We start from the raw sequence: 57671 nt of genomic DNA on the forward strand, positions 1-57671 counted from the left end.
CGCCTCGCTCCCCGCCGTCGACGGCAGCCCGGTGGTCCAGGCCATCACCGTCCAGTAGCCGCAGGAAGCGATCCGCACCGCATGGACCAGCGCACCGTCCTCCGTCTCGTCACCGAGGTCCCCGACCGCGACGGCTTCCCGCTCGTCGACGACCTGCACGCCCGGTTCGCCGCGCTCGCCGCGGCGCACCCGGGGCAGGTCACGGTCACCCGGATCGGCACCAGCCGTCTCGGGGAGCCGCTCCACAGCTACCGGATCGGATCCGGGTCGCACGCCGCCGTCGTCGTCGGCGGCGTGCACCCGAACGAGCCGATCGGGTCGTGGACGGCGCTCCACCTGGCGACCTGGCTGCTGGCGGGCGGGACGGAGGAGCTCGACGTCACGTGGCACGTCGTCCCCACGATCGACCCCGACGGCATGCGCCTGAACGAGGCGTGGTTCGACGACCCGTACGACCGGGTGCACTACGCGCGGCACTTCTACCGGCCGGCGCCGGACAGCCAGGTCGAGTGGACCTTCCCGAACAGCCACGGGTCGGTGTACTTCGACCAGGTGCTCCCGGAGACGCTCGCGTTCATGCGGCTCATCGACGACACCGAGCCCGACCTGCTCGTGTCGCTGCACAACGGCGAGATGGGCGGCGTCTACTACTACCTCTCCGAGGACCTGCCCGGCGTGGTCGACACCCTGCACGCCGTCCCGGCGGCACTCGGGCTGCCGCTCGACACCGGGGAGCCGGAGTCGCCGTTCCTGCGCGAGCTCGCCCCGGCGGTGTTCGCCATGGACGGCGTGGAGCGGGCGTACGACTACCTGGAGTCGCTCGGCGTCGACCCCGCGGAGCACATCCACGGGGCGTCCAGCGCCGCGTGGGCGATGCGGCACGGGGCGCTGTGCGTGGTCGCCGAGCTGCCGTACTGGAGCCACCCGGACGCCGACGACCAGACCCCGACGGCCGAGTCGTACGCGGACCTCCTCCGTCGGTGCGCGGACGACCTCGGCGCCGTGGGGGTCGTCCTGCAGGACGTGCTCGACGCCGCGACGCCCCTGCTCACGATCGAGACGCCCTTCCTCGAGGCCTCCCGTGCCTTCGTGCCGATGCTCGCAGGCATGGTCGAGACCGACCGGCTGCGGGCCGAACGGGAACCGGCCGCCCGGAGGGCCACCGTCGCCGAGCGCTTCGGCTGCGAGGACCTCGTCCGGTGCTTCGGGCTCCGCTACGGCGGCATGCTGCTCCGTGCGCTCGAGGCGGAGACGGGTGCCGGCACGGCACCCGCGCCGCTCCGGCGGCTGCGGGACCGGCTCGCGGCGCAGTACGCGCTCTGGCAGGCAGACGCCGGAACGGGGGCGGTGCCCATCCCGGTGGCGACGCTGGTGGGGGTGCAGTTCGGGGCGATCCTGGCCTGCGCAGCGCACGTCGTGGGCGATGGGACGGACGCACCACGCGCCTCCCGACCGTCCCTGGCGACGACGGGAGGCGCGTGATGCGTCCCACGCTCACGGTCGGCCGTCGGGTCGGCGGCCTGCTGGTCGTCTTCCTCGGCGTGACCTTCCTCATCTACGCGATGACGTTCGCGCTCCCCGGCGACCCGATCAAGGCGCTCGGTGGCGACCGGCCGCTCAGCGACTCCGTCGTGCGCGCCCTGCGGGCCGAGTACCACCTCGACCAGCCGCTGTGGCTGCAGTACCTGCAGTACCTCGGCGGCCTGTTCCGCGGGGACTTCGGCACGGACTTCAGCGGGCAGTCCGTCGGCGAGCAGATGGCGTCGCGCTGGCCGGTCACGGTCACGCTCGCGCTCACCGCGTGGGCGATCGAGATCGTGCTCGGCATCGGGCTCGGGGTGGTGTCGGCACTGCGCCGTGGCACCCTCCTCGACAAGAGCGTCCTGGTCGGCACGATCGTCGTCGGGGCCGTCCCGGTCTTCGTGCTCGGTGTCGCCCTGCAGCTGGTCTTCTCGGTGCGGCTGCACTGGTTCCCCGTCGCCGGGGCGACCGCGGGGTGGCCCACGGCGTACCTGCTGCCCGCGTTCGTCATCGCGCTCTTCGGCCTGGCGGCCGTGTCCCGGCTGACCCGGACGTCGATGATCGAGACGCTCGACGCCGACTTCGTCCGGACGGCGCGCGCGAAGGGGCTCACCCCCGGCCGCATCGTCGGCGTGCACGTCATGCGCAACTCGCTCATCCCCACGGCGACGTACCTCGCCACCGACCTCGGGTACCTCATGGGCGGGACGGTGATCGTCGAGGGCATCTTCAACCTGCCCGGCGTCGGGAACCTGCTGTTCCAGGGCATCCGGTCGCACGAGGGTGCCGTCGTCGTCGGCATCTCGACCGCGCTCATCCTGGTGTTCCTCGTCACGAGCGTGCTCGTCGACCTGCTGCACGCCGCCCTCGACCCCCGCGTCCGGACAGGAGCCTCCGCATGACCACCTCCGCCATCGGCGCCACCGTCCCGCAGGCCGTCGTCACCCGACGGCGACCACTGCGCTCCGCGGTCCGGCGCCCCGGGTTCTGGCTGCCGGCCGGTGTCCTGACCGTCGTCCTGCTCGTCGCGCTCTTCCCGGGCTTCTTCGCCGGCCTCTTCGGGCACGGCGACCCCCGCGTGTGCGACCTCGGGTAGAGCGGTGCGCCCGCCGCAGCCGGTCACCCCTTCGGCTTCGACCTGCAGGGGTGCGACGTCTACGCCAACGTCCTCTACGGAACCCGGTCGTCGATCGCCGTCGCCGTGCTCACCACGGTCCTCGCCGGTGCCGTCGCCGTGGTCGTCGGGACCGTCGCCGGCATGGTCGGCGGGTGGGTGGACGCCGTGCTCGCCCGGCTCACCGACGTGTTCCTCGGGTTCCCGTTCCTGCTCGGGGCGGTCGTCGTCCTGAACAGCGTGGGGGAGCGGTCGGTACTGACCGTCTCGCTCGTCCTCGCCCTGTTCGGCTGGCCGACCATGGCCCGGCTCGTCCGCTCGAGCGTGCGGAGCGTCCGGAACGCCGAGTTCGTCCTGGCCGCCCGCACGATGGGCCTCTCCACCTGGCGGATCACCACCCGGTACGTCCTGCCGGCGTCGATCTCGCCGCTGCTCGTCCTCGCGACGATCACGGTCGGTGGGGTCATCGTGTCCGAGTCGTCCCTCACCTACCTCGGCATCGGGCTCGAGAGCCCCGCCATCTCCTGGGGGCTGCAGCTGTCCGCGGCGACGAGCCAGTTCCTCCGGGCACCGCACATGCTCGTCGCGCCCGCGGTGTTCCTGGCGGTGACGGTGCTCTCCGTCATCGCGCTCGGGGACACCCTGCGCGCCGCGCTCGACCCCCGACGTCGCTGAGCGCGTCGCGGCACACGCCGCGGCGCACGACGCGACAGACTCGACCCACCGCTCCTCGAAAGGACCACCGTGACCGACACCCTCGACGCTTACCGGAAGACCCTCCCGTACATCCGGGAGTGGGTGTCGTACAAGGTGTGGCAACTGCGGGTCCCGGGCGTGCAGGTCGCGATCGGCCACGGGGGCGAGGTCCTGTTCGACGAGGCGTGGGGCCACGCCGACGTCGAGGCCGGACGGCGCCTCACCACGACCGACCTGTTCCGCATCGCGTCGCACTCGAAGACCTTCACCGCGACGGCACTCCTGCAGCTCGTCGAGCGCGGCGACCTCCGGCTCGACGACACCGTCGGCACCCACGTCCCGGCCCTCGTCGCGGGCGGGTCGCCGATCGCCGACGCGACGGTCCGCGAGCTCATGGAGATGGGCGCCGGCGTCATCCGGGACGGTCACGACGGGGACTACTGGTCCCTGCAGCGCCCCTTCCCGGACGAGGAGGAACTGCTCGCGCTCGTCCTCGACCGCGGACAGAAGGTCCCCACCGGATCGTCGTTCAACTACTCGAACCTCGGGTACTCCCTGCTCGGGCTCGTCATCGCCGCGGTCTCCGGGCAGTCGTACGACGACTTCGTCCGCGCGTCGATCACCGAGCCGCTCGGCCTGCGGAACACCGGCCCGGACTGGGACCCGGCCCGGGCCGACGACTTCGTGGTCGGGTACACGGGCTTCCACACCGCCCGGACCCGGAAGCGCATCGACCACGTCGACACCCGCGCGATGGCCGCCGCCACCGGGTTCCACGGCACCGCGTCCGACCTCGTCCGGTACTTCTCCCAGCACGTCATCGGGCAGGGCACCCTGCTCAGCGACCACTCGAAGCGCCTGGTCCAGCGGAAGGCGTGGAGCGCCACCGACGACGACGCCGAGCGCGGGTACGGTGCCGGGTTCGTCGTCGACCGGATCGGGGGCCGGGACATCCGCGGGCACTCCGGCGGCTTCCCCGGGCAGATCACGCAGTCGATGTTCGACCCGGCGTCCGGGCTCGTCGTCTCGGTGCTCACCAGCGCCGCGGCCGGGCCGGCGACGCTCATCGCGACCGCGATCATCACGCTCCTCGACGCGGCCGTCGGGGACGACGCCCCGAACGCGGTCGTCCCGGACGACGTCGACGCCGCGACCTTCACCGGGCGCTTCGCGAACCCGTGGGGCGTCACCGACGTCGCCCGCATCGGCGACCGGCTCGTCGAGATCGACCCGTCCGCACCGGCGCCGCTCGACGCGCCGACCCGACTCGAGGTCGTCGACGCCGACACCCTCCGGATGACCCACGGCAACCGGTTCGGGTCCGTGGACGAGGACGTCACGTACGACCGCGACGCCGACGGCGGTGTCCGTTCGATCCGTGCCGGTGGCGGGATGACCATGGAGCCGTGGACGATCCCGACCGAGTCGCCCGCGGTCGCCGCCGGCCTCGAGGCATGAGCGCCGGGGAGCGCCCGTCCGCGGGCACGGACGTGCAGGACGACGTCGTCCTCGAACCGGAGCGCCAGGCGTTCGTCGAGGAGTTCGCGCTCATGTTCAGCGAACTCGCCGGCACGCCGCTCACCGACGCGCGGGTCCTCGGCTACCTCATGATGACCCGGGCCCCGCACTCGTCGTCGTCCGACCTGCAGCTCGCGCTCGGCGCGAGCTCGGGTGCGATCTCGATGGCCACCCGGCGGCTCGCGGACAGCGGCTTCGTCAAGCGGCACACCGTCCCGGGCGAACGCAGCCACTACTTCCGCGCCGAGGCCGACGTCTGGGGGTCCTGGCTCGCCGGGGAGCGTCGGTACCTCGACCGGCAGCGCGACGTCATCGGCCGCGGGCTCGCGATCGTCGAGTCCGGCGGCCACACCGCGGACGGCGACGTGGACGCCGAGGTCCGTGAACGCCTCCGCAACGGCCGCGACTACATGCAGTGGCTGCGCGGGTACCACGTCAAGATGCTCGAGGAGTGGGAGGCCTTCAAGGCGGCCCGCGACGAGACCGACCGACCGGAGACCCCATGACCGACGTCCTCACCGTCGACCAGCTCACCGTCACGTTCGACGTGGACGGCGACGTCGTCCGCGCGGTCGACGGCGCCTCGTTCACGGTCGGCCGCGGCGAGGTCGTGGCCGTCGTCGGCGAGTCCGGGTCGGGCAAGAGCATGACCGCGATGACCGCGATGGGCATCGCGCCCGAGGGGGCCCGCGCCACCGGGAGCATCCGGATCGGGGACCTCGAGGTGCTCGGCGCCGACGAGCAGGTGCTCCGCGAGGTGCGCGGTCGCCGGGTGTCGATGATCTTCCAGGACCCGTCCGCCGCCCTGAACCCCGTCTTCACGGTCGGGTTCCAGCTCGCCGAGGCCGTCCGCCGCGCCGAGGGCGGCCTCGACCGCGCGGCCGTCCGTGCGCGCTCGCTCGAACTCCTCCGCGCCGTGGAGGTCCCGGAGCCGGAGCGTCGACTCGGGCAGTACCCGCACGAGCTCTCGGGCGGTCAGTGCCAGCGCGTCATGATCGCGATGGCGCTCGCCGCGGACCCGGACCTCCTCATCGCCGACGAGCCGACGACGGCGCTCGACGTCACCGTGCAGGCGGAGGTCCTCGACGTGCTCCGTGCGCTCCGCGACCGGACCGGCACCGCGATCCTCCTCATCACGCACGACATGGGCGTCGTCGCCGACATCGCCGACCGGGTGGTCGTGATGCGCCGGGGCGAGGTCGTCGAGCGCGGGACGGCCGTCGGCGTCTTCGCCGACCCGGCCGCCGAGTACACGCGGGAACTCCTCGCCGCCGTCCCGCGGATGGGCGCCACGAACCTGGAGGCGCGGCCCACCCCCGCCACCGACCCCGCTATGCCCGTCCTCGACGTCCGGCACCTCGTGGTCGAGTACGGCGGCGCCCTGCGCGGGCGCTTCCGCGCGGTCGACGACGTGACGTTCACCGTCGGTCGTGGTGAGATCCTCGGCCTGGTCGGCGAGTCCGGCAGCGGCAAGACCACGATCGGACGCGCCGCCGTCGGACTCGCGCCGATCACCGACGGGTCGGTCCTCGTGGAGGGGACCGACGTGGCGGGCGCGCGCCGCGCCTCCCGGAACACGATGCGTCGCCGGGTCGGTGTGGTCTTCCAGAACCCGCTGCGTTCCCTGAACCCGCGGTACACGGTCGGGCAGACGGTGGCCGAACCGCTCCGCCAGATCCTCCGGCTGCCGTCGGCCGAGGTGGGCCCGCGTGTCGAGCGACTGCTCGCGGACGTCGGGCTCGGCGGCGGCTTCCGCGAGCGGTACCCGCACGAACTCAGCGGCGGTCAGCGGCAGCGCGTGGCGATCGCCCGCGCCGTCGCGCTCGACCCCGCCCTGCTCATCGCAGACGAACCGACCAGCGCGCTCGACGTCTCCGTGCAGGCCCGGGTGCTCGACGTCTTCCGCGAGCTCCAGGAACGTCTCGGGTTCGCCTGCCTGTTCGTCACGCACGACCTGGCGGTGGTCGACACCCTGTGCGACCGCGTGGTGGTGCTCCATCGCGGACGGATCGCCGAGGAGGGACCGCGCGACGCGATCCTCCGGGCACCGCAGGACCCGTACACGAGGCGGCTCGTCCAGGCGGCGCCGGTGCCGGACCCCGTCGAGCAGGCGGCCCGGCGTTCGGCGCGGCTCGCGGCGCTGTCCGGCTGAGGCGGGGCTCGTGCCAGGCTGGTCGGCATGGAGAAGCGCGCCGCGTACGAGTCCGTCCTGCCCTACGTCCGTGAGTGGGTCGCCTACAAGGTGTGGCAGTTGCGCCTGCCCGGTGTGCAGGTCGCGATCGGCTTCGAGGGCCAGGAGCTGTTCTCCGAGGCGTGGGGGTACGCCGACGTGGAGGCCGGTCGCCGCCTGACCACGACCGACCTCTTCCGGATCGCGTCGCACTCGAAGACCTTCACCGCGACCGCCCTGCTGCAGCTCGCCGACGCCGGCGCCCTGCGGCTCGACGACACGGTCGGCTCGTTCGTGCCCGCCCTGGTCGAGGCCGGGTCGCCGATCGCGGACGCGACGGTCCGCGAGCTCATGGAGATGGGCGCCGGGGTGGTGCGCGACGGTGCCGACGGCGACCACTGGGCGCTCGACCACCCGTTCCCCGACGCCGACCAGCTCGTCGCGCTCGTCGTCGAGGGCGGCGCGAAGGTGCCCGTGGGCTCCGCGTTCAACTACTCGAACCTCGGGTACGGCCTGCTCGGGCTCGTGATCGAGGCCGTCACCGGGACGTCCTACGCCGAGCACGTCCGGACCGCGATCACCGAGCCGCTCGGCCTCGCCGGCACCGGCCCGGAGTTCGACCCGGCACGCGAGGACGAGTTCGTCGTCGGCTACACCAGCCTGCACGACGCCCGCACCCGTCAGCGTGTCCCGCACGTGACGACCGGGGCGCTCGCCGCCGCCACCGGCTTCCACGGCACCGCGTCCGACCTGGTCCGCTACTTCTCGGAGCACGTGCCCGGTCGCGGCTCGCTGCTGTCCGACCGCGCCAAGCGCCTGGCCCAGCGGAAGGCCTGGAGCGCCCTCGACGACGACCCGGCGGCGCGCGGCTACGGCGCGGGGTTCGTCGTCGACCGGATCAACGGGCGCGAGGTCCGCGGCCACTCCGGCGGGTTCCCCGGGCAGATCACCCAGTCGGTGTTCGACCCGGCCTCGTCGCTCGTCGTGTCCGTCCTGACGAGCAGTGCGACCGGCCCCGCGGGCATGATCGCCACCGGGATCGTCCACCTGCTCGACGCCGCCGCCGACGAGCACGCCCCGGGGCCGGTGCTCCCCGCCGACGTCGACACCGACCGCTACACCGGCCGGTTCACCACCTTCGAGGGGATCACGGACGTGGCACGCATCGGCGACCGGCTGCTCGCGATCGACCCGACGCAGCCCGTGCCGACCGAGTCACCGGTGCGGCTCGAGGTCGTCGACGAGGACACGCTCCGGATGGCATCGGGCAACCGCTTCGGCTCCGTCGACGAGCTGATCAGCTACGTGCGGGACGGATCGGGCACGGTCACCTCGTTCCGGGGCGACAGCGGGATGACCCACCGCCCGTGGTCGGTACCCGAGGAGTCCCCGGCGGTCGCCGCCGCCCTCGTCTGACGGCGCGACGGGCGCACGGGGTGGGGACAACCCCACCCCCGATCCGGGAGACGGCAGGATGGGACGCGGGGACGGGCTCCGTGAGGCTGGACCCATGACCGACACCGACCGCCTCGACCAGGCCGAGACCGTCCCGCTGGACCACTCCGCCGCCGACCGGGCACACACCGTCCCGCTGGACGACGCCGTGCCCCAGGGAGCCACGAAGCCCGTGCCCGAAGAGCCGCTGACACCGCCGACGACGACGACGCCGACGCCGCCGCCGCCGCCGCCGTCGTGGTCGTCGACGCCCGCCGTCGGTGCCGAGCCGACGCCCGTCGTGGGACCGGGCGGCGGAGCAGGGTCCGGTCGGCGGACGACCGCCGGTGGCTTCTACCGCGAGGCCTGGCGGCGCCTGCCGCGCGACTTCGGGTACATGGCGCTGACGGCCGTGCTGCTCTGCACGCTCTACGTGGCGTTCCCCGCGGCGCTGTTCGGGCGGGGCTTGCGCGACCTGTTCAACCCGTTCGTCCTGCTGATGTTCTTCATCGCGCTGTTCGTGGCGCGGTGGGTCGGGCAGTTCGAGAAGCTCCGCATCGGGTGGGCGGACCCCCGGCCGATCCGCCCGGTGGACTGGACCCCGCGGTGGCAGCAGAACTGGTGGACCCGGACCGGCTCGGCGGTCGCCAACCCGCACTACTGGCTGTACCTGCTGCACGCGGTCGTCGTGTACCCGCTCGCGGCGCTCGTCACCGTGGGTGTCGGCGCCGTCCTGGTCGCGGGTTCCCTGTGGCCCCTCCTGCTCGCCGGCGGCTTCGTCCTCGGCCGGACGATGAACGGTGCCCTGCCGTCGCTCGACTTCGTCGACAGCGGCGCGCTGGTGGGCATCGGCACCGCGGCCCTGCTCTCGATGGCGGCCTCGGTCGCGCTCTTCCCGCTCTGGGCGCGCGGCTCGGTCCTGGCCCACTACTGGATCGACGCCGGGCTGCTCGGCGGGTTCCGTGCCGAGCAGCTCGAGCAGCGCGTCGCCGGGCTCCAGGCCTCGCGTGCCGGGGCCGTCACGGCCGAGGGGCAGACGCTCCGGCAGATCGAGCGTGACCTGCACGACGGACCGCAGCAGCGACTCGTCCGGCTCCGCATGGACCTCGCCGCCGCCGAACGCGCCTTCGACCGGGACCCGGAGAAGGCGAAGCGGCTCATCGGCGAGGCGACCGAGCACGCGCAGGACGCCCTCGACGAGCTGCGCGCACTGTCGCGGGGCTTCGCACCGCCGATCCTGCTCGACCGCGGGCTCGTCGCGGCGCTCGAGGCCCTGGTCGCGCGGACGCCGATCCCCGTCGGACTCGACGTCCGGCTGCCCGAGGGGCTCGAGCTCGCGACCGAGGTCCAGCGCAACGTGTACTTCACCGTGAGCGAGCTGCTGACGAACACGACGAAGCACGCGGGCGCCTCGGCGGCGGGTGTCTACCTCGGCCTCATCGTGGACGCCTCCGGGCTCTGGTACCTCACCGTCAGCGTGACCGACGACGGGCGCGGCGGTGCCCGCACGCAGGCCGGCCACGGGATCGAGGGGCTGACCGGACGGATGCGGGCCCTCGACGGCGAACTCGTCGTGAACAGCCCCGAGGGCGGCCCCACCGAGGCCACGGCCCGGATCCCGCTCGGCGCCCTGCACGGGGTCCCGGTCACGAGGGCGTGAGGCCGGGGGAGCGACCGCTCCCACTAGGCTGGTCGGCATGAGCGACGGCCCGGGTGCAGCACGCATCCGGGCCGTCGTCGTCGACGACGCGGTGCTCCTGCGCGAGGGCCTCGCCCGCGTGCTCGACGAGGCGGGCATCGACGTCGTCGGCCAGTACGCCGACGCCGACGCCTTCCTCGCCACGCTGCCCGAGGCCGCTCCGGACGTCGTCGTGATGGACGTGCGGATGCTGCCGACCTTCAGCGACGAGGGCGTCCGTGCCGCCGTCGAGACCCGCCGGGTGGCCCCGCGGACCGGGGTCCTGCTGCTCTCGCAGTACGTCGAGGCCACCTACGCCGAGGACGTCCTCGCCGCCGGCGCGACCGGCATCGGGTACCTGCTCAAGGACCGCGTGACCCGGCTCGAGGAGATCGACGACGCCGTCCGGCGCATCGCCGCGGGCGGGACGGTGCTCGACCCCGAGGTCGTCACGCAGCTCATGGGCCGCCGCCGGGACCCGCTCGCCGCCCTGACACCGCGGGAGCGCGACGTGCTCGGGCTCATGGCCGAGGGCCGCACCAACGCCGCGATCGCCCGTGCCCTGGTGATCGGCACCGGCGCCGTCGAGAAGCACGTCACGAGCATCTTCGGCAAGCTCGCCCTCGAGGACACCGGCGAGGACCACCGCCGCGTCCTCGCCGTGCTCGCCTACCTCGGCTGAGCGGCGCCGTCCCGATGGCGACCGCGCCCCGTGTCCCCGCGCCGCTCCTCGCGCTCGCCGCCATGGTGTCCGTGCAGATCGGCGCGGCGGTCGCGAAGACCCGCTTCGACGAGGTCGAGCCGGTGGGCGCGGCGACGCTCCGGCTGGTCATCGGCGCCGTCGTGCTCCTGCTCGTGGTGCGTCCGCGCGTCCGGCACTGGACGCGTGCGCAGTGGACGGCCGCGGCGCTGCTCGGCCTGGCCCTCGGCGGCATGAACGTCCTCATCTACGTCGCCTTCGCGAGCATCCCGATCGGCGTTGCGGTGACGATCGAGTTCCTCGGTCCGCTCGTGCTCTCCCTCGTGCACACCCGGCGGTGGCGGGACGTCACGTGGGCGCTGCTCGCGCTCGCCGGCGTGGTGCTGCTCGGTGTCGGTCCGGCCGCCGTCACCGCGGTCGGGGGCGTGCTCGCCGCGGTGGCCGCCGCCGCGTGCTGGGCGGGCTACATCGTCATGAACCGTCGCGTCGGTGCCGCGATCCCCGGTGTCGACGGGCTCGCGGTGTCGATGGTCGTGGCGATGGTCGTCTCGCTGCCGACGGGCCTCGGTCCGGCCGTCGAGGGCGTCGCTGCGCACCCGACGCTGCTGCTCGTGTTCGGCGCGGTCGCGGTGCTGTCGAGCGTCCTGCCCTACGCGCTCGAGATGCTCGCGCTCCGGCGGATGCCGACGCGGGTGTTCGGGGTGCTGCAGAGCCTCGGCCCGGGGATCGCAGCGCTCGCCGGGCTCGTGGTCCTGCACGAGGCCCTCGCGACGCAGGAGGTCGTCGCGCTCGCGTGCGTGAGCGTCGCGAGCATCGGCGTCACGCTGTCCGCGCGACGCGGCCGGACCCGGCCGGACACGGGGCTGCCGCCGGACGCCGACCAGGTGCCCTGATCCCGGGGATGTCCGCCGTGCCTCCCGGACGACCGGCTACTCGACGCGGAGGAAGTCCGCGTAGGTGGGCTCCGCCTGCACGCCCGACAGCAGTGCCGGGTCGTTGATCCGCCGCTCGACGTAGGCCGCGATGACCTCGGGCGGGGTGAGCACGTGGGCGACCCAGGACGGCACCTCGCTCTTCTTCACGGTGCCTCCTCGATGGTCGTCCGGTCGAACTACTCGATCGGTGAGTAGTTCGACCGACCGCTGTTGACTGAACGATCCTCGTCGCGGCGACGGAAGTCAATGCCGTGCGTTCGCCGGATGCCGATCGGCGCGGTCGGCGCGGAGGGTGCGGTGCTTCACGGCGGACCGCCAGACCCACGCGTCGGCCTGCTGCCCGAACTGCGCCCACTCGACGAGCACGGCGTCGCGGGTCCAGCTCTTCGCGAACCCCTTCACGCGGATGTGGAACGTCGGGAACTGGACCCACGCCCAGACGGGGACGGGCGTGACGGCGTGGCAGACGTCCGGCCCGCGGGCGTCCTCGGACAGGGAGTAGGCGCGCGGGCGTTCGACCTCCGGGTGCTCCGGGGGCTGCCACCGGTTCTCGCGACGCCGTCCCACACCGGTATTCGAACGTGTGTTCGAACCGCCGTCAAGTCCGGCGCGCGGTCACCTCGCGGAGCGGTCGGTCGACGGGCGTGTCGGGGTGCGCCCGGTCGAGTCGCGGACGCTCAGGGTCAGCGGCGGCCCCGGACGCGACGGCAGGACCGTCCCGGTGTCGATCTGCTCCCGCAGGAGCACGGCGGCGCGCTGTCCGAGCTCGACGGTGTCGCGGGTCAGCGACGTGACGGCGGGCCGGACGAGCCGGACCATGGCGGAGTCGTCGAACGAGACGATGGACACGTCCGTGGGGACGGCGACGCCCATCTCGCTCGCGACGCCGAGGCCGGCGACCGCGAGGACGTCGTTGTCGTACACGATCGCGGTCGGACGGTCGGGGTGGGACAGGAGCGTCCGGGTCGCCCGAGCACCCTCGTCGGCGGAGTAGTCGGTCGGGACGGACACGGTCCGCTCGAGCCCGGCCGCGGCGGCGAAGGCCCGGAGGCGCTCCACGCGCATGGCGGTGTGCTCGAACTCCGGCCGGCCCGAGACGTGGGCGATGTGCCGGTGTCCGAGCGCGTGCAGGTACCGCAGGACGGTGTCGGTGGCGTCCGAGTCGTCGATCCACACGCTGGGTGCCGTGCCCTCCGGGGTCGGGTGGGACCCGACGACCACGGCGGGCATGCCGAGCTCCGCGAGCAGGGTGAGCCGCTCGTCCGTACGGCGTGGGTCGATCACGATGACACCGTCCACGCGGTGGCCCCGCCACCAGTCGCGGTAGGTCGCGAGCTCCTCGTCGGCATCGCGGGCGACGAGGAGTGTCATGCCGACGTGCGTGCCGGCGAGCCCGAGCTGGATCCCCGAGATGAGGTCGCCGAAGAACGACTCCGTGCCGAGCGTCCGTGCCGGCCGGTTCAGGACGAACCCGATCGACCCGGCCCGCGCGCCGCCGAGCGCGCGCGCCGCGGTGTGCGGCTGCCAGTCGAGTTCACGGGCGATCTCCTGCACGCGGCGACGGGTCTCGACGGACACCCCGGGCCGGTCGTTCAGCGCGAACGACACCGCGCTGATGGAGACGCCCGCGCGGGCGGCGATGTCGGCGATCGTCGTCCGACGCTTGGAAGCCACGGGTTGACTATAGCGTTTTAGTCGCGCACAGTGGCAAGCAGACACCGGTTCAGGAGATCAGCACTGAACCGCTTGAGCAGGATGACGAAGGAGTCACAACGCCATGAGGACCACATCGAGAGTGACGAGGGGCCGCGCGGCAGCGCTGCTCGCGACCGCAGCCGCCACCGCGCTCGTCCTGACCGGCTGCTCGAGCGGCAGCAGCGGCGCCAGCGGCGGGGGCAGCGGCAAGGTCGACGGCTCGATCACGCTGCAGACCTGGGCGCTCACGCCGACCTACACGGACTACCTGCAGGGCGTCATCGACGGCTTCGAGAAGGAACACCCGGGTGCGAAGGTCAAGCTGCAGGACCAGCCGGGCGACGGCTACGCCGACAAGGTGCTCAGCCAGGCCTCGTCGAACTCGCTGCCGGACGTCATCAACCTGCCCCCGGACATCGCGCTGCCGCTCGCGAAGCGCGGGTTCCTGCAGGACGTCTCGAAGGACGACAGCAAGCTGAGCAGCACGTACGTCGCCGGCGCGTTGGACTCGTACGAGTACAAGGGTCTGGACGGCACCTACGGCTACCCGTGGTACCTCAACACCGACGTCGACTACTGGAACTCGTCGATGTTCGCGAAGTGCGGGCTCGACGCGGACAACCCGCCGAAGACGACCGACGACCTGTTCACCCAGGCGAAGACGATGCACGAGCGGTGCCCGGACGACTACCTGATGAGCCGGAAGCCCGGCCTCGGCGACTTCACGCTCGCCGGCGTCAAGGTGGTCAACGGGGACGGCACGAAGTTCACGTTCGCCGACTCGTCGAAGGCCGCCGACCTGATCGACCGCTACAAGACGGCGTACCAGGACGGCTACATGCCGTCGAACGTCCTCAACAGCGACTACCTCGGCAACTCGACGCTCTTCACGCAGGGCAAGGTCGCGTGGACCACCGGTGGTGCGACCGCGCTGGCCGACATGGAGAAGAGCAACCCGTCGCTCAAGGGCAACGTCACCGTCAGCCCCGCGCTCGACACCCCGCCGCTCTACGTGCAGGGCCTGTCGGTGTCGTCGAAGTCGAAGCACCTCGCCACCGCCGAGGCGTTCGCGCAGTACATGACGAACGCGGAGAACCAGGAGGCGTTCGCCCACCAGGTGAACATCTTCCCGTCGACCACCTCGTCGCAGTCCGACCCGTACTTCTCGAAGGACGACGGCACCGTGAACGGCAAGGCCCGCGTGCTCGCGAACGAGGCGCTCAAGGAGGCGAAGGTCCTCAACCCGGTCGAGGCGAACTCCGCGATGACGGACTTCCTCGACCAGCAGATCGCCCTCGCCATGAAGGGTCAGGTCTCGCCGGAGAAGGCCCTGCAGACCGCGCAGGACAAGATGAACAGCCTGCTGGCCAACGGCTGATGCGCGCCAACCGCTGGTTCACGCCCTGGCTGCTCGTCCTGCCGGCACTCGTCTGGCTCCTCGCGTTCAGCCTCTGGCCGTCGATCAACACCGTCCGGTTGTCGTTCACGAACGCCAGCCCGCTCGGGGGCGTGAGCCAGTGGGTGGGCGTCCGCAACTTCCAGACCCTGCTCGCCGACCCGCAGGTGTGGGAGGCACTGCTCAACAGCGTCATCTACATGGCGATCTGCCTGCCGCTGCTCACCGTCCTGCCGCTGCTCATCGCGGTGCTCGTGCAGCAGAAGCTCCCCGGCATCGCGTTCTTCCGCACGGCGTACTACACGCCCGTGATCGCCTCGGCCGTCGTGGTCGGGCTCATCTGGACGTGGATCCTCGACGACCGCGGCGTGGTGAACGAGATCGTGAAGGCGCTCGGTGGCGCGGGCATCCCGTTCCTGACCGACCGGTGGCTGCTGCTCGTCAGCGCGATCAGCCTGACGGTCTGGAAGGGCCTCGGCTACTACATGATCATCTTCCTCGCGGCGCTCGGGAACGTCGGCAAGGACCTGCACGAGGCCGCCGCCCTCGACGGCGCCGGAGCGGTCCGCCGCTTCTGGTCCGTGACGATGCCCGGTGTCCGCGGCACCATGACGCTCGTCGGCATCCTGGTGTGCGTCAGCGCGCTCCGGGTGTTCAGCGAGCTCTACATCCTCACCAACGGCACCGGCGGACCCGGTGGGCAGGACAACTCGCTCGTCATGCTCATCCAGCAGTACGCCCGCGGCTTCACCGGCAACCTCGGCTACGCGTCCGCGCTCAGCCTGCTGCTCTTCGTGGTGACGCTCGTGCCGATGCTCGCCCTCGCGCGCATGAACAGCAAGGCGGACAAGTGACGAACACGACCAGCACCACGGAACCCGTGATCGGGGGCGCCGCCGGCGCCGCCGCACCCGCACCGGACGTGACCGGCGGGACGGACGGACGCCGCGCCTCCAGGCCGACACCACGGAAGCGCCGCCAGGTCTGGGGCGTCATGTCCACGCGCGAGAAGGTCGTCCGCTACGTCCTGCTGATCGTGGTCCTCTTCATCACGATCGGCCCGTTCCTCTGGCAGCTCTCCACCTCGCTCAAGGGCGCGGGCGAGGACATCTACACCGCGAACCCGTCCTTCATCCCGAGCGAGCCCACGTTCGACAACTACCTCAAGGTGGCGGCGGCGATCCCGGTCTTCCGGTACATCGGCAACTCGCTGCTCGTGGCGGCGATCGACGTGTTCGGCAACATCGTGTTCGCCACCCTCGCCGGGTTCGCCCTCGCACGCCTGCAGTGGCGCTTCCGCAAGCTCGTGCTCGGCCTGTTCCTGGCGACCCTGGTGCTGCCGGGCGAGGCGACGATCATCAGCCAGTTCGTCACCGTGAAGGACCTCGGTCTCGCCGACAACCTGGTCGGCGTCGCACTGCCCGGCATGATCGCCGCGCTGAACGTGCTGCTGATGTTCAACGCGTTCCGACAGATCCCCGAGGAGATCGACCAGGCGGCGGTGATGGACGGGGCGAACGCGATGCAGCGCCTCCGGTACATCTCGCTGCCCGCCGTGCAGGGGACCATCGCCGTGATCGCGATCTTCTCGTTCATCGGCGCGTGGGACGACTTCCTCTGGCCGCTCATCGTGCTGCAGTCGCCCGAGAACCTGACCCTCACCGTCGGGCTGCAGTACCTGCAGGGCACGTTCGCCACCGACCAGCGCATGATCGCGGCGGGCACCATGATCGCGTTCATCCCCATCGCCGTGATCTTCGCCGTCCTGCAGCGCTTCTTCTTCAAGGGCGTCGAAGAGGGCGGGGTGAAGGGCTGATGCGCTTCGGCGTCAACCACACCCCGTCGGTCGGCTGGTTCCACTCGTGGCTCGACTTCTCGGCGTCGGACACCGCGCGCGACATGGAGCAGATCGCCTCGCTCGGCGCCGACCACGTGCGCATCTTCCCGCTGTGGCCCGTCGTGCAGCCGAACCGGACGCTCATCCGGCAGCGGGCGCTGGCGGACGTCGCCACCGTCGTCGACATCGCCGGGTCCTTCGGGCTCGACGTGAACGTCGACGCGCTGCAGGGGCACCTGTCGAGCTTCGACTTCCTGCCGTCGTGGCTCGAGAGCTGGCACCGCCGGAACCTGTTCACCGACCCGGACGTGGTCGCGTCGACCGCGGCGTACGTCGAGGCGCTCGCCGCGGCGGTCGGCGACCGGCCCAACCTGCTCGGCGTCTCGATCGGCAACGAGGTCAACCAGTTCGCCCATGCCCCGCACCCCGCACCGCACGCCACCACGGCGGAGCAGGCGCACACGTGGGCGGCGGCGATGATCGCGGCAGCGCGACGCGGGCTGTCGACGGCCACGTCGGCCGGCCGGGAGGCCCGTGGCACGTCCGCCCCGACGGTCGCCACCGCCTCCGGGTCGCGTCCGACCCCGCTGGTCACCGTCGCCCAGTACGACGCGGCTTGGTACGACGACACGCAGCCCTTCGGCCCGGAGCACGCGGCGGACCACGGCGACGCGACGGTCACGCACTCGTGGGTGTTCAACGGCTCGGCGGCACTGCACGGCGCACTCGGTGCCGGGTCGGTGCGGCACGGCGAGTACCTCCTCCAGCTCGCGGCGGCCTGGAACCGCGAGCCCGGGCGGCCGAACTGGCTGCAGGAGGTCGGCGCCCCGACGAACGTCGTCGACCCCGGCGACGCCGCGGCCTTCACCGAGCGGACGATCCGGCACGTCCTCGGTGCGCAGGACGTGCTCGGTGTCACCTGGTGGTGCTCGCACGACGTCTCCCGGTCGCTCGCCGACTTCCCGGAGCTCGAGTACGACCTCGGCCTGTTCACCAACGACGGCCGGCTGAAGCCCGCGGGCGAGGCCTTCGCCGCGCTCGCCCGTTCCGGTGCGACGTCGACGGCGGTCCCGCCGTCGACCGCGATCGTCCTCGACGACGTCCGGCCCGACGGGTCACCCCGCTCCGACACCCGAGCGGACTGCGCCCCGGGCGGTCGGTTCGCCGCCGCGTGGCTGGACTGCGCCGAGTCCGCGCCGGACGGCCGTGGTCCGCAGGTGCTGCTCCGCTCCCGCCTCGGCGACACCGCCCTGACCGCGGCCCGGGGCATCACGAGCATCGTGGACGTGCCGGACGACACGACCGGCGCACCGCTCGTGGTCGCGCACCCCGCCGCCTTGCCCTGACGACCCGACGCCCTGACGCCCCGACGACCATCCGCTGCTCCCGTTCCTCCCTGGAAGGACCCCATGCACGACGACATCCCCCTGACCACCGGACGCGCCCGACGGGTCCTCGACGAGCGGATCCTGCCCGCGGTGCACGCCGTCTCGACCCCGCTCGACACCGCCTGGCACGAACTGCCCGGGGAGCCGATCGCCCCCGCCTCCGGTCTGGAGCTCGCCTTCGAGCCGTACGAGGTCGGGACGTCGTGGGGAGCGGCCTGGGGCACGACCTGGTTCCGGCTGACCGGCACCGTGCCCGCCGAGTACGCCGGACAGCGGGTGGAGGCGGTGATCGACCTCGGCTTCGACAAGAACATGCCCGGGTTCCAGTGCGAGGGGCTCGTGTACCGGGCCGACGGCACGCCCGTGAAGTCGATCAACCCGCGGAACCAGTGGGTGCTCGTCACCGAGCGCGCCGAGGGCGGCGAGTCCGTCGAGCTGCTCGTCGAGGCGGCGTCCAACCCCGTCCTGCTCGACTACCACCCCTTCCTGCCGACGCAGGAGGGCGACGTGCAGACGTCGTCGTCGAAGCGCCTGTACACGAGCCGCCGGATGGACCTCGCCGTGTTCGCGTCCGAGGTGCACGAGTTGTCCCTCGACCTCGAGGTGCTCCTCGAACTCCAGGCGCAGCTGCCCGACGGTCCGCGGCGGATGCGGATCCTGCAGGCGCTCGACGACGCCCTCGACCGTCTCGACCTGCAGCGCATCGCGGCGACCGCCCCGGACGCCCGGGCGGCACTCGTCGACGTGCTCGCCGCGCCCGCCGAGGCCTCGGCGCACACGATCTCGGCGATCGGGCACGCGCACATCGACTCCGCGTGGCTCTGGCCCGTCCGCGAGACGATCCGCAAGGTCGCCCGCACCACCTCGACGATGACCGAGCTGATCGACCAGACCGACGACTTCCTCTACGGCATGTCGAGCGCGCAGCAGTACGCCTGGATCAAGGAGCACCGCCCCGAGGTCTACGCGAAGGTGCAGGACGCCGTGGCCGCCGGCCGGTTCCTGCCCCTCGGCGGCATGTGGGTCGAGTCCGACACCGTGATGCCGACGGGTGAGAGCATCGTCCGGCAGTTCTCGCAGGGACAGCGGTTCTTCGAGCGGGAGTTCGGCATCCGACCGAAGGGCGTCTGGCTGCCGGACAGCTTCGGGTACTCGCCGGCCCTGCCGCAGCTCATGCGCCGCGCTGGCTTCGAGTGGTTCTTCACGCAGAAGATCTCGTGGAACCAGGTCAACAAGTTCCCGCACCACACGTTCCTGTGGGAGGGCATCGACGGGTCCCGCGTGTTCTCGCACTTCCCGTCGATGGACACCTACAACTCGCGGCTCAGCGGGGAGGAGGTGGCGAAGGCCTCGCGGCAGTTCCGTGAGAACCGGCTCGCCACCGGGTCGATCGCACCGGTCGGCTGGGGCGACGGCGGTGGTGGCACGACCCGCGAGATGACCGGCACCGCCGCGCGGCTGGCCGACCTCGAGGGGAGCGCGAAGGTCCGGTGGGAGCACCCCGACGCGTTCTTCGACCGGGCGCGGTCCGAGCTCGAGCACCCACCCGTGTGGGTCGGTGAGCTCTACCTCGAACTCCACCGCGCGACGCTGACGAGCCAGCACCAGACGAAGCAGGGCAACCGTCGGTGCGAGCAGCTGCTCATCGAGGCCGAGCTCTGGGCGACGACCGCCGCGGCCCGCACCGGGTTCGTGTACCCGTACGACGAGCTCGACGCGCTCTGGCAGCAGGTCCTCCTGCAGCAGTTCCACGACATCCTGCCCGGCACCTCGATCGCCTGGGTGCACCGCGAGGCGGTGGCGGAGTACGCCGAGACGGCCGCAGCGCTGACCGCGATCATCGAGGACGCGCTGTCGGCACTCGCCGGTCCCGGGACGGCGACCGTCGTCGTCAACCCGGCCCCGTTCCTCCAGGCCGGTGCTCCCGCGCAGGGTGCGGTCCCCGCGACCGACGTGCCGGAGGCGACCGCGGTGTCCCTGGAGGAGCAGGACGGCGGCTTCGTGCTCACCAACGACCTGGTCCGGGTCGTCGTCACCGCCGAGGGGCTCGTGACGAGCGCCGTCGACCTGACCACCGGGCGCGACGTGATCGCCCCCGGCCGGGCCGCGAACCTGCTGCAGCTGCACCAGGACTTCCCGAACATGTGGGACGCGTGGGACGTCGACCGGTACTACCGGAACCGCGTCGAGGACCTGGTCGCCGTCGACTCGCTGGAGGCGTCGGTGGACGACGCCGGGGCCGCACGCGTCGTCGTGTCGCGCTCGTTCGGGGACTCCACGGTCACGCAGGAGATCGTGCTCGCGCCCGACTCCCGCACGCTCGAGTTCGACCAGACCACCGACTGGCACGAGACCGAGAAGTTCCTCAAGGTGGCGTTCCCGCTCGACGTCCGCGCCGAGCACACCATCGCCGAGACGCAGTTCGGCGCGCAGAAGCGGGTGACGCACACGAACACCTCGTGGGAGGCCGCGAAGTTCGAGACCTCGATGCACCGCTACGTGCTCGTCGAGGAGCCCGGCTTCGGCGTCGCCCTCGTGAACTCCTCGATCCACGGGTTCGACACCACGCGGGACGCCGAGGACGGACACGTCACCACGACCGTGCGGCTGTCGCTGCTGCGGGCCCCGCGGTTCCCCGACCCGGAGACCGACCAGGGGCTGCAGACGCACCGGTACGGGGTCGTCGTCGGGACCGACCAGCTCGGCGCGACCGCTGCCGGCGTCGTGATGAACGCGAGCGCGCGGACGGTGACCGGCGCACACGGCTTCGACCCGCTCGTGCAGGTGTCCGGTGACGTCGTGCTGTCGAGCGTGAAGCTCGCCGACGACCGGTCGGGCGACCTGGTCGTCCGCGTGTACGAGCCGAGCGGCCGACGGGGGACCGGCGGGATCGCCGTGGCCGAGCCCGGCGTCTTCGGTGACCCGGTCGAGGTGACGCTGCTCGAGGAGGTCGACGACTCCCTTCCGGGCGTCGCCGCGGTCACCGACGGTGTCGCGGCCTTCCCGGTCGACGCGTACGAGGTGCGGACCTTCCGCTACCCGCGCGCCTGAGACCCCGCCGCCGGGGGTTCGGGTCCCCCGACGGCGGTCCCCGGTCGACACCGGTCGACCGGTCCATCGCTCGACGAGGAGTGACATGAAGCAGTCCGTGAAGATCGGCATCGTGGCGGCGCTCGCCGCGATGCTCGCAGCACCGATGGTGCCGGCCGCAGCGTCGGCGGCACCGTCCCCGACCGGCCTCTCCCACGGGGTCGGCGCGCACCACGGCGTCGGGCACGGCGTCGGCCACGGGCGGCAGCCGCACGCCGTCCCCACGAAGGACGGCCCGACGAGCATCGCGTACGTCGAGGTCAACAACGACCAGCTCGCGAACGTCGGCCGCTACCAGCTCGCGAACGGCGCGAACGCGTTCGACGTCGCGATCATCTTCGCGGCGAACATCAACCGCGACGCGGACGGCGACGCCGTGCTGTACGCCAACGAGAACGTGCAGCGCACCCTCGACGACGCCGCCACGCAGATCCGCCCGCTGCAGGCGAAGGGCATCAAGGTGTCGCTGTCGGTCCTCGGCAACCACCAGGGCACCGGCATCGCGAACTTCCCGACGCAGCAGGCGGCCGCGGACTTCGCCGCGCAGGTCTCCGCGACCGTCGCGAAGTACGGCCTCGACGGGGTCGACCTCGACGACGAGTACTCCGACTACGGCTCGAACGGCACCCCGCAGCCGAACCAGCAGTCGATCGGCTGGCTCGTCAGCGCCCTGCGCGCGGACATGCCCGGCAAGCTCATCTCGTTCTACGACATCGGCCCGGCGTCGGACGCCCTGTCGTCGTCGAGCAGCACGATCGGCTCGCAGCTCGACTACGCCTGGAACCCCTACTACGGCACGTACTCGGCGCCGTCGATCCCGGGGCTCGGCAAGGACCGGCTCTCCGCGGCGGCGGTCGACGTCCAGAACACCCCGGAGTCGACGGCGGTGTCGCTCGCGGAGCGGTCGCAGGCCGACGGGTACGGCGTCTTCATGACGTACAACCTGCCGGACGGGGACGTCTCGCCGTACGTGTCGTCGCTGACGCAGGTGCTCTACGGGCAGGCCGCGACGTACCACTGACGTCCGTTCCGTACGGCGGCTCGCGCCCCGTGGCTCCTGGTTCCGGCCGGGAGGCGCGGGGCGCGTCCGTCCCGCCGTGTCGGTCGCGCGGAGGACACGGGTGTACCCCGTACGTGGGCTGTCGTATCCCTGCAACGCGGCGTGGGATGGATGGTGCGGGACGCCTCTGTGTGCTCCGCCGGAAGGAGCGGCATGACCGTCACGCTCTCGTCGTCCCTCCCGGCCTCCGTCGAGGCCGCGCCCGCCGACTCGGTCCTGCGCCCGCTCCCGCCACGCGCGGTGCGGTGGCTGCTCCGCGCCGCGTTCGCCGTGCCGTACGTCGTCCTCGCACTGATCGCCGCGCAGACCACGCCGACGACGCTCCTCGGGCTGACCGGCAACCAGGCGACGCTCGACCGCGCGACGACCGCGCTCGACGGCGGCGTCGTCCAGGCCATCGGTCAGCTCTACCCGCTGTTGTCGGGGGTGCTGCTCCGGTTCATGCCCTTCGGCGCCCAGGGTGCCGCGGTGCTCGGCGGGGTCGTCGCCGGTGTCCTGCTCCAGCTCCTCGCGCAGGACATGCGCCGTCGAGGTCTGCGGATGCGGGAGGTCGTCGCCTTCACGATCGCCCTCGGCGCGAACCCGCTGTACGCGTTCGTCGCGTTGAACGACCTGCAGGCGTTCCTCGGGATCGCGCTCTTCGCGCTGGCGGTCGTCGACATGGTCCGCTTCTTCGCGTGGGGCGACACCCAGGCGGGCTTCCGCGCCGGCCTCGCACTGATGCTCTCCACGTTGGTCGACCCGATGGGGTTCGTCTACCTCGCCATCGCCGCGCTCGCCGCGCCGGTGCTCGACCTGGCACGCCACGAGCAGCGCGGGATCCGACGCGCGAACGTCCTGGTCCTCGTGTTCCCCAGCGTCGCGGTGGCGCTCTCCACCGCGGTGCTCGACACCATGGTGCTCCACGACCCGTTCGCGGCGCTCCGCGGGACGATCGACGTGTCCGGGCAGCGACTCGCGGGGCTGCAGCACCTGTTCGCCACGGCCGACGGCCTGCTCCTCGTCGCGATGGTCGTCGCGGGCGCGACGCTCGCGCTCCTCGTCGGTCGTCCGGGAGCGGTCGCCCTCGTCGTCGCGCTGTTCGGGGGCATCATCGGCGGGTACGCGATCGGCCTGGTCCCCGTCGCCGCGGCCGGCAACGTCTTCGTCACGATGCTCAGCGTCGCGATCGCGATCCTGCCCCCCGTGCAGGGTCGGGTCACGAGCACCCTCGTCGTCGTGCTCGCCGTCCTGCAGGTGCCGCTCGCCTGGGCAGCCGCGTTCCAGCGCGAGGTCGTCGTCGAGTGGATGCACGCGCTCGTCGCGGTGGTGCTCGGATGACCGCGGTCGAGTCGCACACCGCCGATCCCGGTCCGCTCGTCCGGACCGCCCGACACCGGGGTACCGAGACCGACTGGCGGCCGCCGCACCGGTGCTCGGTCCAGCGTCACGTCGAGGAGGGCTGGGTCGCGTCGGCCCGCATCCGGGAGGGCGTGCTCGTCCTCACGAGCGGACGGTCCGACCCGGACGTCCTCCGGGTGGCGCTCACCGAGGAGTTCGGTGAGCCCGTCGTGCTGCGCAGCGCGTCCGAGGCCGACGTCCGGCAGCGCATCGCCTACGAACTCGAGGAGGAGGTCGCCGACCTCGCCGCGCACGGGCTCGCCCGCACGAACCCGGCGCTCTCCGCGAAGACCGTCCTGTCGCGCGGGCAGCAGGTCGGCGGGGCGGTCGCACTGCTCGTGTTCGCGGTGTGCCTCGTCGTCGCGCCGGGCAGTACCGTCGCCGTCGCGACCGCGGTGCTCTCGCTCGGGTTCTTCGCCGGCATCCTCTTCAAGTTCTGGGTGTCGATGGTCGGCGCGCGCTTCGACCTCGTCGAGCAGGTCTCCGCCGACGACGTCGCGGCCCTCGACGACGACGCCCTGCCGACCTACACCGTGCTCGTCCCGGTGTTCCGCGAGGCGAACATCGTGCACGACCTCGTCCGCAACCTCGAGGTGCTCGACTGGCCGAAGGACCGGCTCGAGGTCCTCGTGCTCGTCGAGGCCGAGGACCACGAGACGCGCGAGGCCGTGCTCGACGCCGAGCCGCCCGAGTGGATGCGCATCGTCATCGTGCCGCCGGGGTCGCCGCAGACCAAGCCCCGCGCCTGCAACGTCGGCCTGGCCATCGCACAGGGGGAGTACGTCGTCATCTACGACGCCGAGGACCGTCCCGACCCGGACCAGCTCAAGAAGGTCTTCCTGACCTTCGACCGGTCCGGTGAGGACACCGTGTGCGTGCAGGCGGCGCTGAGCTACTTCAACGCCGACGAGAACGCGCTCACCCGCATGTTCACGCTCGAGTACTCGTACTGGTTCGACTACATGCTCGCCGGGCTCGACGCCCGGGCACTGCCGATCCCGCTCGGCGGCACCTCGAACCACTTCCGCACCGACCTGCTCCGCGAGCTCGGCGGGTGGGACCCGTACAACGTGACCGAGGACGCCGACCTCGGCATCCGGGCGTCGGCCGTCGGCTACCGCGTCGCCGTCGTCAACTCCACGACGATGGAGGAGGCGAACACCTCGATCCCGAACTTCGTCCGACAGCGGTCACGCTGGATCAAGGGCTACATGCAGACCGCGCTCGTGCATGCCCGGCGCCCGCGGGCGCTCGTCGCCGAGATCGGCCTCCGTCGTGCCGCCGCCTTCGCCCTGCTCATCGCCGGCACCCCGCTGACGTTCCTCGGCATGCTCCCCGGCATCGTCGTCACGATCGCGACCCTGGTGCTGCCGGCGGACTGGACGGCGCCGATGTTCCCCGCCCCGGTCCTCTGGCTCTGCGTGCTCGACTTCCTGCTCGGCAACGCCACGATGATCTACCTGACGATGATGGGGCCGTACAAGCGCGGACGCTTCGACCTGATGGGCTGGGCGCTGCTCAACCCGCTCTACTGGGTCCTGCACTCGATCGCCGCGTACAAGGGGCTCTGGCAACTCGTCACCCGACCGCACTACTGGGAGAAGACGGAGCACGGGCTGACGAAGACGACCGCCTGAGCCGTACGATCCCCGCGTGGACATCGAGTTCGACGGCGACGTCATCGAGTGGCGGGGGCCCGCCCCGTTCGTCTTCGCGGTCGTCCCGCCCGACGTGGTCGACCTCGTGCACGAGCTGGCGTCCGAGCTGACCTACGGCTGGGGCGTCGTGCCCGCCGGGGTGACCATCGGCAGCGTGCGCTGGACCACCTCGTTGTTCCCGAAGGACGGCGGCTACCTCGTGCCCCTGCGCACCGCGGAGCGGCGGCGGGCGGGGGTCGAGGTCGGCGACACGGCCCACCTGATCCTGACGTTCAGCGCTCCCTGACGCCGGCCACCGGCATCAGCGGACCGCCCGCGCTGCGGCTGCAGCACCCCACGAGGCTCCCAGGATGATCAGTGCTGCGCAGACGAGCACTGCCGTCGTGTCGTTCTCGAGCCCGGGACCGGGACGAGTAGCGGACGACCGCGCGCAGCGCTGGAGGACACGGAGGGGATGACGGGAATCGAACCCGCGTGGCCAGTTTGGAAGACTGGGGCTCTACCATTGAGCTACATCCCCGCACTGCGGCACCAGGTCCGCAGCGCCACCATCGTAGCGGACGAACGACCACCCCCATGCCATCGAACGTGCTCCCGCAGCCCGACGGGTCGGACACACGCCGCATCAAGCGCTCCCGCGTCGTCTCCTTCGTGCTGCTGGCCCTCGCCGCCGTGGTGTTCTCCCTGCGTCCCGAGGCCTTCGGCGACCCCCAGGCGCAACCGCTGCACGCCCTGCTGCACGTCTGGCGGATCGTCCTCGGCGTCGTGCTCATGGTCGCCGCGCTCGGGGTCCAGGTCGTCGTCGGGGTGCGCTGGCGGCAGGGGCTCCGTCGGCGCGCGGAGGCCGACGCGCCCGACCCCGGCACGTCTCCCGGGAACCAGGCACCGGCGGACCGCTAGACTCGTCGCGGTCGTGCGTGCCCTCGGGCGTGCGCGACCACCCTGGCCCAGTCACGGGGCGTAGCTCAGCTTGGTAGAGCGCCCGCTTTGGGAGCGGGAGGTCGCAGGTTCAAATCCTGTCGCCCCGACCAGGTCCACTCGAACGTCAACCAACAGGAGTACATCCCTTGGCCACCAGCACCGTCGACAAGGTGAGCGACACCCGCGTCAAGCTCACCGTGAACGTGACGCCGGACGATCTCAAGCCGAGCATCGACCACGCCTACAAGCACATCGCCGAGCAGATCAACATCCCCGGCTTCCGCAAGGGCAAGGTCCCGCCGGCGATCGTCGACCAGCGCGTCGGCCGCGGCGAGGTCCTGAACCACGCCGTCGGTGACGCCATCGACACCTTCTACCGCCAGGCGGTGGAGGAGCAGGAGCTGCGCATCCTCGGTCGCGCCGAGGCCGACGTCGCCGAGCTCCCGAACGTGAAGGACTTCTCCGGCGACCTCGTCCTCACCTTCGAGGTGGACGTCCGTCCGGAGTTCGACCTGCCGAACTACGGCGAGTACGAGCTCACGGTCGACGCCGTCGACGTCTCCGACGACGAGATCGAGGAGGAGCTGCAGAACCTGCGCACCCGCTTCGGCACGCTCGTCACGGTCGACCGTCCGGCGAAGACCGGCGACTTCGCCCAGATCGACCTGACCGCCACCATCGGCGACGACGAGGTCGACTCGGCCACCGGCGTCTCCTACGAGATCGGCTCGGGCGACCTGCTCGAGGGCATCGACGAGGCGCTCGAGTCGCTGACCGCCGGTGAGTCGACCACGTTCGAGTCGACGCTGGTCGGTGGCGACCGCGAGGGCGAGACCGCGCAGATCGCCGTGACCGTCACCGCCGTCAAGGAGCGCGAGCTCCCCGAGGCCGACGACGAGTTCGCCCAGATCGCCAGCCAGTTCGACACCATCGACGAGCTCAAGGCGGACCTCAAGGAGCAGATCGCGAAGTCCAAGACCTTCGGGCAGGGCGCCGCGGCTCGCGACAAGCTCGTCGAGAAGCTCATCGAGGACGTCAACATCCCGATCTCGGAGCAGCTCATCGAGGACGAGGTGCACCGTCACCTCGAGCAGGAGAACCGTCTCGAGGACGAGGAGCACCGCAAGGAGGTCTCCGAGTCCAGCGAGAAGGCCTTCCGCTCGCAGATCCTCCTCGACGCCATCGCCGAGAAGGAGGAGATCCAGGTCTCCCAGGAGGAACTGACGCAGTACCTCATCCAGGCTGCGGCGCAGTACGGCATGGAGCCGGCCGAGTTCATCAAGGTCATCGACCAGAACGGCCAGATCCCCGGCATGGTCGGCGAGGTCGCCCGCTCGAAGGCGGTCGCGACCGTCCTCTCCAAGGTGACCGTCAAGGACACCAACGGCGACGCTGTCGACCTCTCCGCCTTCACCGCCGGTGTGGCGCAGGAGTCGGACGCCGACGAGTCGGTCGAGTCGGCTGACGAGACCACCGAGGCCGACGCGAAGTAACGCGACGCGCTGACGGACGGGAGGCACGGTGCCAGCTGGCACCGTGCCTCCCGTCCGTCGTCCCGGCACCATCCGACCGCCCAGAGCGAACAGGCGCGAAGTGGTGCGTTGCACCCGATAAGTTCGACATCAAGCGACAACTGAACGGGAGCTTTTCCATGGCCGAAGCGACACTGAACCCCAGTGTTTTTGACCGCCTTCTGAGAGACCGGATCGTGTGGCTCGGCTCTGAGGTCCGCGACGACAACTCGAACGAGATCGCAGCGAAGCTGCTGATGCTCGCCGCCGAGGACCCCGAGAAGGACATCTACCTCTACATCAACTCGCCCGGTGGTTCGATCACCGCGGGCATGGCGATCTACGACACGATGCAGTTCGTGCCGAACGACATCGTCACCGTGGGCATCGGCCTCGCGGCCTCGATGGGGCAGTTCCTGCTCTCGTCGGGCACCCCGGGCAAGCGCTACATCACCCCGAACGCGCGCGTGCTCCTGCACCAGCCGTCCGGCGGCTTCGGCGGCACCGCTGCCGACATCCAGACGCAGGCCAAGGTCATCCTCGACATGAAGCAGCGGATGGCGGAGCTCACGGCCGAGCAGACCGGCAAGTCGATCGAGCAGGTCCTCAAGGACAACGACCGCGACAACTGGTTCACGGCGCAGGAGGCCCTCGAGTACGGCTTCGTCGACCACCTCCGTGCCTCGTCGATCGAGGTCATCGGCGGCGGCGGAACCGTGGGCGACGGCGAGACGCCGACGTCGGCGGCCGAGCCCGAGTCCAACTGACCACCACCGAAGAGAAGGAAACGAGAATGCACCTCCCCATGCTCGGTGGCGCGCAGAACGTCCCGGCTCCGTCCGATCGCTACATCCTCCCCAGCTTCGAGGAGCGCACGGCCTACGGCTTCAAGCGGCAGGACCCGTACGCGAAGCTCTTCGAGGACCGCATCGTGTTCCTCGGCGTGCAGGTGGACGACGCGTCCGCCGACGACGTCATGGCCCAGCTGCTCGTGCTCGAGTCGATGGACCCGGACCGCGACATCGTCATGTACATCAACTCGCCCGGTGGCTCGTTCACCGCGATGACGGCGATCTACGACACGATGCAGTACATCCGCCCGCAGATCCAGACGGTCTGCCTCGGCCAGGCTGCCTCGGCCGCGTCGGTGCTCCTCGCTGCCGGTACCCCCGGCAAGCGTCTCGCGCTGCCGAACGCCCGCGTGCTCATCCACCAGCCCGCCGTGCAGCAGGGTGGCGGCCAGGCGTCCGACATCGAGATCCAGGCGGCGGAGATCCTCCGCATGCGCACCTGGCTCGAGGAGACGCTGTCGAAGCACTCCAACAAGACGCCGGAGCAGGTCAACAACGACATCGAGCGCGACAAGATCATGTCCGCCGAAGAAGCTCTGGAGTACGGCCTGATCGACCAGGTCCTGACGAGCCGCAAGAACCTGCCGGCGCTCGTCAAGTAGCACCGCACCGCACGATCGAAGGCCCCGGACCCGCTGGTCCGGGGCCTTCGTCGTTGCCGATGCACGATACAGTATTCCGTATGCTGATGTTCTCCTCCTGGTCCCGCCACCGGCGCGTCGTGCGGATCGCGGCTGCCGGGCTGCTCGTCACCCTGCTGGGTTCCACCGGCGTCCTCGCCGCTGGCGACGGTGCTGCAGCGGTCGGGTCGTCCGAGCAGCGATCGACGGACGTCGTGGACGTCACCGTGGACCCCGCCCGGGTCGGACCCGGGGCCGTGTCGGACTGGATCCGCCTGGTGCCGTCGTCGCTCGTGCTCGGCGAGCTCCGCGTGACGGCACCGCCCGGGACGACGATCGTCTGGGCGGACGCTGACGTCCGGCCCCTGGAGGGCTCGATCGCGTCGGACGGGAGCTCGGCGACCTGGGTGGGCAGGAACTCGTGGTCGGAGGGGTGGCGCGTGCCGAAGGTCCGGCTCCGTGTCAGCCCGGAGACCCCGCCCGGTCGGACCTCCGGGTCGGTCCGCGTCGTGGACCCCGAGGGCGGTGCCGTGGTGGCGACCGGAACCCTGCCGGTGGACGTGACCGCGCCGGACGTGGCCATCCCGGTCGAGCGCACGCCGCTGGGTGTGGGCACCGAGTCCGGGTGGATCGCCGTCGTCCCGGAGCGGACGGTCGCTGGTGTGCTCACCGTGACGGCGCCGCCCGGGACGAGCATCACCGCCGCCGATGCGGACGTCCGTCCGCTCGCGGGGCGGATCGCCGAGGACGGGTCCTCTGCGACGTGGCCCGGCAACAACACCTGGTCGTCCGGGTGGCGAGCGGCGAAGATCCGACTCCGCGCCGACGACGACGCGCCGTCGGAGGCCGTCACGGGGACCGCGCGGATCACGGAGCACGGCGGCAGTCGCGTCCTCGCGGAAGGAACGGTCCCGGTCGACCTCACCGGCTCCATCGGCGTCGTGGTGCCGCCGCTCGCGTCCGGAACCGAGTCCGAGCGTGTGCCGGTGCACGTCGGTGCGGACGTCCAGGGTGACCTCCGGGTGGAGGTGCCGGTGGGTTCCGAGGTCACCGGTGCCGGCTTCGACGGGTCGGACACCGGTGCCGATGTCGCACCGGACGGCCGGTCCGTGGTCTGGCGCGGCGAGGGCGTGTCGTGGTCCGACCCCTCGCGACACCCGTGGTTCACGGTGCGGACGGTTGCGCGCCAGGACGGCGAGCGCCGTGAGGGCGACGTCCGCGTGCTGGGGGACAGCGGGGCCGTGCTCGCACACGGCCGCTTCACCGTCGTCGACAGCGGTCCGCGACCGGCGTCGATCCAGCCCTCCGAGGACCTCGAGTCCACCGCGGTCCGCGTCCACGGGCTCGGCAGTGCCGCGGCTGAGCAGGCGCGCGAGGAACGACGGATGCGGCACAGCGACCTCCAGCCGACCGGTCGCTTCGTGCGCGCCGGCGAGCGAGTCACCGTCGACGTCCCCGCCGGGGCGCCCACGACCGGCATCCGGGCGGGGCTCTACGGCGGGTACGAGGGTGTCGCGGCAACCTCGCTCTCGTCACTCGTGCCCACGCCGAGCGGGACGTCGACGTCGTGGACCGCCGACCGGGACGGCATGCTCTTCCTGGTGAGCACCGCCCCGACGGGCAGCGCGGTGCTCCGGGTCCACGGCGGGCGCGTGGTTCCCACCTTCGTCCTCGGCCAGACCTCGGACGCCGAGTTCCGTGAGCAGCTCCGGACGTTGCCGGACGCCCCGGTGGTCGAACTCGTGGGCGGGCGGGTCTTCGGCGACTTCCAGCGTCGCAGCGCGAGCGCGTTCCCGGCGGACATGACGGCACGGCTCCAGACGTGGGACGACGTCGTGTCCCTCACCAACCGCACGTACAACCTGCACGACGACCTGGTCGGGACCGCTCGGAAGGCACCGCACCGCATCTACATCGCCTCTCCGGACACGGGAGTCGGGTACGCGAGCGCGACGCAGGAGCACGTCACGTTCCAGGTCGACACCGATGCCGCAGCAGACCTCTTCCGACTGCCGGCGTCCGACCTCTGGGGGTTCTGGCACGAGGTGGGCCACACGTACCAGATGCCGGCGTCCACGTGGGACGGGCAGGGTGAGGTCTCGGTCAACATCTCCGCGCTCGCGGTGCAGCACGCGCTCGGGGCCGGGAACCGTCTCGACACCAAGCGTGACCTCGTCGAGGCGTTCTTCGCGCAGCCGGTGGGGGAGCGGACGTACGCCGGCGAGGACCTGTTCGTGCGGCTGCTCATGTACGACCAGCTGCGGCGGGCCTTCGGCGACCACTTCTACCCCCGGTTGAACCAGGAACTCCGCGTTGCGAACGCACTCGGGGAGCGCGACCTCGGCACGAGCCAGGCGACGGTCGACTCCTTCGCCACGGTGGCCGGGCGGCTCGCCGATCGCGATCTCCGACCGTTCTTCGAGCAGTGGGGCATCCCGATCGGCGAGCAGGCCGCGGCCGACCTTGCGCAGCGTCCCGCACTCCAGCGGGCGATCTGGGAGAACGTGGACACGTCGACGGACCGTCCGGAGCACGTCCTGCCGGAGGTGGGTACCCCGGTCGGCGCGATCGTCGGTGCCCCCGAGGTCGTCGTCGGGCAGCGGCACTTCCCGGACGTCCCGGTCGAGGGCATCGGCAGCAGCGACGGCGCCCCCGTGTCCGTCGGTGCCACGACGGTGTCGGCGGTCGACCAGGGGTACGGGAGCATCACCGTGGAGCTGGTGGACCCCCGCGGACCTCGGGAGGTGATCGACGGGACGATCCGTGCCCGGGCCGGGAACCTGGTCGACCTCCTCGGGCAGAAGGACCGCCCGGTCGCGCGGCTCGCCATCCTGCCCGAGGACCACGAGCTCCGGCTCGTGCCCCGCACGACCTACCAGGCCCACTCCTCGTGGGCCGGGCGCGAGTACATCGGCATCGAACTGCGGTCGGCCGACGACGAACGGTCGCTCGGCGACTGGTCGATCAAGGGTGACGAGACCGCGTACCCGCTCGCCGACCGGTTCGACGCGCACTGGCAGGAGGGGCAGATCCTGGTCATCCGGCACCAGCAGCACGACGGGGTGTTCCCCTGGCGGGACAGCGAGCGGATGCCCGCTTCGACCGACCTCGTCCAGCGGTTCCGGATCGTCGACGGCGGGCTCGTGCGCGATGACGGCGTCTTCACCGCCGTGAGCATCGCGTCGCCCGAGGACGGTGCCGACACCGATCTCCGCCCGGTCCTGACGGGGCACGGGGAGCCGGGGAGCGCGGTCGTCGTCCGCCGGAAGGACACCGACGACGTGCTCGGTGAAGGGCACGTCGACCACCGGGGGGAGTGGACGATCGAGCTCGACTCGGACCTCGAGGAACGACGACAGACCCTCGTGGTGACGCAGTACGGGCCGGGTGACGACCCCGGGACCGCGTGACGGCCCGCCGTCCGGCCCCGGTCAGTCCTCGTCGTGGTCGTCAGCCGCGGGTGCCGGTCGGCGCCGGAGCAGGAGCAGGACCGCGACGACGACGCCGGCCAGGACGATCCCGCCGGCACCGATGAAGAGCGCGTCCGTCGCACTCGAGTCGTCGCCGGCGGCCTCGCTGCCGTTCGTCGAGCCCGGGGCGGGGCTCGACCCGTCACCGGTCGCGCACGTCGCCGGCGTCGCGGAGCCGCGGTCGGGCGAGAAGCCGGCCGGCGCCTTCCACGTGAAGTCGTAGCGGTCGGAGACGGTGTGGCCGTCGGCGGAGACGATCTGCCACTCGACCTCGTACCTGCCGGAGCTCCCGAGGGCGGCCTTCGTGGTCATCGACGGGCCGTCCACGGAGACGCAGCCGTCCTCGTGGTACCTCCCGTCGGGACCGATCACGCGGAAGGCGAAGCCGGAGTCCGAGCCGCCGATGGCCAGCAACCGGTCGTTCGTCGTGATGTCGAAGCGGTCCGGGAGCTCGGTGAGCGTCCCGCCCACCTCGGGCGTCGAGGACACGAGGTAGTTGTGCGCGCTGGCGGGGGCGGCCAGGCCGAGGACCGCGCAGCCCGCGACGGCGAGGGCCGCGGCGGTCGCGGCCACGGGCCTCCAGGCCGGACGTCGGACCGTCCCGGACCGGCTGCCGCGCGTCGGACGCGATCCGAGGGTCACTTCGATGCGTCCCGGCGACGCGTCGCCGCGACCGCGACGACCAGTCCGACGGCGCCGACGACCAGGCCGCCGAGCCCGAGGAAGCGACCGACGAGGTCGGGCTGCGCCGCGGTCGTGCCGGTGTCGCTCGCGGTGGCGGCGGTGGCGTCGTCGTCGTCGCCCTGGGTGGTGGCGGCGGTCAGCACGATCGAGGGCGCGGGGTGCTCCGGCTCGGCCTTCCCGGACTCCTGCGCCTGGTCCCAGTCGACCGAGCCGCGCTCGCAGGTCTGCACCACGGGGAAGGACACCCGGTCGCCGGGCTTGCCGTCCGGCAGGGAGAACGACAGGGCGAAGGTGTCGCGCTCGTCGGCGGGGAGCGGGGTCTTCGCGGTGTAGGTGACACTCGTGACGCGCTCGGCGCCGGCCTCGGTCTCCTCGTCGCTCGCGGTGCCGCTCGACGGAGCGGTGTACGGCTCGGTGGCCTTCGTGATGGTCCAGTTCGGGTTGACCGTCGGCGTGACCTCGATGACGGACTCGGGCACCTGGAAGACGAGCTTCGTGGTGGGGGAGCCGTCGCAGCCGTGCGGCACCGAGAACGTGGCCGTGGTGTACGAGTTCGCCGCGGTGGAGGTCGCGTCGGCCTCGACGTGGGCGCTGGCCGCAGCGGCGGTGCCGAGGACGATCGCGGCGGTGACGCCGAGGGTGCCGGTACCGAGGAGGGCGAGTCGCTTCGTCATGGGGTCCTTCCGACCTCTACAACTTGTAGAGGAACCGGAGTCACCGTACCAGGTGTGCACGCCCTGGGCGAACGTGCCGGGACAGGCCGGACGGCGTCGCGGTCGGTGTCACCGGATGCGGTTAGAGTCGATCCATCGGGCGGGTCACCAGCCTGCATCGGTCGACCGCACCGGTCATCCGCACCGGTCATCCAAGGAGGGCACCGACATGGCACGCATCGGGGAGAGCGCTGACCTGCTGAAGTGCTCCTTCTGCGGCAAGAGCCAGAAGCAGGTCCAGCAGCTCATCGCCGGACCGGGGGTGTACATCTGCGACGAGTGCGTCGAGCTGTGCAACGAGATCATCGAGGAGCGCCTGGCCGAGGCCGGCGAGGACACCACGGGCGGCGACTTCGACCTGCCGAAGCCCCGCGAGATCTTCGACTTCCTGCAGGAGTACGTCATCGGGCAGGACCCCGCGAAGCGTGCCCTCGCCGTGGCCGTCTACAACCACTACAAGCGCATCCGTGCGCAGGGGCAGATCACCGCCGCGGAGGACCGCGACGACGTCGAGATCGCCAAGTCGAACATCCTGCTCATCGGTCCGACCGGCTGCGGCAAGACCTACCTGGCCCAGACGCTCGCGAAGCGTCTGAACGTCCCGTTCGCGGTCGCCGACGCGACTGCCCTGACCGAGGCCGGCTACGTCGGCGAGGACGTCGAGAACATCCTCCTCAAGCTGATCCAGGCCGCGGACTACGACGTCAAGCGGGCCGAGACCGGCATCATCTACATCGACGAGGTCGACAAGATCGCGCGGAAGGCCGAGAACCCCTCGATCACGCGCGACGTCTCGGGCGAGGGCGTGCAGCAGGCGCTGCTCAAGATCCTCGAGGGGACGACGGCCTCGGTCCCGCCGCAGGGTGGACGGAAGCACCCGCACCAGGAGTTCATCCAGATCGACACGACGAACGTGCTGTTCATCGTCGCGGGGGCGTTCGCAGGGCTCGAGGACATCGTGTCCTCGCGCGTCGGCAAGCGCGGCATCGGGTTCGGCGCGCCGCTCCACAGCCCGCTCGACCAGCAGGACCTGTTCGCGGACGTCCTGCCGGAGGACCTGCACAAGTTCGGTCTGATCCCCGAGTTCATCGGGCGTCTCCCCGTCGTCACCACGGTGTCGCAGCTCGACCAGTCGGCGCTCATGCAGATCCTGACCGAGCCCAAGAACGCGCTGGTGAAGCAGTACCAGCGGATGTTCCAGATCGACGGGGTCGAGCTCGAGTTCGACCGCGGCGCGCTCGAGGCCATCGCCGACCTCGCCGTGCTGCGGCAGACCGGTGCCCGTGGGCTCCGCGCCATCCTCGAGGAGGTCCTCGGGCCGGTCATGTTCGACGTGCCCTCGGACGACGACGTCGCACGCGTGGTGATCACGCGCGAGTCCGTGCTCGAGAACGCGGCGCCGACGATCGTCCCGCACCCCCGGGCGAAGCGCGTCGAGAAGTCCGCGTAGCTCGCCGTTCGCGAACGGCCCGGTCCCCTCGGGGGTCGGGCCGTTCGTGTGTGTGGGGGCGGCGCTCCGGGCGGACCAGGCTCGGTCCGCCCGTCCCGTACGGGATCGAACCACGAACACGACGTCGAACCAGCAGGGTGCCCTGGTTCGACGTCGCATCCGTGGTTCGACACCAGCGGTTCGGACGCCGGGCCCCGCCGCGCGCCTACTCCAGCCCGCGGCGACGCAGCAGCGGGCCGACCTCGGCGTCGCGCCCGCGGAACGCGCGGTAGGCCTCCAGCGGGTCCTGCGCCCCGCCGACGCCGAGCACCTTCGCCGCGAACCGCGCCCCGGCCTCCCGGGACAGCCCGCCGTTCTCGCGGAACCACTCGACGGTGTCGGCGTCGAGCACCTCGGACCAGATGTACCCGTAGTACCCGGCGTCGTACCCGCCCGAGAAGGTGTGCGCGAAGTACGTCGACGAGTACCGCGGCGGCACGGCGTGCACGTCCACCCCGGCGTCCGTCAGGGCCTGTCGCTCGAACGTCTCGACGTCGGTGACCTCGGCTGCTGCCGCCGCGGACAGCCGGTGCCACGCCTGGTCGAGGAGCGCCGCGGCGAGGTACTCCGTGGTCGAGAAGCCCTCGTTGAAGCCGGCCGAGTCGCTCAGGCCGAGCACGAGCTCCGGCGGCAGCGGCGCACCGGTCTCGTGGTGCTTGGCGTAGTTCGCGAGCACCGACGGCCACGACACCCACATCTCGTTCACCTGGGACGGGAACTCGACGAAGTCCCGTTCGACGTTCGTCCCCGAGAACCGCGGGTACGTCGTCCGGGCGATGAGTCCGTGCAGCGCGTGCCCGAACTCGTGGAAGAGCGTCTCGACCTCGTCCTGGATGAGGAGCGTGGGGGAGCCCGCCGCCGGCTTCGCCACGTTGAGGTTGTTGACGACGACCGGCAGCGTGCCGAGCAGCTCGGACTGCTCGACGACGGGGTTCATCCACGCGCCACCGCGCTTGCCGTCCCGCGTGTACAGGTCGAGCAGGTAGAGCCCGACCGGTGCGTCGTCGTCCGAACGCACCTCGAAGACCCGGACCTCGTCGTTGTAGCCGTGCAGGTCCGGACGTTCGTTGAACGTCAGCCCGTAGAGCGCGCCGGCCGCGTGGAAGACGCCGTCGCGCAGGACCCGGTCGGCCTCGAAGTACGGCCGGAGCGCCGAGCTGTCCGCGGCGAACTGCTCGCCGCGCAGGACCTCGGTCGCGTACGCCCAGTCCCACGCCTCGACGTCGAAGCCGACGGTGCGGGAGCGGACGGCCCGCTCGTCGTCGGCGTTCGCCGTGGCGGCCGGCACGAGCGACGACAGCAGGCCGTCGACGGCCTCGGGCGTCCGAGCGGTCTTGTCCGCGGTGACGACGGCGGCGTGGTTCGGGAACCCGAGCAGTTCGGCGCGCTCGGCGCGGAGGCGCACGATCCGCAGCAGCACGTCGCGGTTGTCGTGCTCGTTCCCGCGGCGCCCGCGGGAGCGTGACGCCCGCATGATCCGCTCCCGGAGCCCACGGTCGGTCAGCGACGCGAGCCACGGGTGCCCGGTGTACAGCGGCAGGGTGATCAACCACCCGTCGAGCCCCCGGTCGTGAGCGGCCCCGGCAGCGGCGGACCTCGCGCCGTCGTCGAGCCCGTCGAGCTCCTGTTCGTCGGTGACGTGCACGGCGAGGTCGTTGGTGTCCTCGAGCAGGTTCCGCTCGAAGGTCGTGGTGAGCGTCGAGAGCTCCTGGTTGATCGCGGTCAGGCGCTCCTTGCCGGCTTCGTCGAGTCCGGCGCCGGCGAGCGTCATCTCGGTGTGGGTCCGCTCGACGAGACGGCGGTCCTCGTCCGTCAGGTCGGCCCGGTCGCCCAGCGCGGAACGCACCGCGTCGACGCGGGCGTAGAGCCGGGAGTCGAGCGTGATCGCGTCACGGTGCGCGGCGAGCAGCGGGGAGACCTCGGCCTCGAGGTCGTGCAGCTCGGGCGTCGAGTCGGCGGAGGACAGGGTGAAGAACACGTGGGAGACGCGCGTCAGCAGCTGCCCGGAGCGCTCGAGCGCCACGAGCGTGTTCTCGAAGGTCGGGGCCTCGTCCGAGGCGGCGATCGCCTCGACCTCGGCGCGCTGCTCGGCCGTCCCGGCGTCGAACGCGGGGCGGAAGTGCTCGAGCCGGACGTCGTCGAACGGCGGGAGGGCGTAGGGGAGGGTGCTCGGTTCGTCGAACGGGGTTGCCATGGTCCCCACACTACGGACGGGAGGAGCGCGGCGGCCCCGCCACGCGCCTCCCGTCCGTCACCTGGTCGCGCGCTCGCCCCGTGGGTCGCGCGGGCCACGCCGCATGCTGCCCGCCAGGACGACGACGCCGGCGACGATGACGACGTTCTTGAGGATGTACTGCCCCTCGAGCGTCCCGATCCCGGCGCTCCGCCAGGTCTCGTCGGGGAAGAGCAGGAGCGGTGCGGCGGTCCCCGCCATGTGCACGAGCAGTGCCGACAGCACGACGGGCATGCACCGGTCCACCAGGAGCGCGACGCCGAGGCCGATCTCGAACACGGCCACGCCGACCCGTGCGACGTCGCCGGCGACCAGACCGCCGGACAGGGTGCCCAGTGTCCGGACCACGAGGCTCTCCGCCGGACTCCCGCCGGGGAACAGCTTCGGCACCCCGAACCACAGCATGAGCACGGCGATGGCGGTCCGAACGGCCGGGACCGCCGCTCGTCCCGCCAGCTCCTCGATGCGTTCGAGTGGGGGACGCACGGCGGAGGGCTGCACGGGGTGTCCTTTCGGCGGGCCGCGAACGGCGCATGTGCCGAGGTGCGACCGTACGGGAGGACCGACGCGCAGGAGCGTCCCCGAAGGGCAACGCGGGCCGCGCGGGCCGTCAGCGCGTCGCGGCGTCGATGAGGGTCGCGGCGGCACGGCGCGCGTGCCGCGCCGGTGCGGTGTCGCCCGCGATGGCCGCCGTGGTCTGCGCCCCCTCGGCGAGCAGCGCGAGCTGCGCGGCGAGCTCCTCGGCGGTCTCCGTGTCGGCGACGACGTCGGCGGCCAGCCCGGCGACGTAGCGCTGGAAGGAGTCCTTGTGTGCCCGTGCGATCTCCGCCACCGCGGGGGAGGTCCCGCCGAGCTCCCCGAAGGCGTTGATGAAGCCGCACCCGCGGAACGTGTCGTCGCCGAACCACTGCTCGAGGAAGTCGTACATCACGAGGAGTCGGTCCCGCGGAGCCGTCGCAGCCGCGACGGCCGCGGTGATGCCCTGCTCCCACGTGGCGTGCCGCCCGGCGAGGACCGCGGCGATGAGCTGGTCCTTGCCCGGGAACGCGGCGTAGAGCTTCTTCAGCGAGACGCCGGCACCGGTCCGGATGTCGTCCATGCCGACCGACTGGAACCCACGGGCGGCGAAGAGGGCGTCGGCGGTGGCGCGGATGCGCTCGCTCGTCTCCTGGTCCACGGCGTTCGCCAACGGTCGTCCTCCCGATCCCGTGCGGCGGTCGCTCCGAGCAGACGGGAACGGCCGTTCCCGAGTGTACCGGGGTCCGCTCGCTGCATCGCGACCGCGGTGCATATACTGAACATGTGATATTCCAAGCAGCAGTCGCGACGGGCGCCCTCCCGCGACCCCACCGGTGGATCGAGCGGCTCGTCGATGCCCCGGACCTCCGCACCCGCCGTTTCCTCCGCGCCGCCGCACTGTCGTTCCCCCTGGTCGTGACGGCCTGGAGCACCTGGTACGACGCACTCGCGGCGCGGGAGGCGCCGGACGCCGGACAGCTGCTGGCGTTCCTCGCGGGCGGGCTGTCGCTGTACCTGGTCCGGCGACTCCCCGTCGTCCCGAGCGTGGTCGCACCCCTCGTGTGGGCCGCCACCGGGTCGTGCTCCTTCGTGATGGTGATGGCGGTCGTGCTCGGTGCCCGCCGTCCGCGGGGGTGGCTGCTGGTCCTCGGTGCGTACACGGTCCTGCACCCGCTCGGCCTCGTCCCCGTGCCCTGTTCGTTCCGAGCCGGGCACGTCGCGCTCCCCGAGGAGACCGCGCCGCTGCTCGGGGTCGTCCTGCCCGCGCTGGTCGGCGGTGCCGTGGGGGAGGCCTCCCGGTTGGTCGCGCTGCGTGAGGACCGCCTCCGGCTCGCCGCCGAGGTGGCCGCCGCCCGGGCGGCCGACGTCGTCGCGCACGAACGGCTCCGCCTGAGCCGCGACATGCACGACCTCGTCGGCCAGAACGTCAGCCGGATGACCCTGCACGCGAGTGCGATCGCCGCGCGCAGTGCCGACGCCGAAGCCCGGTCGCTGGCGACCAGGATCGCGGACACGGGCGCGGACCTCCTGGAGGACGTGCACTTCGTCGTCGGGCTCCTGCGCGACGGCGCGGACGGCACGGACGGCGCGACCGGCGCGGACGCCGCTGACGGCGCCGACGGCGCCGACGGCGCGCACGTCGCGTCGTCGAGCGGCCCGGACATCGGGACCGGACCCCGCGCACGGTCGTCCCGCTCGTGGCAGGAGTCGATCGACGCGGCGGAGCGCGACGGCACCGTGGTCCGCCGGCACGGACCCGCGGCCGGCCCGATCGCCCGGACGGCCGGGCTCGACGACGCATCGAGCGCCGTCCTGGACGCCGTGCTCGCCGAGGCCCTCCACAACGCGACGAAGCACGCCCCCGGGGCGGCGGTGGACGTCCGCGGCGAGATCTGGCCCGACCTCGTCCGGGTCCTGGTCGAGAACCCCGTCACGGATCACGCACCGGCACTGCCGAGCGGGGGCCACGGTCTGGCGGTCGCGGCGGAGCGCGCGGCGTCGGTGGGAGGACGCGTGACGCACGGCGTCCTCGGTGAGCGCTTCCGGGTGACCGTCGAGGTGCCCCGGTGATCCGTGTCCTGCTCGTCGACGACGACGCCGACGTCCGGGCGAGCATCCGGCTCGTGCTCGAGTCCGAGCCGGACATCGTCGTGGTCGCCGAGTGCCCGGACGGGGAGCGCGGCGCGGCGGTCGCCCGTCGTCTACGGGTCGACGTCGCTCTCGTGGACCTCCGGATGCCCGGCGGACCGGACGGCATCGCGACGACCGGGCTCCTGCGGGCGCTCGAGGTCCCGCCCCGCGTGGTGGTGCTCACCGCCTTCGAGCACGACGACGCGGTGCTCCGCGCGCTCGAGGTCGGCGCGTCGGGGTTCCTGCTGAAGGGGGCTCGCCCGCACGAGCTCGCGGCCGCGGTTCGGGACGTCGCGGCCGACCGCTGCGTGCTGGCACCGGCGGTGGCGTCGGCGGTGGTGGCGCGAGCGGTGACCCGCCCGACACCGACCCGCCCGACGGCGGTCGGACCGGTGGCGGTCGGATCGATGGCGGTCGGCACGACGGCGGTCGCGGACGCCGGACCGGGGACCGACGACGACCTCGCCGACCTCACCCCGCGGGAGCGGGAGCTCGCGACCGCCGTCGGCGAGGGGCTGACGAACGCGCAGATCGCCGCACGGCTCGGCGTCACGCCGGCCTCGGCCAAGACCTACGTCTCGCGGCTCCTCGACAAGCTCGGTCTGCAGAACCGGACGCAGCTGGCCATCACGGCCCACCGCGCCGGGCTCGTCTGACCCACGGAGCGGAGGGATCCCGGGCGGACCGCCCGGCTCAGTCCTCCTCCGGCGCGTCGTCCGGGTTCGTCACCTGTGCGCGCCCCGCGGCGTCGAGGTGGATCGACGTGCCGTCGTCGAGCTCGACGACCGGCTTGCCCTCGAGGAAGGTGAGCGTCCACCGCCAGGTCGACGCGTCGACCGACTCGGCCGCCAGCTCGTCCTCGACACCACGTACGGCGACGACGACCGTCTCCGGCAGTCGCGACGGCGGCTCCCCACCCACGTTCCAGCGCGTGCCCAACTGCATCCGTGCCTCCAGTCCGTCCCGATCCGTCGTGTCGCAGGCCGGACCGCGGACGGTCCGGCCTGCTCCCGTGACGCTACGCCTGCTGCTCGGCGAGCTCGATCTCGGTGACGGCGAGCTCCTCGCCGTCCGTGAACGACAGGTTCTCGATGCGCCCGACGGCCGCAAGGTCGACCGCCGCACGCTCGATGAGCGCCCGCTGCTCGGCCGGGGCCGACACGACGGCGCGCGTCACCGGCGTCTTCTGCGAGGCCTTCGCGGCGGTCTTCGCACCGCGGATGCCGATGAGCGCCTGCCCGACGGCTGCCAGCAGGCCCGTCGGAGCGGCCTGCGTCGGCAGCTCGGCCGTCGTCGGCCAGGAGGCGCGGTGCACGCTGGTCTCGTGGGTCCAGGCCCACACCTCCTCCGTCGCGAACGGGAGGAACGGCGCCAGCAGCCGCAGCAGCGCGTCGATCGCGGCGCGCAGCGCCAGGACCGCGCTCGCCTGCGTCTCGTGCGTCGCGTCGGTCGCGGTGCCGTAGGCGCGCTCCTTGACGAGCTCGAGGTAGTCGTCGCAGAACGTCCAGAAGAACCGTTCGGTGACCTCGAGCGCGCGGGCGTGGTCGAAGCCGTCGAAGGCCGTGGTGGCCTGGTCGATCACGCTCGCGAGCTCGGCGAGCATGTCGACGTCGAGCGCCTCGGTCACGCTCGTGGCCCCGCTCGGGAGCTCGAACCCGTAGACGAACTTGGCGGCGTTGAGCACCTTGATCGCCAGGCGTCGGCCGACCTTGATCTGCTTCGGGTTCTGCGCGTCGAAGGCCGCGTCCGTGCCGAGCTTCGACGAGGCCGCCCAGTAGCGGACCGCGTCCGCACCGTGCTGCTCGAGGATCGACAGCGGCGTGACGACGTTGCCCTTCGACTTCGACATCTTCTTGCGGTCGGGGTCGACGATGAAGCCGGAGATGCTCGCGTGCTTCCAGGGGGCCACGTCGGCCTCGAGCTGGCTGCGGAGCACCGTCGTGAAGAGCCAGGTGCGGATGATGTCCTGCGCCTGCGGGCGGACGTCGTACGGGAACACGAGGTCGTACAGCGCCGGGTCGGTCTCCCACTTGCCCGCGAGCTGCGGCGTGAGCGACGAGGTCGCCCACGTGTCCATCACGTCGAGCTCGCCCTGGAAGCCGCCGGCGACGCCGCGCTGGGACTCCTCGTAGCCGGGGGCCGGCTCGGATGCGGGGTCCACCGGGAGCTGGTCCTCGGTCGGGACGATCGGCTGGTCGAACACCGGGTTGCCGTCGGCGTCGAGCGGGTACCAGACCGGCAGCGGCACGCCGAAGAAGCGCTGGCGCGAGATGAGCCAGTCGCCGGACAGGCCGCCGACCCAGTTGTCGTAGCGGACGCGCATGAAGTCCGGGTGGAACGCGATCTCCTCGCCGCGCCGGTGGAGCGTGCTGCGGAGCTGCTCGTCGCGGGCGCCGTTGACGATGTACCACTGGCGGGTCGAGACGATCTCGAGCGGCTTGTCGCCCTTCTCGAAGAACTTCACCGGGTGGTTGATCGTCTTGACGTCGCCGACGAGCTCGCCGGACTCGGTGAGGGCGTCCACGAGGACCTTCTTCGCCGAGAACACCGTCTTGCCGGCCATCTCGGCGTAGAGCTCCTTGCCGCGGGCGGACTCGATCCAGGTCGGCTCGTCCGAGCGCACGCGGCCGTCGAAGCCGATGATCGCGCGGTTCGGCAGCTGGAGCTCGCGCCACCACACCACGTCGGTGGTGTCACCGAAGGTGCAGACCATCGCGATGCCGGCGCCCTTGTCCTGCTGCGCGAGGTGGTGCGCGAGCACCGGGACCTCGACGTCGAACAGGGGAGAGCGGACGGTCTTGCCGAACAGGTCCTGGAAGCGCTCGTCGTCCGGGTGGGCGACGAGGGCCACGCACGCGGGGAGCAGCTCGGGGCGGGTGGTCTGGATGACGACGTCCTCGCCGCCGTCGGTGCGGTGGAACGCGAGGCCGTGGTACGCGCCGGGCATCTCCTTGTCCTCGAGCTCGGCCTGGGCCACCGCGGTGCGGAACGTGACGTCCCAGAGCGTCGGGGCGTCGGCCTGGTAGGCCTCGCCGCGCTCGAGGTTGCGGAGGAAGGCACGCTGCGCGCTCGCGCGGGAGGTGTCGTCGATGGTCCGGTACGACTGCGTCCAGTCCACGGACAGGCCGAGCGTGCGGAAGAGGTGCTCGAACTGCTGCTCGTCCTGCACGGTCAGGCGCTCGCACAGCTCGATGAAGTTGCGGCGCGAGATCGGCAGCTGGTCGGCGGCCTTGGCCGACTTGCCGTCACCGCCCTCGAACGGCGGGACGAACGCCGGGTCGTACGGGAGCTGCGGGTCGCAGCGGACGCCGTAGTAGTTCTGCACGCGACGCTCGGTGGGCAGGCCGTTGTCGTCCCAGCCCATCGGGTAGAAGACGTGCTTGCCGCGCATGCGCTCGTACCGGGCCTTGAGGTCGGTGTGCGTGTACGAGAACACGTGGCCGATGTGCAGCGATCCGGAGGCGGTCGGCGGCGGGGTGTCGATCGAGTACACCGCGTCCTTCGTCGCGCTGTCGCGGTCGAAGCGGTAGGTGCCGTCCTGCTCCCAGACCGGGCCCCAGACCTGCTCGAGTCCGTCGACGGTGGGCTTCTCGGGCATGGGCTTCGACATGGCGGGGCCTTTCGATCGATGTGTGCGGCACCGAGTCCGTGGTGAGGTGCCTGAGTGACACGCAGGACGTGCGTGGTGAGCACATCGTAGCGGGCCGTCGCGTCGGAGCGCTCCATCTGCTAGGCTGTCGGAGTTTGTCCGGCGGACGCGGTTTCCGTCAGGACTGCACAGTCGCTCTCCGCCGGACGCCCGAAGGCAAGACACAGCACTACCGGAGGAACGAACTTGGCACCGAACGAATCCCACCAGCACGGCGATCGGCCGTTGCGCACGAAGGCCGCCGCGAAGCGTGCACGCCGCAAGCTGACCGAGGACGACGTCACCGTCGTCGAGGAGTCGCTGCTCAAGCGTGCCGTCGCCGCCGCGGCACTCGGCAACGCGATGGAGTGGTTCGACTTCGGCATCTTCGCGTACCTGACCGTCACGATCTCGAAGGTGTTCCTGCCCGAGGGCGACCCGACGTCGAACCTCGTCGCGACCTTCGGCTTCTTCGCGGCCGCGTTCATCGTCCGTCCGATCGGCGGTGCCGTCTTCGGCCCGATCGGCGACAAGATCGGCCGCCAGAAGGTCCTCGCGCTGACCATGATCCTCATGGCCGCCGGCACGCTCATGATCGGCCTCATCCCCTCGTACGACACGATCGGGTTCTGGGCACCGGTGCTGCTCCTCGTCGCACGCTTCGTGCAGGGCTTCTCGACGGGCGGTGAGTACGGCGGCGCCGCGACGTTCATCGCCGAGTACTCGCCGGACAAGCGCCGCGGGTTCATGGGCTCGTGGCTCGAGTTCGGCACGCTCGCCGGCTACGTGCTCGGCGCCTCGATCGTCACGGCCCTGCAGTACGCCCTCCCCGAGGACTCGCTGCTCAGCTGGGGCTGGCGCATCCCGTTCCTCGTCGCGGGCCCGCTCGGGCTCATCGGCCTCTACCTGCGCCTGAAGCTCGAGGAGACCCCCGCGTTCCAGAAGCAGCAGGAGCAGGCAGCCGAGCGCGAGTCGCAGAAGACGCCGTTCCTCAAGCTGTTCGCCGAGAACTGGCGGTCGCTCCTCATCTGCATCGGTCTGGTCCTCGTGTTCAACGTGACCGACTACATGCTGCTGTCGTACATGCCGACCTACCTCGAGACGAACCTCGGCCAGAACGCGACGTTCGGCCTGATCCTCATCGTCATCGTGATGATCCTCATGATGGTCGTCATCACCTTCGGCGGCCGTCTGTCCGACAAGTTCGGTCGACGTCCGGTCCTCGCCGCGGGCTGCATCGGCTTCATCCTGCTGTCGTGGCCGGCGCTCAAGCTCGTGCAGTCCGGCACCGGTGCCGGCGTGTTCTTCGGCCTGCTGATCCTGGGGCTCGTGCTCGTCACGTTCACCTCGACCATGCCGTCGACGCTCCCGGCGCTCTTCCCGACGATCATCCGCTACGGCGCCCTCGCCATCGCCTTCAACGTCTCGGTCTCGCTGTTCGGTGGCACCACGCCCCTCGCGACCCAGGCGCTCATCGCCGGGGCGAAGGACGCCGGCCTGTCGTGGGCCGAGGACATCCCCGCGTTCTACCTCATGCTCGCAGCCGTGATCGGGCTCGTCGCCGTGTACTTCACGAAGGAGACGGCCGCGACGCCGCTGATGGGTTCCGGCCCGACGGTGGCGCACGAGGACGAGGTCGCCGGCGTGATCGAGGACTACAACGACCCGAGCTCGGAGCTCGCGCAGTCCGACTGGGCGAAGGACTTCTCGACGAGCGAGATCCCGATCATCTCGGGCGACGCCCCGAAGCAGGAGACCGCCGGCTCGTAGCCGCGTCGGCGGCCCGTCCACGCGACTCGGCCCTGCGGACTGTTTCGTGACGGGGGACCCGCGAAACCGTCCGGGGGGCCGAGTCTCGCGTCGGCTGCCCGGACCGGGCGCGGTCAGACGCCGGCGGCCAGGCGGGCGGAGGCCGTGAGCAGTCGCTCGGTCGCCGGGTGCTCGGGCGCGTCGAACACGCGGGACGCCGGGCCCTGCTCGACGACCCGGCCCTCGTGCACGACGAGCACGTCGTCGGCCATCCGGCGCACCGCCCGGAGGTCGTGCGACACGAACAGCATCGCGACGCCGGTCTCGTCGCGGAGTCGCTCGAGCAGCGTCAGCACGGCGTCCTGCACCGTCGCGTCCAGGGCCGTCACGGGTTCGTCGAGCACGACCACCTCGGGTGAGGTCGCCAGCGCCCGGGCGATCGCGAGCCGCTGCCGCTGCCCGCCCGACAGCGTGCGCGGGGGACGGGAGCGCAGCGCTGGGTCCAGCCCGACCTGCCGGAGTGCCGCGTCGACCCGGTCGGCGAGCGCACCGGTCGCCCGGCGTGCGCCACCGTCCGTCAGGGCGTCGGCGAGCACGCGCTCGACCGTCCAGCGCTCGTCGAACGTCGCCCCGGGGTCCTGCACGACGGCGGCCACCCGGTGCCGTCGGTCCCGGCGCTCCCGTTCGGGCAGCGGCACCCAGGGCGCTCCATCGAGCGTCACCGTGCCGGCGTTCGGGGTCTCGAGCCCGAGCAGCATCCGCGCGACCGTGGTCTTGCCGGAACCGGAGGCACCGATCACCCCGGTCACCCGACCCGGGCGCACCGCGACCGCGAGGTCCTGCACGGCGGGTACCCCGTCGAACACGCGGGTCAGCCCCACGCCGTCGAGCACCGGCGCACCGTTCGCCGCCGCCGCGGCCGGGGCCCGGGAGCGGTCGGCGCCCGAGCGCGCCACCCGCACCAGCGCCCGCGTCGCGGGGTGCGCGGGCGCGTCGAGGACCGCCGCGACCGGGCCGTCCTCGACCACCGTGCCGTCGTCCACGACGACCACGCGGTCCGCCCACCCCGTGACGAGGCCGAGGTCGTGGGTGATGACGAGGAGCCCCGCCCCGCGCTGCTGTGCCGCACGCAACTGCTCCATCACGGTCACCGCGACCGCCGCGTCGAGTGCGGTGGTCGGTTCGTCCGCCACGACGAGGGCCGGCGAGGCCACGGTCGCCGCGGCGATGAGCGCCCGCTGCCGCATCCCGCCCGACAGCGTGCCCGCGAGCCGCCCGTCGGTGGCCAGCGCCGGGTCGAGCCCCACGGCCGCCAGCGCCTCGCGCACCGCCTCGATCCGGTCGACGGCCCGCAGGTCGGTGTGCAGGCGCAGGGCGTCGGCGACCTCCCGACCGACGGGGCGGAGTGGGTCGAGGGCGCCGAGGGCCTCCTGTCCGACGTACCCGACGGTCGAGCCCCGGAGCCGCCGCCACCGGCGTTCGGACAGCCCGCGGACGTCGGTGCGGTCGAGGTCGAGCCGGTCCGCGCTGACGACCGCGCCCGGTGCCGACAGCCCGAGCGCCGCCCGGGCGGTGACGGTCTTCCCCGACCCGGACGCGCCGACGAGGGCGACGCACTCGCCGGCGTCGACGTGCAGGCTGACGTCGTGCACCAGCGTGGCACCGCCGATCGTCACGGTGAGCCCGCTGATGTCGAGCACGCGAGCGGTCGCCGTGCGCTCCGCGCCTCCCGTGTTCACCGTGCGGCCCCCGCCCGTCGCACCGCGCGTCCGAGCACCGTCACGGACGTGGCCAGGACGACGATCGCGAGCCCGGGGAACGTGCTCATCCACGGTGCGGTCAGCAGGTAGGTGCGACCGTCCGCGAGCATCGCGCCCCACTCCGGCGCCGGCGGCGGCGTCCCGACACCGAGGTAGCTCAGCGCCGAGGCCCACACGACCGCCTGCCCGACCCCGAGGGTGGCGACGGCGACGACGGGCCAGAGCGCCGCGGGCAGCACGTGGCGGAACAGGATCCGGCCGGGCGGGCGTCCCTGCAGCACCGCCGTCTCGACCACCTGCGAGGACCGCGCGGTGCGGACGAGTGCGCGGACGATGCGTGCGTACCCGGGTGCCGTCGCGAACCCGACCGCGAGCGTCGCCGGCACCGGTCCGGGCCCGGTCACCGCGATGACGACGAGCGCGACGAGCAGGAGCGGCAGGGCGAACGCCACCTCGGTGAGCCGACCGACCACCGCTTCGACGAGCCGTCCGCCGAGGCCCGCGACCGTGCCGAGCACCACACCCGTCGCGCCGCCCACCAGGGTGGCCACCACCCCGACCACGAGCGACGCGCGCGTCCCGGCGACCACCCGCGTCAGGACGTCGCGCCCGGACTCGTCGGTGCCGAACGGGTGCGCCCCGCTCGGTGCGGCCAGGGCGTCCGCCGGGTGCACCGCGAGCGGGTCCCCGCCGCCGAGCAGCGACGGCCAGACGGCCGCCACCACCGCGACGGCGACGACGACCGCGGCCACCAGCCCCGCCGGCCCGAGCGTCCCCCCACGAGACCGCTCGGACCGTGCCGTGGCCGGCGTCGCACCGGCCTGGAGGCCCGGGTCGGCGATGCCGCTCACCGTGCGCCCGCCCCGTGGTGCGTCCCGACGGGTGCCCGGCCCCGCCGGCGCGGCGCGGTCCGTTCGCCGGGGCGGCCGCCGGCCCGCGGGTCGACCAGGCGCTCGACGAGGTCCGCGACGGCGAGGACGACGACGTACGCCGCGGCGGACACGAGCGCGATGCCGACGACGAGCGGCATGTCCCGCTGCGTGACCGCGGTCACCAGGGCACGGCCGATGCCGGGCAGCGCGAACACCGACTCGACGACGACCGCGCCGGACACCAGCGATCCGAAGGCCCAGGCGGACAGGGCGATTCCGGGCAGTGCCGCGTGCCGCAGCAGGTGCCGACCGAAGAGTCCCGCGCGCGACTCGCCGCGACCGCGGGCGGCCAGGGCGAACGCCGAGCGCTGCGCGTCGACCACGCCGTCGCGCACGGTCTCGGCGAGGTACCCGGCGACGGGGACCGCGACCGTGAGCACGGGCAGCACCCAGCCTCGTACGGAGCCGTCCGAGACCGCCGGCACCCAGCCGAGTGCGCTCGCGAAGACGACGATGAGCACGCTGCCGAGCCAGAAGTGCGGGACGACGCTGGCCGTCACCGTGATCGCGCCGGTCAGGGCGGCGGCCACGCGGCCACGCTGGGTGGACCACCACGCGGCGGCGATCGCGAGCACCCAGGCGACGGCGAGCCCGGCCACGGCGAGCGTCAGCGTCACCGGGAGCTGCTGCGCGAGGAGCGTCGACACCGGGGTGCGGAAGGCGTAGGAGTCGCCGAGGTGCCCGGTCGCGAGTCGGCCGAGGAACACCGCGTACTGGACGAGCACCGGCCGGTCGAGCCCGTACTCCCGGCGGACGGCGTCGACCGCCTCGGCCGAGGCCTGGGAACCCGGACCACCGAGGATCGCGAGCGCCGGGTCACCGGGGACGAGCCGGATCGCGACGAAGACGATCGTCGCGACGGCCCAGAGCACGCCGACGCCGCCGGCCGCCCGGCGGAGGCCCCACAGGACCCATGCCGAGCCGACGGCGGACCGGTGCTCGCGTGTCGGACGCAGGGGGTGCCTCCCGGCCGGTGGGCTCGTCAGCGCGCGATCCACGCCGTGCCGAACCACGGTGTGGAGACCGACGTGGTCTCGATGCCGTGGACGGTCGACCGGTACAGGAAGTGGTTCTGCTGGTCGTAGAGCGGCAGCACGGTGCCGCTGGCGAGGATCCGCTGCTGGGCCTGACGGTACAGGTCCCCGCGCTCGTCGGCGTCGGCGGTCGCGGCCGCACGCTGCAGGAGGTCGTCGACCGTCGGGTCGTCGAGCTGCGCGAGGTTCGCGAAGTAGCCCGACGGCGCCGGCGTGATGCTCGCGCTGTCGTAGAGGATCCGGAGGACGTCGGGGCCGACCTTCGTGTACGGCGCACTCACGACGTCGTACTCGTTCGCGGCGAGCGCGGCGTACCAGCTCGACAGGTCGAGCTCCTCGAGCCGGACGTCGAACCCGACGGCCTTCTCGGAGGCCTGGACCTGCTGGAACAGGCTGCGTTCGGCGGGCACGGACTGGTTCGTCGACACCGGGAAGGTCACGGTGAGGCGCTCGCCGTCCTTCTGGCGGATCCCGTCGCTGCCGACCTTCCAGCCGGCCTCGTCGAGCAGGCGCTCCGCGGTCGTGGGGGAGTACTCGAACAGCGCCGGGTCGGAGTACCCGTCTGGCTCGACGCTCGACAGCACCGAGTACGAGCGCTTCGCGGTGCCGAGGAACAGGCTCTCGAGGCCCGGGTCGATCTCGGCGCCGGCGATGAAGGCCTTGCGGACCGCCTCGTCGCGGAACACCCCGTGCCCGGAGTTCAGTTCGAGGCGGTTCGAGGCGCCGGGGCGCGGCGCGTCGAGGTCGCGGATCGCGCCCTTGGTGGACGCGGCCTTCAGCTGGTCGGGCTGGGCGTTGTCGATGACGTCGACCTGGCCCGCCTGCAGCGCCGCGTAGCGCGAGGTCGAGTCGGGCAGGAAGCGCCAGGTGATGCCGTCGAGGCGGGGCTCCGTCGACCCGGAGAGCGGCGTGTACCGGGTGTTCTTCCCCAGGGTGACGCGGTCACCGTGCTGCCACTTCGTCACGGTGAACGGCCCGGTGCCGACCGGGGACTCGCAGTTGGTCGCCTGCGGACGCTCGAGCGCCTTCGGGGACTCCATCCCGACCCACGGCTGCGAGAACGACTCGAGCAGCGCGCTGTCCGGACGGCTCAGGGTCAGCGTCACCGTGTGGTCGTCGGTCGCGGTGGCCTTCGTGATCGACTGCAATGCGAGGTAGCCCGTGCTCGACGCGGTCGTCGGGTCCTGCACGTGCTCGATGTTCGCGACGACGGCGGCCGCGTCGAACGGGGTGCCGTCCGAGAACGTGACGTCCTTCCGCAGGTCGAAGGTCAGGGTCCTGCCGTCGCCGCTGGTCTGCCAGTCGGTCGCGAGGGCGGGGCTCGGCCGGCGGTCGCGGTCGAGGCTCGTGAGCGTCTCGATGTACTGCGTCGACAGCAGGGCCTGCGGGTAGTTGCCGCCGACGTGCGGGTCGAGGCAGGTCGGCTCCGCGTCGCCCGAGGCGTACGTGAGGGTGCCGCCGCTGACCGGCGTGCTGTCGGAGGTGGCCGCGCCGCCACCGGTGCAGGCGGTGAGGGCCAGCAGGACCGCGGAGGCGCCCGCGGCGGTGAGGAGGGCGCGGGCGCGTGATTTCTGTACTCGGTCCAAGATCATGGCGCGTCGAGTCTAGCGGTTTACTGAGGGCATGGACGAGACGATGCGCCGCGGTGGCCGCCCCCGACGCTCGAGCGCCGGGGTGCTCGCCGACGCGGCGGCCGAGCTGTTCCTCGAGCAGGGCTACGGACGGACGACGGTCGACCACATCGCCGCCCGGGCCGGCGTCAGCCGTGCGACCTTCTTCAACTACTTCGGCGCCAAGTCCGACGTGCTCTGGCTCGAACTGGACGCCGCGGTCGCCGACGTCCCCGCGTTCCTGGCCGCGTCGACCGAGCGGAGCCCGGTGCGCGCGGTGGAGGAGGCGCTCGTGGCGGCCGCCCGGGCGCACGACCCGGAGCGCGTGCCGTGGGCGATCGCGCAGGCCGAGGTGATGGACATCGGCACCGAGCTCGTCGCGAGCGTCGCCGCGCGGGTGATGGCGCAGCACGGGGCGGTGTCGGCGTTCGTCGGTTCCCGGACGGGGGAGCGCCCGACGGCGCTCTGGCCGCAGACGGTCTCCGGAGCGCTGCTCGGGGCGGCCGCGGCGGCGTTCGGGGTCTGGGTCGCCGACGGGGTCGGGCGACGCTCGCTCGTGGAGTACGTCGGCGCGGCGCTGACACCGGTCGCGGCGGGGCTCGACGCGCGCTGACCGGGCCGCGGTCGAGCCCTACGCCCGGAGCGTGCCCGCGCCGCCGGACGCGACGTCCTCGACCGTGCCGTCGCGGACGATCGCAGGGACCTCGCCGTCCCCGCGCGCCGCGAGCGACGCATCGCCCGGGATGCTCAGCGTGAGCACCGCCTCCTCGATGTACTGACTGGTCTCCAGGGACTCCTCGACCCGACGCAGCCGAACGGCGACGTGGTCCTCGTCCTCGTTGCCGGTCAGGTCGACGGCGGCGACGAGGAACACCCGCGACGGACCGACGAACTCGAGGTGCAGGTACGTGACCCGCTCCACCTCGTCGCGGCGGAGCAGCTCGGTGAGGACGGCGTCCTCCAGCTCGGGCGAGGTGGCCTCGCCGACCAGGAAGCGGCGGTTCCGCTCGATGAGGACGATCGCGACGACCCCGAGCAGCAGCCCCACCGCGATGGAGCCGATCGCGTCGAACACCGCCAGGCCGGTGACCTGGTGGAGGAAGACCCCGAGGAACGCGATGACGAGACCGACGAGCGCGGCGGCGTCCTCGGCGAAGACGGCCCGGAGCGTGGGGTTCGACGACTGCAGCACGTGCCGGAGCACCGGCACGCGGCGCTTCGTGGCGGCACCGTGCGCCTGGCGGTAGGCCTGCAGGAAGCTCGTGCCCTCGAGGACGAACGCGATCGCCAGCACGACGTAGTTGAGGACGACGTCCTCTGCGGGACCGGTCTCGCCGAGCTCGGTGATCCCGTGCCAGATCGACACGACGGCGCCGGCGGTGAAGAGGCCGAACGCGGCGAACATCGACCAGATGTAGGTCTCGCGTCCGTAGCCCAGCGGGTGCTTCCGGTCCCGTTGCTTCGCACCCCGGCGCTCCGCCACGAGCAGGAAGACCTCGTTGCCGGTGTCGGCCCACGAGTGCGCGGCCTCGGCGGTCATCGACGCCGATCCGGTGAGCATGGAGGCGACGGTCTTGGCGACGGCGACGAGCAGGTTGGCGGCGAAGGCGATGACGACGGTGAGCAGGGACTCCGGACGGTCCTGCTTCTCGGACGAGGGCATCGCTCCAGCATGCTCCGACTCTTGTAGACTCGTCCCACCAGGCGTCGAACCGGCCATCACCGGGGAGCCTCCGGCAGAACGCGGCAGCACCACCGCCGTCAGTAGACCCGGGCGGACCGGACCGCACCCCATCCGGCGAACGAGCGGTCGGTCGCAGCGCGAGCAGCGGCCGGCAAGCGAGGTGGTACCGCGGAGCACGCTCCGTCCTCGTGGCAGACGACCCCGACCACAGGAGCCATGCGGTGCGCTACCCCTTGAACTCGAACGCCGACGGCGTCACGCCCTCGCCGAGCTTCCCCGCCGTCGAGCAGGGGATCCTCGCCTTCTGGAAGGGCGACGACACCTTCCAGGCGTCGATCGACCAGCGCGAGGGCTGCACCGAGTGGACGTTCTACGACGGCCCGCCGTTCGCCAACGGCCTGCCGCACTACGGTCACCTGCTGACCGGCTACGCGAAGGACGTCTTCCCGCGCTACCAGACCATGCGCGGCAAGCAGGTGCACCGCCGGTTCGGCTGGGACACCCACGGCCTGCCCGCCGAGCTCGAGGCGATGCGCCAGCTCGGGATCACCGAGAAGCACGAGATCGACGACATGGGCGTCGACGTGTTCAACGCGGCCGCCAGGAAGTCCGTGCTGCAGTACACCGACGAGTGGCAGGCGTACGTCACCCGCCAGGCGCGCTGGGTCGACTTCGAGGACGACTACAAGACCCTCGACGTCACCTACATGGAGAGCGTCCTGTGGGCGTGGAAGCAGCTCTGGGACAAGGGTCTGGCGTACGAGGGCTTCCGCGTCCTGCCGTACTGCTGGAACGACCAGACCCCGCTGTCGAACCACGAGCTGCGCATGGACGACGACGTCTACAAGATGCGCCAGGACCAGTCGGTCACGGTGTCGTTCCCGCTGCAGGGTGCCCGCGCCGCCGAGCTCGACCTGACCGGGGTCCGCGCGCTCGCCTGGACGACGACCCCCTGGACGCTGCCGACGAACGCGGCGCTCGCCGTCGGTCCGGAGATCGCGTACGCGGTCGTGCCGGCCGGGCCGGGAGGCGCGGCTGACGGTGGCGACGCCGGTGCGGCCCGGTACCTCCTGGCTTCGGACACCGTGGCGGCCCACGCGAAGGACCTCGGCTACGAGTCGGCCGACGACGCGCTCGCCGCCGTGCTCCGCACGGTCGCCGGCGCCGAGCTCGACGGCGTCGAGTACGAGCGGCTGTTCGACTTCCTGGCCGATCAGGAGGGCTACGAGAACGCCTGGCGCGTCCTGGTAGCCGAGTACGTCGAGACCGGCGAGGGCACGGGCATCGTGCACCAGGCCCCGGCCTACGGCGCCGACGACCAGGAGGTCTGCGCGGCCGCCGGCATCCCCGTCGTGCTGTCCCTCGACGAGGGCGGCGTCTTCACCGCGCAGTTCGGTGACGTCGCCGGCATGCTTTGGTCGGATGCGAACAAGCCGCTGACGAAGGCCGTGCGCGACATGGGCCGTCTGCTGCGCCAGGCGTCCTACGAGCACAGCTACCCGCACTGCTGGCGGTGCCGCAAGCCGCTCATCTACAAGGCGGTCTCGTCGTGGTTCGTCCGCGTCACGGAGTTCCGCGACCGCATGGGCGAGCTGAACCAGGACGTCAACTGGGTGCCGGACAACGTCAAGGACGGCCAGTTCGGCAAGTGGGTCGGGAACGCCATCGACTGGTCGGTGTCGCGCAACCGCTACTTCGGCACGCCGATCCCGGTGTGGGTGTCCGACGACCCGGCGTACCCGCGCCAGGACGTCTACGGCTCCCTCGAGGAGCTCGAGCGCGACTTCGGCCGGCTGCCGCTGAACGCCGACGGCGAGGTCGACCTGCACCGTCCGTTCATCGACGACCTGACCCGCCCGAACCCCGACGACCCGACCGGGCAGTCGACGATGCGCCGCATCTCGGACGTGTTCGACGTCTGGTTCGACTCCGGGTCGATGCCGTACGCGCAGGTGCACTACCCGTTCGAGAACCGCGAGTGGTTCGAGGAGCACAGCCCCGCGGACTTCATCGTCGAGTACATCGGGCAGACCCGCGGCTGGTTCTACGTCATGCACGCCCTGTCCACGGCGCTGTTCGACCGCCCGGCCTTCCGGAACGTCATCAGCCACGGCATCGTGCTCGGCTCGGACGGCCAGAAGATGTCGAAGTCGCTCCGGAACTACCCGGACGTCTCCGAGGTCTTCGACCGTGACGGTGCCGACGCCATGCGCTGGTTCCTCATGTCGTCGTCGGTGATCCGCGGCGGCAACCTCGTCGTGACCGAGGAGGGCATCCGCCAGGGCGTCCGCGAGTTCCTGCTGCCGCTGTGGTCGACGTACTACTTCTTCACCCTCTACGCGAACGCGTCGGGCGAGGACGGGTACCAGGCGACGCGGAGCACTGCGAGCACCGACGTGCTCGATCGCTACCTGCTCGCGAAGACCCGCGTGCTCGTCGCCGACGTCACGACGCACCTCGACGCGCTCGACACCCCGCTCGCGGCGCAGGCCGTCCGCGACTTCGCCGACGTGCTGACGAACTGGTACGTCCGGCGTTCGCGCGACAAGTTCTGGCTCGGCGCGGCGTCCTCGCCCGAGGCGCAGGCGGCGTTCGACACGCTCCACACGGTGCTCGAGACGCTCACCCGCGTCGCCGCGCCGCTCGCACCGCTCGTCACCGAGGAGGTCTGGCAGGGCCTGACCGGCGGGCGCAGCGTGCACCTCGAGGACTTCCCGTCGCCCGACGAGTTCCCGGCCGACGACGCCCTCGTCGCCGCGATGGACCACGTGCGCGACGTCGCCTCGAAGGGCCTCGCGCTCCGCAAGGCCACCGGACGGCGCGTCCGTCTGCCGCTCGCCACGCTCACCCTCGTGGTGCCGGACCCGACCGCGATCGAGCCGTTCGCGGACATCCTGCGCGACGAGCTCAACGTGAAGCGGGTCGTGCTCGAGCAGCAGGAGGAGTCCTCGCTCGGCCGCTACGGCATCGAGCGGAAGCTCACCGTCAACGCCCGTGCCGCCGGTCCCCGGATCGGCAAGCAGGTGCAGCAGGTGATCCCGGCCGCCAAGCAGGGCGACTGGGTCGCGACCGAGTCCGGCGTCACCGTCGGCGGGGTGGACCTCGTCGAGGGCGAGTACACGCTCGACCTCACCGTGGCGGACGACTCCGTCGCGGTGGCGTTCCTCGACGGCGGCGGCTTCGCGGTGCTCGACACCGTGACCACGCCGGAGCTCGAGGCCGAGGGGCTCGCCCGCGACGTCGTCCGCGCCGTGCAGCAGGCCCGCCGCGACGCCGACCTCGACATCAGCGACCGCATCGCCCTGACCCTCCGGGTGTCGGCCGGCGCCGAAGGCCCGGTCCGCGAGCACGAGCAGCTCATCGCGGGGGAGACCCTGGCGACGAGCGTCGAGGTGACCACGACGACGTTCGCTCCCGGCGAGGGCTCGGACGTCGGCGACGGTGCGAAGGTGTCCGTGGAGGTGGCACGCGCATGAGCGACAGCAACGCGTACGACGACCCGACTGGGGACGGCATCGAGATCCCCGTCGGCCCGTCCGGCGACCAGACCCCGGCCGAGGCCCTGCCGTACGGCGGGGACGACGACGAGGTCCGGCGCGTCGAGGCGGCCCTGTACGCCCGGATCGGCGAGCAGGCCCCCGAGCGCCGGCTGACCGCGACCCGACGTGCCGTCGAACTCCTCGGCGACCCGCACCTGGCGTACCCGGTCATCCACGTCACGGGGACGAACGGCAAGACGTCGACCGCCCGCATGACCGAGAGCATCGTCCGCGCGCACGGGCTCCGGACGGGCCTGATGACGAGCCCGCACCTGGTCTCGATCCGCGAGCGCATCGTCGTCGACGGCGAGCCGATCGCGCCGAGTCGGTTCGTCGAGAACTGGGACGACATCACGCCGATCCTCGCGATGACCGACCAGGAGCTCACCGACCGGGGCGAGCAGCCCCTGACCTTCTTCGAGGCGCTCACCGTCCTCGCCCTTGCGTGCTTCGCCGAGGCGCCGGTCGACGTCGCCGTGATCGAGGTCGGCATGGGCGGGGAGTGGGACTCCACGAACGTCGTGCAGAGCCAGGTGCAGGTGATCACGCCCGTCGCGATCGACCACGCCAAGCAGCTCGGGTCGACCGTCGCCGAGATCGCCCGCACGAAGTCCGGGATCATCAAGCCGTCGTCGTCCGTCGTGTCGAGCGCGCAGACGCCCGAGGCGCTCGCCGAGCTCGAGCGTGCGGCCGAGCTCACCGAGTCGACGCTCGCCGTCGAGGGCACCGGGTTCTCGGTCGTGTCGGACACCCCGGCGGTCGGCGGCCAGCTCGTCACCGTGCAGGGCATCGCCGGCCGGTACGACGACCTGTTCGTCCCGCTGTTCGGGCAGCACCAGGCGCACAACGCCGCGGTCGCGATCGCCGCGGTCGAGTCGTTCCTCGGTCGCGGGTCGCAGGCCCTCGACGAGGACGTCCTCGCCGAGGGCCTCGCCGCGGCGACCAGCCCCGGTCGCCTGCAGCCGATCGCACAGGAGCCGACCGTCGTGGTCGACGCCGCGCACAACCCGCACGGGGCCCGCGCCCTGGCCGAGGCGCTGCCGGTCGCGTTCCCGTCGGAGCACGTCGTCGGCGTCGTCGGGATCCTCGGCGACAAGGACGCCCGCGGCTTCGTCCGCGCGCTCAAGGACACCGTGCAGACCTTCGTCGTCACGCAGCCGCCCGGCGACCGCGCCCTGGACGCCGACGCGTTCGCGCGCGTCGTCGTGGCCGAGGTCGGCGAGGACCGCGTCGTCGTCGAGCCGTCGCTCGAGCAGGCGCTGCAGGAGGCGCGCGACCTGGCGGACGAGGCGGACGCCGAGGACGCCCTCGTGCTCGTCGCGGG

General features: G+C 72.0%; 48 protein-coding genes and 2 tRNA genes (2 of these 50 cut by a window edge). 34 read left to right on the top strand and 16 right to left on the bottom strand.

What is annotated here, in order from left to right; translation table 11 throughout:
• From H7A69_RS03230 to H7A69_RS03280, 12 genes are all read left to right on the top strand, one after another.
• On the top strand, window positions 1-58 hold the 3' portion of the coding sequence (locus tag H7A69_RS03230) for an ABC transporter substrate-binding protein (protein ID WP_259346060.1). Its footprint begins 1541 nt before the window's first position; only the last 58 of its 1599 coding nucleotides appear in the window; its start codon lies off the left edge, out of view; the stop codon is at window positions 56-58.
• Window positions 59-81: 23 nt separating this feature from the next.
• Window positions 82-1482, top strand: coding sequence for a M14 family zinc carboxypeptidase (locus H7A69_RS03235; RefSeq protein WP_182045743.1), 1401 nt, complete (start codon window positions 82-84; stop codon window positions 1480-1482).
• Window positions 1482-2423: an ABC transporter permease gene (locus H7A69_RS03240; protein WP_069711534.1), complete on the top strand. Its 942-nt coding sequence runs from the start codon at window positions 1482-1484 to the stop codon at window positions 2421-2423. The genes H7A69_RS03235 and H7A69_RS03240 overlap by 1 nt, the downstream gene beginning before the upstream one ends.
• Window positions 2420-2617 carry a hypothetical protein gene (locus tag H7A69_RS17380; RefSeq protein ID WP_259346061.1) on the top strand — a complete coding sequence of 66 codons (198 nt, stop codon included), beginning with the start codon at window positions 2420-2422 and terminating at the stop codon, window positions 2615-2617. The genes H7A69_RS03240 and H7A69_RS17380 overlap by 4 nt, the downstream gene beginning before the upstream one ends.
• 105 nt (window positions 2618-2722) lie before the next feature.
• Complete coding sequence (locus tag H7A69_RS03245) at window positions 2723-3310, top strand: ABC transporter permease (protein WP_259346062.1); 588 nt, start codon at window positions 2723-2725, stop codon at window positions 3308-3310.
• A gap of 69 nt (window positions 3311-3379) precedes the next feature.
• Window positions 3380-4789: a serine hydrolase gene (locus H7A69_RS03250; protein ID WP_182045745.1), complete on the top strand. Its 1410-nt coding sequence runs from the start codon at window positions 3380-3382 to the stop codon at window positions 4787-4789.
• Window positions 4786-5355 (top strand): GbsR/MarR family transcriptional regulator, encoded by a 570-nt coding sequence (locus H7A69_RS03255; protein ID WP_182045747.1) that lies wholly within the window; start codon window positions 4786-4788, stop codon window positions 5353-5355. The genes H7A69_RS03250 and H7A69_RS03255 overlap by 4 nt, the downstream gene beginning before the upstream one ends.
• Entirely contained in the window at window positions 5352-7001 is a 1650-nt protein-coding gene (locus H7A69_RS03260) for a dipeptide ABC transporter ATP-binding protein (protein ID WP_182045749.1), read from the top strand. Before H7A69_RS03255 ends, H7A69_RS03260 begins: the two co-directional genes overlap by 4 nt.
• A gap of 27 nt (window positions 7002-7028) precedes the next feature.
• Complete coding sequence (locus H7A69_RS03265) at window positions 7029-8435, top strand: serine hydrolase domain-containing protein (protein WP_182045751.1); 1407 nt, start codon at window positions 7029-7031, stop codon at window positions 8433-8435.
• A 94-nt stretch (window positions 8436-8529) separates the two neighbouring features.
• Window positions 8530-10113 (top strand): sensor histidine kinase, encoded by a 1584-nt coding sequence (locus tag H7A69_RS03270; protein WP_182045753.1) that lies wholly within the window; start codon window positions 8530-8532, stop codon window positions 10111-10113.
• Window positions 10114-10150: 37 nt separating this feature from the next.
• Window positions 10151-10813 (top strand): response regulator transcription factor, encoded by a 663-nt coding sequence (locus tag H7A69_RS03275; RefSeq protein WP_182045755.1) that lies wholly within the window; start codon window positions 10151-10153, stop codon window positions 10811-10813.
• 14 nt (window positions 10814-10827) lie between these two features.
• Window positions 10828-11724 (top strand): EamA family transporter, encoded by an 897-nt coding sequence (locus H7A69_RS03280; protein WP_182045757.1) that lies wholly within the window; start codon window positions 10828-10830, stop codon window positions 11722-11724.
• A gap of 36 nt (window positions 11725-11760) precedes the next feature.
• On the opposite strand, the gene H7A69_RS03285 is transcribed toward H7A69_RS03280, so the two are convergent.
• The 3 genes from H7A69_RS03285 to H7A69_RS03295 form a co-directional block, all read right to left on the bottom strand.
• A complete protein-coding gene (locus H7A69_RS03285; protein WP_181429186.1) occupies window positions 11761-11913 on the bottom strand; it encodes a hypothetical protein in 153 nt (50 codons plus the stop codon).
• Between the two features lie 96 nt (window positions 11914-12009).
• Window positions 12010-12333 (bottom strand): hypothetical protein, encoded by a 324-nt coding sequence (locus tag H7A69_RS03290; protein WP_182045758.1) that lies wholly within the window; start codon window positions 12331-12333, stop codon window positions 12010-12012.
• Window positions 12334-12381: 48 nt separating this feature from the next.
• Window positions 12382-13440: a LacI family DNA-binding transcriptional regulator gene (locus tag H7A69_RS03295; protein ID WP_182045760.1), complete on the bottom strand. Its 1059-nt coding sequence runs from the start codon at window positions 13438-13440 to the stop codon at window positions 12382-12384.
• A 103-nt stretch (window positions 13441-13543) separates the two neighbouring features.
• On the opposite strand from H7A69_RS03295, the gene H7A69_RS03300 reads away from it, so the two are divergent.
• From H7A69_RS03300 to H7A69_RS03340, 9 genes are all read left to right on the top strand, one after another.
• A complete protein-coding gene (locus tag H7A69_RS03300) occupies window positions 13544-14839 on the top strand; it encodes an ABC transporter substrate-binding protein (RefSeq protein WP_182045762.1) in 1296 nt (431 codons plus the stop codon).
• Window positions 14839-15711 carry a carbohydrate ABC transporter permease gene (locus H7A69_RS03305; protein WP_182045764.1) on the top strand — a complete coding sequence of 291 codons (873 nt, stop codon included), beginning with the start codon at window positions 14839-14841 and terminating at the stop codon, window positions 15709-15711. Before H7A69_RS03300 ends, H7A69_RS03305 begins: the two co-directional genes overlap by 1 nt.
• Window positions 15708-16673 (top strand): carbohydrate ABC transporter permease, encoded by a 966-nt coding sequence (locus H7A69_RS03310; RefSeq protein WP_220456183.1) that lies wholly within the window; start codon window positions 15708-15710, stop codon window positions 16671-16673. The genes H7A69_RS03305 and H7A69_RS03310 overlap by 4 nt, the downstream gene beginning before the upstream one ends.
• Window positions 16673-18040, top strand: coding sequence for a glycoside hydrolase 5 family protein (locus H7A69_RS03315; protein WP_182045766.1), 1368 nt, complete (start codon window positions 16673-16675; stop codon window positions 18038-18040). Before H7A69_RS03310 ends, H7A69_RS03315 begins: the two co-directional genes overlap by 1 nt.
• 63 nt (window positions 18041-18103) lie before the next feature.
• Window positions 18104-21133: an alpha-mannosidase gene (locus H7A69_RS03320; RefSeq protein WP_182045768.1), complete on the top strand. Its 3030-nt coding sequence runs from the start codon at window positions 18104-18106 to the stop codon at window positions 21131-21133.
• Between the two features lie 85 nt (window positions 21134-21218).
• Window positions 21219-22193 (top strand): endo-beta-N-acetylglucosaminidase H, encoded by a 975-nt coding sequence (locus H7A69_RS03325; RefSeq protein WP_182045770.1) that lies wholly within the window; start codon window positions 21219-21221, stop codon window positions 22191-22193.
• Window positions 22194-22385: 192 nt separating this feature from the next.
• Window positions 22386-23552, top strand: a complete 1167-nt coding sequence (locus H7A69_RS03330; RefSeq protein ID WP_182045772.1) for a hypothetical protein — start codon at window positions 22386-22388, stop codon at window positions 23550-23552.
• A complete protein-coding gene (locus H7A69_RS03335) occupies window positions 23549-25249 on the top strand; it encodes a glycosyltransferase (protein WP_182045773.1) in 1701 nt (566 codons plus the stop codon). The genes H7A69_RS03330 and H7A69_RS03335 overlap by 4 nt, the downstream gene beginning before the upstream one ends.
• Before the next feature lie 16 nt (window positions 25250-25265).
• Window positions 25266-25556 carry a DUF1905 domain-containing protein gene (locus H7A69_RS03340; protein WP_182045775.1) on the top strand — a complete coding sequence of 97 codons (291 nt, stop codon included), beginning with the start codon at window positions 25266-25268 and terminating at the stop codon, window positions 25554-25556.
• Window positions 25557-25719: 163 nt separating this feature from the next.
• Here H7A69_RS03340 and H7A69_RS03345 read toward each other — a convergent pair.
• Window positions 25720-25790, bottom strand: a tRNA-Gly gene (locus H7A69_RS03345).
• A gap of 56 nt (window positions 25791-25846) precedes the next feature.
• On the opposite strand from H7A69_RS03345, the gene H7A69_RS03350 reads away from it, so the two are divergent.
• From H7A69_RS03350 to H7A69_RS03375, 6 genes are all read left to right on the top strand, one after another.
• Complete coding sequence (locus H7A69_RS03350; protein WP_182045777.1) at window positions 25847-26170, top strand: hypothetical protein; 324 nt, start codon at window positions 25847-25849, stop codon at window positions 26168-26170.
• 54 nt (window positions 26171-26224) lie between these two features.
• A tRNA-Pro gene (locus H7A69_RS03355) sits at window positions 26225-26301 on the top strand.
• Window positions 26302-26337: 36 nt separating this feature from the next.
• Window positions 26338-27684 (top strand): trigger factor, encoded by a 1347-nt coding sequence (gene tig / locus H7A69_RS03360; protein WP_182045779.1) that lies wholly within the window; start codon window positions 26338-26340, stop codon window positions 27682-27684.
• Window positions 27685-27842: 158 nt separating this feature from the next.
• Window positions 27843-28469 carry an ATP-dependent Clp protease proteolytic subunit gene (locus H7A69_RS03365; protein ID WP_069711514.1) on the top strand — a complete coding sequence of 209 codons (627 nt, stop codon included), beginning with the start codon at window positions 27843-27845 and terminating at the stop codon, window positions 28467-28469.
• Window positions 28470-28495: 26 nt separating this feature from the next.
• The gene (locus H7A69_RS03370) at window positions 28496-29155 is read left to right on the top strand and encodes an ATP-dependent Clp protease proteolytic subunit (RefSeq protein ID WP_069711513.1); all 660 of its coding nucleotides are present in this window, start codon (window positions 28496-28498) and stop codon (window positions 29153-29155) included.
• A gap of 80 nt (window positions 29156-29235) precedes the next feature.
• Window positions 29236-32583 carry a M60 family metallopeptidase gene (locus H7A69_RS03375; protein WP_182045780.1) on the top strand — a complete coding sequence of 1116 codons (3348 nt, stop codon included), beginning with the start codon at window positions 29236-29238 and terminating at the stop codon, window positions 32581-32583.
• A 21-nt stretch (window positions 32584-32604) separates the two neighbouring features.
• On the opposite strand, the gene H7A69_RS03380 is transcribed toward H7A69_RS03375, so the two are convergent.
• On the bottom strand, window positions 32605-33216 hold the full coding sequence (locus H7A69_RS03380; protein ID WP_182045782.1) for a copper resistance protein CopC: 612 nt from the start codon (window positions 33214-33216) through the stop codon (window positions 32605-32607).
• 65 nt (window positions 33217-33281) lie between these two features.
• Complete coding sequence (locus H7A69_RS03385) at window positions 33282-34001, bottom strand: YcnI family protein (protein ID WP_182045784.1); 720 nt, start codon at window positions 33999-34001, stop codon at window positions 33282-33284.
• 208 nt (window positions 34002-34209) lie between these two features.
• On the opposite strand from H7A69_RS03385, the gene clpX reads away from it, so the two are divergent.
• Complete coding sequence (clpX, locus tag H7A69_RS03390) at window positions 34210-35490, top strand: ATP-dependent Clp protease ATP-binding subunit ClpX (RefSeq protein ID WP_069711509.1); 1281 nt, start codon at window positions 34210-34212, stop codon at window positions 35488-35490.
• 205 nt (window positions 35491-35695) lie between these two features.
• Here clpX and H7A69_RS03395 read toward each other — a convergent pair whose 3' ends face one another.
• The 3 genes from H7A69_RS03395 to H7A69_RS03405 form a co-directional block, all read right to left on the bottom strand.
• Window positions 35696-37723 (bottom strand): M3 family metallopeptidase, encoded by a 2028-nt coding sequence (locus H7A69_RS03395; RefSeq protein WP_182045786.1) that lies wholly within the window; start codon window positions 37721-37723, stop codon window positions 35696-35698.
• Window positions 37724-37780: 57 nt separating this feature from the next.
• A complete protein-coding gene (locus H7A69_RS03400) occupies window positions 37781-38263 on the bottom strand; it encodes a hypothetical protein (RefSeq protein WP_182045788.1) in 483 nt (160 codons plus the stop codon).
• 109 nt (window positions 38264-38372) lie between these two features.
• Window positions 38373-38951: a TetR/AcrR family transcriptional regulator gene (locus tag H7A69_RS03405; protein WP_259346063.1), complete on the bottom strand. Its 579-nt coding sequence runs from the start codon at window positions 38949-38951 to the stop codon at window positions 38373-38375.
• 113 nt (window positions 38952-39064) lie between these two features.
• On the opposite strand from H7A69_RS03405, the gene H7A69_RS03410 reads away from it, so the two are divergent.
• The gene (locus tag H7A69_RS03410; RefSeq protein ID WP_182045792.1) at window positions 39065-40351 is read left to right on the top strand and encodes a sensor histidine kinase; all 1287 of its coding nucleotides are present in this window, start codon (window positions 39065-39067) and stop codon (window positions 40349-40351) included.
• Window positions 40348-41067: a response regulator gene (locus tag H7A69_RS03415; protein ID WP_182045793.1), complete on the top strand. Its 720-nt coding sequence runs from the start codon at window positions 40348-40350 to the stop codon at window positions 41065-41067. The genes H7A69_RS03410 and H7A69_RS03415 overlap by 4 nt, the downstream gene beginning before the upstream one ends.
• 37 nt (window positions 41068-41104) lie before the next feature.
• On the opposite strand, the gene H7A69_RS03420 is transcribed toward H7A69_RS03415, so the two are convergent.
• Together H7A69_RS03420 and valS are read right to left on the bottom strand one after the other, a co-directional pair.
• On the bottom strand, window positions 41105-41356 hold the full coding sequence (locus H7A69_RS03420; protein ID WP_069711757.1) for a hypothetical protein: 252 nt from the start codon (window positions 41354-41356) through the stop codon (window positions 41105-41107).
• Between the two features lie 73 nt (window positions 41357-41429).
• Complete coding sequence (valS, locus tag H7A69_RS03425) at window positions 41430-44021, bottom strand: valine--tRNA ligase (protein ID WP_259346064.1); 2592 nt, start codon at window positions 44019-44021, stop codon at window positions 41430-41432.
• 225 nt (window positions 44022-44246) lie between these two features.
• On the opposite strand from valS, the gene proP reads away from it, so the two are divergent.
• Window positions 44247-45809, top strand: coding sequence for a glycine betaine/L-proline transporter ProP (gene proP / locus H7A69_RS03430; RefSeq protein WP_259346065.1), 1563 nt, complete (start codon window positions 44247-44249; stop codon window positions 45807-45809).
• A 113-nt stretch (window positions 45810-45922) separates the two neighbouring features.
• On the opposite strand, the gene H7A69_RS03435 is transcribed toward proP, so the two are convergent.
• From H7A69_RS03435 to H7A69_RS03450, 4 genes are all read right to left on the bottom strand, one after another.
• Window positions 45923-47527, bottom strand: coding sequence for an ATP-binding cassette domain-containing protein (locus tag H7A69_RS03435; RefSeq protein WP_259346066.1), 1605 nt, complete (start codon window positions 47525-47527; stop codon window positions 45923-45925).
• On the bottom strand, window positions 47524-48399 hold the full coding sequence (locus tag H7A69_RS03440) for an ABC transporter permease (RefSeq protein ID WP_182045795.1): 876 nt from the start codon (window positions 48397-48399) through the stop codon (window positions 47524-47526). The genes H7A69_RS03435 and H7A69_RS03440 overlap by 4 nt, the downstream gene beginning before the upstream one ends.
• On the bottom strand, window positions 48396-49388 hold the full coding sequence (locus H7A69_RS03445) for an ABC transporter permease (RefSeq protein ID WP_259346071.1): 993 nt from the start codon (window positions 49386-49388) through the stop codon (window positions 48396-48398). The genes H7A69_RS03440 and H7A69_RS03445 overlap by 4 nt, the downstream gene beginning before the upstream one ends.
• Window positions 49389-49462: 74 nt before the next feature.
• Window positions 49463-51106, bottom strand: a complete 1644-nt coding sequence (locus H7A69_RS03450; protein ID WP_182045797.1) for an ABC transporter substrate-binding protein — start codon at window positions 51104-51106, stop codon at window positions 49463-49465.
• A gap of 31 nt (window positions 51107-51137) precedes the next feature.
• Here H7A69_RS03450 and H7A69_RS03455 point away from each other — a divergent pair, with 31 nt between their 5' ends.
• Entirely contained in the window at window positions 51138-51737 is a 600-nt protein-coding gene (locus H7A69_RS03455; protein WP_182045799.1) for a TetR/AcrR family transcriptional regulator, read from the top strand.
• An 18-nt stretch (window positions 51738-51755) separates the two neighbouring features.
• Here H7A69_RS03455 and H7A69_RS03460 read toward each other — a convergent pair whose 3' ends face one another.
• Window positions 51756-52787, bottom strand: a complete 1032-nt coding sequence (locus H7A69_RS03460; RefSeq protein WP_182045801.1) for a cation diffusion facilitator family transporter — start codon at window positions 52785-52787, stop codon at window positions 51756-51758.
• A 242-nt stretch (window positions 52788-53029) separates the two neighbouring features.
• Between H7A69_RS03460 and ileS the strand changes: the two genes are divergently transcribed.
• On the top strand, window positions 53030-56284 hold the full coding sequence (gene ileS / locus H7A69_RS03465; RefSeq protein ID WP_182045803.1) for an isoleucine--tRNA ligase: 3255 nt from the start codon (window positions 53030-53032) through the stop codon (window positions 56282-56284).
• Window positions 56281-57671 carry the 5' portion of a bifunctional folylpolyglutamate synthase/dihydrofolate synthase gene (locus H7A69_RS03470; protein ID WP_182045805.1) on the top strand. Its footprint extends 79 nt past the window's final position, so 1391 of the gene's 1470 nt are visible here — the first part of the coding sequence; the start codon lies at window positions 56281-56283; its stop codon lies beyond the right edge, outside the window. The genes ileS and H7A69_RS03470 overlap by 4 nt, the downstream gene beginning before the upstream one ends.

This window comes from Curtobacterium sp. ME26, from assembly GCF_903970945.1.
Classification (GTDB): domain Bacteria; phylum Actinomycetota; class Actinomycetes; order Actinomycetales; family Microbacteriaceae; genus Curtobacterium; species Curtobacterium citri.

Excerpts from the sequence above, each read along its gene's own strand:
- H7A69_RS03235 (WP_182045743.1), top strand. The coding sequence starts at position 82 with ATGGACCAGCGCACCGTCCTCCGTCTCGTCACCGAGGTCCCCGACCGC.
- H7A69_RS03240 (WP_069711534.1), top strand. The coding sequence starts at position 1,482 with ATGCGTCCCACGCTCACGGTCGGCCGTCGGGTCGGCGGCCTGCTGGTC.
- H7A69_RS17380 (WP_259346061.1), top strand. The coding sequence starts at position 2,420 with ATGACCACCTCCGCCATCGGCGCCACCGTCCCGCAGGCCGTCGTCACC.
- H7A69_RS03255 (WP_182045747.1), top strand. The coding sequence starts at position 4,786 with ATGAGCGCCGGGGAGCGCCCGTCCGCGGGCACGGACGTGCAGGACGAC.
- H7A69_RS03260 (WP_182045749.1), top strand. The coding sequence starts at position 5,352 with ATGACCGACGTCCTCACCGTCGACCAGCTCACCGTCACGTTCGACGTG.
- H7A69_RS03265 (WP_182045751.1), top strand. The coding sequence starts at position 7,029 with ATGGAGAAGCGCGCCGCGTACGAGTCCGTCCTGCCCTACGTCCGTGAG.
- H7A69_RS03270 (WP_182045753.1), top strand. The coding sequence starts at position 8,530 with ATGACCGACACCGACCGCCTCGACCAGGCCGAGACCGTCCCGCTGGAC.
- H7A69_RS03275 (WP_182045755.1), top strand. The coding sequence starts at position 10,151 with ATGAGCGACGGCCCGGGTGCAGCACGCATCCGGGCCGTCGTCGTCGAC.
- H7A69_RS03280 (WP_182045757.1), top strand. The coding sequence starts at position 10,828 with ATGGCGACCGCGCCCCGTGTCCCCGCGCCGCTCCTCGCGCTCGCCGCC.
- H7A69_RS03300 (WP_182045762.1), top strand. The coding sequence starts at position 13,544 with ATGAGGACCACATCGAGAGTGACGAGGGGCCGCGCGGCAGCGCTGCTC.
- H7A69_RS03305 (WP_182045764.1), top strand. The coding sequence starts at position 14,839 with ATGCGCGCCAACCGCTGGTTCACGCCCTGGCTGCTCGTCCTGCCGGCA.
- H7A69_RS03315 (WP_182045766.1), top strand. The coding sequence starts at position 16,673 with ATGCGCTTCGGCGTCAACCACACCCCGTCGGTCGGCTGGTTCCACTCG.
- H7A69_RS03320 (WP_182045768.1), top strand. The coding sequence starts at position 18,104 with ATGCACGACGACATCCCCCTGACCACCGGACGCGCCCGACGGGTCCTC.
- H7A69_RS03325 (WP_182045770.1), top strand. The coding sequence starts at position 21,219 with ATGAAGCAGTCCGTGAAGATCGGCATCGTGGCGGCGCTCGCCGCGATG.
- H7A69_RS03330 (WP_182045772.1), top strand. The coding sequence starts at position 22,386 with ATGACCGTCACGCTCTCGTCGTCCCTCCCGGCCTCCGTCGAGGCCGCG.
- H7A69_RS03335 (WP_182045773.1), top strand. The coding sequence starts at position 23,549 with ATGACCGCGGTCGAGTCGCACACCGCCGATCCCGGTCCGCTCGTCCGG.
- H7A69_RS03350 (WP_182045777.1), top strand. The coding sequence starts at position 25,847 with ATGCCATCGAACGTGCTCCCGCAGCCCGACGGGTCGGACACACGCCGC.
- H7A69_RS03365 (WP_069711514.1), top strand. The coding sequence starts at position 27,843 with ATGGCCGAAGCGACACTGAACCCCAGTGTTTTTGACCGCCTTCTGAGA.
- H7A69_RS03370 (WP_069711513.1), top strand. The coding sequence starts at position 28,496 with ATGCACCTCCCCATGCTCGGTGGCGCGCAGAACGTCCCGGCTCCGTCC.
- H7A69_RS03375 (WP_182045780.1), top strand. The coding sequence starts at position 29,236 with ATGCTGATGTTCTCCTCCTGGTCCCGCCACCGGCGCGTCGTGCGGATC.
- H7A69_RS03385 (WP_182045784.1), bottom strand. The coding sequence starts at position 34,001 with ATGACGAAGCGACTCGCCCTCCTCGGTACCGGCACCCTCGGCGTCACC.
- clpX (WP_069711509.1), top strand. The coding sequence starts at position 34,210 with ATGGCACGCATCGGGGAGAGCGCTGACCTGCTGAAGTGCTCCTTCTGC.
- H7A69_RS03395 (WP_182045786.1), bottom strand. The coding sequence starts at position 37,723 with ATGGCAACCCCGTTCGACGAACCGAGCACCCTCCCCTACGCCCTCCCG.
- H7A69_RS03420 (WP_069711757.1), bottom strand. The coding sequence starts at position 41,356 with ATGCAGTTGGGCACGCGCTGGAACGTGGGTGGGGAGCCGCCGTCGCGA.
- valS (WP_259346064.1), bottom strand. The coding sequence starts at position 44,021 with ATGTCGAAGCCCATGCCCGAGAAGCCCACCGTCGACGGACTCGAGCAG.
- H7A69_RS03450 (WP_182045797.1), bottom strand. The coding sequence starts at position 51,106 with ATGATCTTGGACCGAGTACAGAAATCACGCGCCCGCGCCCTCCTCACC.
- H7A69_RS03455 (WP_182045799.1), top strand. The coding sequence starts at position 51,138 with ATGGACGAGACGATGCGCCGCGGTGGCCGCCCCCGACGCTCGAGCGCC.
- H7A69_RS03460 (WP_182045801.1), bottom strand. The coding sequence starts at position 52,787 with ATGCCCTCGTCCGAGAAGCAGGACCGTCCGGAGTCCCTGCTCACCGTC.